General features: G+C 65.9%; 50 protein-coding genes, 1 tRNA gene and 2 pseudogenes (1 of these 53 running past the window's edge). 39 read left to right on the forward strand and 14 right to left on the reverse strand.

The features are described 5' to 3' along the window. Positions 1 to 134: 134 nt before the first annotated feature. A tRNA-Glu gene (locus tag ABE505_RS10830) sits at positions 135 to 210 on the reverse strand. 128 nt (positions 211 to 338) lie between these two features. Here ABE505_RS10830 and pcnB point away from each other — a divergent pair. The 6 genes from pcnB to pgi all read left to right on the forward strand — a co-directional run bounded on the left by pcnB (position 339) and on the right by pgi (position 5,930). After that, the gene (pcnB, locus tag ABE505_RS10835; RefSeq protein WP_346443912.1) at positions 339 to 1,664 is read left to right on the forward strand and encodes a polynucleotide adenylyltransferase PcnB; all 1,326 of its coding nucleotides are present in this window, start codon (positions 339 to 341) and stop codon (positions 1,662 to 1,664) included. Continuing rightward, positions 1,661 to 2,179 carry a 2-amino-4-hydroxy-6-hydroxymethyldihydropteridine diphosphokinase gene (gene folK / locus ABE505_RS10840; RefSeq protein WP_346443914.1) on the forward strand — a complete coding sequence of 173 codons (519 nt, stop codon included), beginning with the start codon at positions 1,661 to 1,663 and terminating at the stop codon, positions 2,177 to 2,179. Before pcnB ends, folK begins: the two co-directional genes overlap by 4 nt. Before the next feature lie 4 nt (positions 2,180 to 2,183). Then, positions 2,184 to 3,002, forward strand: a complete 819-nt coding sequence (panB, locus tag ABE505_RS10845) for a 3-methyl-2-oxobutanoate hydroxymethyltransferase (RefSeq protein ID WP_346443915.1) — start codon at positions 2,184 to 2,186, stop codon at positions 3,000 to 3,002. Between the two features lie 41 nt (positions 3,003 to 3,043). After that, entirely contained in the window at positions 3,044 to 3,910 is an 867-nt protein-coding gene (panC, locus tag ABE505_RS10850; protein WP_346443917.1) for a pantoate--beta-alanine ligase, read from the forward strand. A 110-nt stretch (positions 3,911 to 4,020) separates the two neighbouring features. Continuing rightward, the gene (panD, locus tag ABE505_RS10855) at positions 4,021 to 4,401 is read left to right on the forward strand and encodes an aspartate 1-decarboxylase (protein WP_346443918.1); all 381 of its coding nucleotides are present in this window, start codon (positions 4,021 to 4,023) and stop codon (positions 4,399 to 4,401) included. Then, on the forward strand, positions 4,401 to 5,930 hold the full coding sequence (pgi, locus tag ABE505_RS10860; protein WP_346443919.1) for a glucose-6-phosphate isomerase: 1,530 nt from the start codon (positions 4,401 to 4,403) through the stop codon (positions 5,928 to 5,930). Before panD ends, pgi begins: the two co-directional genes overlap by 1 nt. Positions 5,931 to 6,258: 328 nt before the next feature. Here pgi and queG read toward each other — a convergent pair whose 3' ends face one another. Further along, on the reverse strand, positions 6,259 to 7,359 hold the full coding sequence (gene queG, locus ABE505_RS10865; protein WP_346443921.1) for a tRNA epoxyqueuosine(34) reductase QueG: 1,101 nt from the start codon (positions 7,357 to 7,359) through the stop codon (positions 6,259 to 6,261). A 26-nt stretch (positions 7,360 to 7,385) separates the two neighbouring features. Between queG and ABE505_RS10870 the strand changes: the two genes are divergently transcribed. From ABE505_RS10870 to ABE505_RS10890, 5 genes are all read left to right on the forward strand, one after another. Next, positions 7,386 to 8,921 carry an NAD(P)H-hydrate dehydratase gene (locus ABE505_RS10870; protein WP_346443923.1) on the forward strand — a complete coding sequence of 512 codons (1,536 nt, stop codon included), beginning with the start codon at positions 7,386 to 7,388 and terminating at the stop codon, positions 8,919 to 8,921. Then, entirely contained in the window at positions 8,918 to 9,403 is a 486-nt protein-coding gene (gene tsaE, locus ABE505_RS10875; RefSeq protein WP_346443925.1) for a tRNA (adenosine(37)-N6)-threonylcarbamoyltransferase complex ATPase subunit type 1 TsaE, read from the forward strand. The genes ABE505_RS10870 and tsaE overlap by 4 nt, the downstream gene beginning before the upstream one ends. A gap of 74 nt (positions 9,404 to 9,477) precedes the next feature. Beyond that, positions 9,478 to 10,965 carry an N-acetylmuramoyl-L-alanine amidase gene (locus ABE505_RS10880; protein WP_346443927.1) on the forward strand — a complete coding sequence of 496 codons (1,488 nt, stop codon included), beginning with the start codon at positions 9,478 to 9,480 and terminating at the stop codon, positions 10,963 to 10,965. Positions 10,966 to 11,053: 88 nt separating this feature from the next. Then, complete coding sequence (gene mutL / locus ABE505_RS10885) at positions 11,054 to 12,958, forward strand: DNA mismatch repair endonuclease MutL (protein ID WP_346443928.1); 1,905 nt, start codon at positions 11,054 to 11,056, stop codon at positions 12,956 to 12,958. 95 nt (positions 12,959 to 13,053) lie between these two features. Further along, positions 13,054 to 14,232 (forward strand): TraB/GumN family protein, encoded by a 1,179-nt coding sequence (locus ABE505_RS10890; protein ID WP_346443929.1) that lies wholly within the window; start codon positions 13,054 to 13,056, stop codon positions 14,230 to 14,232. A 41-nt stretch (positions 14,233 to 14,273) separates the two neighbouring features. Here ABE505_RS10890 and rnfB read toward each other — a convergent pair whose 3' ends face one another. Further along, positions 14,274 to 14,693 carry an Rnf electron transport complex subunit RnfB gene (rnfB, locus tag ABE505_RS10895; RefSeq protein ID WP_346443931.1) on the reverse strand — a complete coding sequence of 140 codons (420 nt, stop codon included), beginning with the start codon at positions 14,691 to 14,693 and terminating at the stop codon, positions 14,274 to 14,276. Positions 14,694 to 14,859: 166 nt separating this feature from the next. Between rnfB and ABE505_RS10900 the strand changes: the two genes are divergently transcribed. Then, positions 14,860 to 16,272: a cation:dicarboxylase symporter family transporter gene (locus ABE505_RS10900; RefSeq protein ID WP_346443932.1), complete on the forward strand. Its 1,413-nt coding sequence runs from the start codon at positions 14,860 to 14,862 to the stop codon at positions 16,270 to 16,272. 259 nt (positions 16,273 to 16,531) lie between these two features. Continuing rightward, the gene (asnB, locus tag ABE505_RS10905; protein ID WP_346443934.1) at positions 16,532 to 18,238 is read left to right on the forward strand and encodes an asparagine synthase B; all 1,707 of its coding nucleotides are present in this window, start codon (positions 16,532 to 16,534) and stop codon (positions 18,236 to 18,238) included. A 105-nt stretch (positions 18,239 to 18,343) separates the two neighbouring features. Here the strand turns inward: asnB and ABE505_RS10910 are convergent, their stop codons facing one another. After that, the gene (locus tag ABE505_RS10910; protein WP_346443935.1) at positions 18,344 to 18,892 is read right to left on the reverse strand and encodes a cytochrome b; all 549 of its coding nucleotides are present in this window, start codon (positions 18,890 to 18,892) and stop codon (positions 18,344 to 18,346) included. Between the two features lie 190 nt (positions 18,893 to 19,082). Here ABE505_RS10910 and fabV point away from each other — a divergent pair, with 190 nt between their 5' ends. Continuing rightward, on the forward strand, positions 19,083 to 20,294 hold the full coding sequence (fabV, locus tag ABE505_RS10915; protein ID WP_346443937.1) for an enoyl-ACP reductase FabV: 1,212 nt from the start codon (positions 19,083 to 19,085) through the stop codon (positions 20,292 to 20,294). A gap of 60 nt (positions 20,295 to 20,354) precedes the next feature. On the opposite strand, the gene ABE505_RS10920 is transcribed toward fabV, so the two are convergent. Both ABE505_RS10920 and ABE505_RS10925 read right to left on the reverse strand, forming a co-directional pair. Further along, complete coding sequence (locus ABE505_RS10920) at positions 20,355 to 20,570, reverse strand: hypothetical protein (protein WP_183426085.1); 216 nt, start codon at positions 20,568 to 20,570, stop codon at positions 20,355 to 20,357. A 1-nt stretch (position 20,571) separates the two neighbouring features. Then, positions 20,572 to 21,138: a TlpA disulfide reductase family protein gene (locus ABE505_RS10925; RefSeq protein ID WP_346444019.1), complete on the reverse strand. Its 567-nt coding sequence runs from the start codon at positions 21,136 to 21,138 to the stop codon at positions 20,572 to 20,574. A gap of 408 nt (positions 21,139 to 21,546) precedes the next feature. Here ABE505_RS10925 and ABE505_RS10930 point away from each other — a divergent pair. From ABE505_RS10930 to ABE505_RS10950, 5 genes and pseudogenes are all read left to right on the forward strand, one after another. Beyond that, positions 21,547 to 21,699, forward strand: a pseudogene (locus ABE505_RS10930) (leucine zipper domain-containing protein); the annotation flags it as partial. After that, a complete protein-coding gene (locus ABE505_RS10935; RefSeq protein WP_346444024.1) occupies positions 21,678 to 21,917 on the forward strand; it encodes a hypothetical protein in 240 nt (79 codons plus the stop codon). The pseudogene ABE505_RS10930 and the gene ABE505_RS10935, both read left to right, overlap by 22 nt. A 764-nt stretch (positions 21,918 to 22,681) precedes the next feature. Beyond that, positions 22,682 to 24,817, forward strand: a complete 2,136-nt coding sequence (locus ABE505_RS10940; protein WP_346443938.1) for an ATP-binding protein — start codon at positions 22,682 to 22,684, stop codon at positions 24,815 to 24,817. A gap of 49 nt (positions 24,818 to 24,866) precedes the next feature. Next, the gene (locus ABE505_RS10945; protein WP_346443940.1) at positions 24,867 to 25,712 is read left to right on the forward strand and encodes a CPBP family intramembrane glutamic endopeptidase; all 846 of its coding nucleotides are present in this window, start codon (positions 24,867 to 24,869) and stop codon (positions 25,710 to 25,712) included. Beyond that, positions 25,709 to 26,617, forward strand: coding sequence for a lysophospholipase (locus ABE505_RS10950; protein WP_346443942.1), 909 nt, complete (start codon positions 25,709 to 25,711; stop codon positions 26,615 to 26,617). The genes ABE505_RS10945 and ABE505_RS10950 overlap by 4 nt, the downstream gene beginning before the upstream one ends. Here ABE505_RS10950 and ABE505_RS10955 read toward each other — a convergent pair. Further along, entirely contained in the window at positions 26,596 to 28,221 is a 1,626-nt protein-coding gene (locus ABE505_RS10955) for a response regulator (RefSeq protein ID WP_346443944.1), read from the reverse strand. The genes ABE505_RS10950 and ABE505_RS10955 overlap by 22 nt on opposite strands. A gap of 71 nt (positions 28,222 to 28,292) precedes the next feature. Between ABE505_RS10955 and ABE505_RS10960 the strand changes: the two genes are divergently transcribed. The 17 genes from ABE505_RS10960 (at position 28,293) to ABE505_RS11040 (ending at position 44,396) form a co-directional block, all read left to right on the forward strand. After that, on the forward strand, positions 28,293 to 28,742 hold the full coding sequence (locus ABE505_RS10960; RefSeq protein WP_346443945.1) for a hypothetical protein: 450 nt from the start codon (positions 28,293 to 28,295) through the stop codon (positions 28,740 to 28,742). A 713-nt stretch (positions 28,743 to 29,455) separates the two neighbouring features. Next, the gene (locus tag ABE505_RS10965) at positions 29,456 to 30,361 is read left to right on the forward strand and encodes a hypothetical protein (RefSeq protein WP_346443947.1); all 906 of its coding nucleotides are present in this window, start codon (positions 29,456 to 29,458) and stop codon (positions 30,359 to 30,361) included. After that, on the forward strand, positions 30,355 to 31,317 hold the full coding sequence (locus ABE505_RS10970) for an alpha/beta fold hydrolase (RefSeq protein WP_346443949.1): 963 nt from the start codon (positions 30,355 to 30,357) through the stop codon (positions 31,315 to 31,317). Before ABE505_RS10965 ends, ABE505_RS10970 begins: the two co-directional genes overlap by 7 nt. Further along, the gene (locus tag ABE505_RS10975; protein WP_346443951.1) at positions 31,310 to 32,131 is read left to right on the forward strand and encodes a hypothetical protein; all 822 of its coding nucleotides are present in this window, start codon (positions 31,310 to 31,312) and stop codon (positions 32,129 to 32,131) included. Before ABE505_RS10970 ends, ABE505_RS10975 begins: the two co-directional genes overlap by 8 nt. A gap of 22 nt (positions 32,132 to 32,153) precedes the next feature. Further along, the gene (locus ABE505_RS10980; RefSeq protein ID WP_346443953.1) at positions 32,154 to 34,148 is read left to right on the forward strand and encodes a ThiF family adenylyltransferase; all 1,995 of its coding nucleotides are present in this window, start codon (positions 32,154 to 32,156) and stop codon (positions 34,146 to 34,148) included. After that, on the forward strand, positions 34,145 to 35,119 hold the full coding sequence (locus ABE505_RS10985) for an NAD(P)H-binding protein (RefSeq protein ID WP_346443954.1): 975 nt from the start codon (positions 34,145 to 34,147) through the stop codon (positions 35,117 to 35,119). The genes ABE505_RS10980 and ABE505_RS10985 overlap by 4 nt, the downstream gene beginning before the upstream one ends. Next, the gene (locus ABE505_RS10990) at positions 35,116 to 36,228 is read left to right on the forward strand and encodes an alpha/beta fold hydrolase (RefSeq protein ID WP_346443956.1); all 1,113 of its coding nucleotides are present in this window, start codon (positions 35,116 to 35,118) and stop codon (positions 36,226 to 36,228) included. The genes ABE505_RS10985 and ABE505_RS10990 overlap by 4 nt, the downstream gene beginning before the upstream one ends. Before the next feature lie 2 nt (positions 36,229 to 36,230). After that, positions 36,231 to 37,154 carry a fatty acid desaturase gene (locus tag ABE505_RS10995; protein ID WP_346443958.1) on the forward strand — a complete coding sequence of 308 codons (924 nt, stop codon included), beginning with the start codon at positions 36,231 to 36,233 and terminating at the stop codon, positions 37,152 to 37,154. After that, complete coding sequence (locus ABE505_RS11000) at positions 37,151 to 37,561, forward strand: hypothetical protein (RefSeq protein ID WP_346443960.1); 411 nt, start codon at positions 37,151 to 37,153, stop codon at positions 37,559 to 37,561. Before ABE505_RS10995 ends, ABE505_RS11000 begins: the two co-directional genes overlap by 4 nt. Continuing rightward, a complete protein-coding gene (locus ABE505_RS11005; protein ID WP_346443961.1) occupies positions 37,558 to 38,196 on the forward strand; it encodes an HAD family hydrolase in 639 nt (212 codons plus the stop codon). The genes ABE505_RS11000 and ABE505_RS11005 overlap by 4 nt, the downstream gene beginning before the upstream one ends. Next, entirely contained in the window at positions 38,193 to 39,008 is an 816-nt protein-coding gene (locus tag ABE505_RS11010) for an SDR family oxidoreductase (RefSeq protein WP_346443962.1), read from the forward strand. Before ABE505_RS11005 ends, ABE505_RS11010 begins: the two co-directional genes overlap by 4 nt. Further along, a complete protein-coding gene (locus ABE505_RS11015; RefSeq protein ID WP_346443963.1) occupies positions 39,005 to 39,901 on the forward strand; it encodes a hypothetical protein in 897 nt (298 codons plus the stop codon). The genes ABE505_RS11010 and ABE505_RS11015 overlap by 4 nt, the downstream gene beginning before the upstream one ends. Continuing rightward, positions 39,898 to 40,623 (forward strand): sterol desaturase family protein, encoded by a 726-nt coding sequence (locus tag ABE505_RS11020; RefSeq protein ID WP_346443965.1) that lies wholly within the window; start codon positions 39,898 to 39,900, stop codon positions 40,621 to 40,623. The genes ABE505_RS11015 and ABE505_RS11020 overlap by 4 nt, the downstream gene beginning before the upstream one ends. After that, entirely contained in the window at positions 40,616 to 41,524 is a 909-nt protein-coding gene (locus tag ABE505_RS11025; RefSeq protein ID WP_346446244.1) for a phosphatidate cytidylyltransferase, read from the forward strand. Before ABE505_RS11020 ends, ABE505_RS11025 begins: the two co-directional genes overlap by 8 nt. Then, positions 41,521 to 42,567: a ketoacyl-ACP synthase III gene (locus tag ABE505_RS11030; RefSeq protein WP_346443967.1), complete on the forward strand. Its 1,047-nt coding sequence runs from the start codon at positions 41,521 to 41,523 to the stop codon at positions 42,565 to 42,567. Before ABE505_RS11025 ends, ABE505_RS11030 begins: the two co-directional genes overlap by 4 nt. 25 nt (positions 42,568 to 42,592) lie before the next feature. Beyond that, entirely contained in the window at positions 42,593 to 43,690 is a 1,098-nt protein-coding gene (locus tag ABE505_RS11035) for a hypothetical protein (protein WP_346443968.1), read from the forward strand. Further along, positions 43,674 to 44,396: a phosphatase PAP2 family protein gene (locus ABE505_RS11040; RefSeq protein WP_346443970.1), complete on the forward strand. Its 723-nt coding sequence runs from the start codon at positions 43,674 to 43,676 to the stop codon at positions 44,394 to 44,396. Before ABE505_RS11035 ends, ABE505_RS11040 begins: the two co-directional genes overlap by 17 nt. Here ABE505_RS11040 and ABE505_RS11045 read toward each other — a convergent pair. Then, positions 44,393 to 45,742, reverse strand: a complete 1,350-nt coding sequence (locus ABE505_RS11045) for an MATE family efflux transporter (RefSeq protein ID WP_346443972.1) — start codon at positions 45,740 to 45,742, stop codon at positions 44,393 to 44,395. The genes ABE505_RS11040 and ABE505_RS11045 overlap by 4 nt on opposite strands. A gap of 249 nt (positions 45,743 to 45,991) precedes the next feature. Between ABE505_RS11045 and ABE505_RS11050 the strand changes: the two are divergent. Beyond that, a pseudogene (locus ABE505_RS11050) lies at positions 45,992 to 46,781 on the forward strand (leucine zipper domain-containing protein); the annotation flags it as partial. A 34-nt stretch (positions 46,782 to 46,815) separates the two neighbouring features. Here the strand turns inward: ABE505_RS11050 and ABE505_RS11055 are convergent. Together ABE505_RS11055 and ABE505_RS11060 are read right to left on the reverse strand one after the other, a co-directional pair. Next, on the reverse strand, positions 46,816 to 47,793 hold the full coding sequence (locus tag ABE505_RS11055; RefSeq protein ID WP_346443974.1) for an IS481 family transposase: 978 nt from the start codon (positions 47,791 to 47,793) through the stop codon (positions 46,816 to 46,818). Between the two features lie 160 nt (positions 47,794 to 47,953). Next, positions 47,954 to 48,595: an endonuclease/exonuclease/phosphatase family protein gene (locus ABE505_RS11060; protein WP_346443975.1), complete on the reverse strand. Its 642-nt coding sequence runs from the start codon at positions 48,593 to 48,595 to the stop codon at positions 47,954 to 47,956. A 211-nt stretch (positions 48,596 to 48,806) separates the two neighbouring features. Between ABE505_RS11060 and ABE505_RS11065 the strand changes: the two genes are divergently transcribed. Further along, a complete protein-coding gene (locus ABE505_RS11065) occupies positions 48,807 to 49,433 on the forward strand; it encodes an alpha-ketoglutarate-dependent dioxygenase AlkB (protein ID WP_346443977.1) in 627 nt (208 codons plus the stop codon). On the opposite strand, the gene ABE505_RS11070 is transcribed toward ABE505_RS11065, so the two are convergent. Both ABE505_RS11070 and ABE505_RS11075 read right to left on the reverse strand, forming a co-directional pair. Continuing rightward, the gene (locus ABE505_RS11070) at positions 49,430 to 51,976 is read right to left on the reverse strand and encodes a penicillin acylase family protein (protein ID WP_346443978.1); all 2,547 of its coding nucleotides are present in this window, start codon (positions 51,974 to 51,976) and stop codon (positions 49,430 to 49,432) included. The two genes, ABE505_RS11065 and ABE505_RS11070, sit on opposite strands and share 4 nt — an antisense overlap. Positions 51,977 to 52,060: 84 nt before the next feature. Then, positions 52,061 to 53,437, reverse strand: coding sequence for an Hsp70 family protein (locus ABE505_RS11075; protein ID WP_346443980.1), 1,377 nt, complete (start codon positions 53,435 to 53,437; stop codon positions 52,061 to 52,063). Between the two features lie 137 nt (positions 53,438 to 53,574). Between ABE505_RS11075 and bfr the strand changes: the two genes are divergently transcribed. After that, entirely contained in the window at positions 53,575 to 54,072 is a 498-nt protein-coding gene (bfr, locus tag ABE505_RS11080) for a bacterioferritin (RefSeq protein ID WP_183426082.1), read from the forward strand. A gap of 32 nt (positions 54,073 to 54,104) precedes the next feature. Here bfr and ABE505_RS11085 read toward each other — a convergent pair whose 3' ends face one another. Together ABE505_RS11085 and parC are read right to left on the reverse strand one after the other, a co-directional pair. Beyond that, positions 54,105 to 54,755 (reverse strand): thiopurine S-methyltransferase, encoded by a 651-nt coding sequence (locus tag ABE505_RS11085; RefSeq protein ID WP_346443982.1) that lies wholly within the window; start codon positions 54,753 to 54,755, stop codon positions 54,105 to 54,107. A 41-nt stretch (positions 54,756 to 54,796) separates the two neighbouring features. Then, on the reverse strand, positions 54,797 to 56,546 hold the 3' portion of the coding sequence (gene parC, locus ABE505_RS11090; protein WP_346443984.1) for a DNA topoisomerase IV subunit A. It continues 494 nt past the right edge of the window; 1,750 of the gene's 2,244 nt are visible here — the last part of the coding sequence; its start codon lies beyond the right edge, outside the window — the gene reads right to left on this strand; it ends in the stop codon at positions 54,797 to 54,799.

The raw sequence follows: 56,546 nt of genomic DNA on the forward strand, positions 1-56,546 counted from the left end.
CCACGGGTCTATTGTTTCATTTGCGGCGCTTCAATATCCAACCCCCCCCCCGGTTCTGGGCGGTGGCTGGCGTTCCCAGGGTGTCGGCGACGCGCCACGAGAAAGGCCCGCTTGCGCGGGCCTTTTCTTGAAGATGGCGCTCCCTACGGGATTCGAACCCGTGTTTTAGCCTTGAGAGGGCCACGTCCTAGGCCTCTAGACGAAGGGAGCTGGGTGTACCGCCGAAGCGGCGACCGGTTGGACGACCGGTCTGCAGAACATCGGAAAGACGTGTGCAGCTTGCTAGTATAGCAGGCTTGCGGGCCCCGCAACGGGTGCCCACGGAAAATTTTCATTTGATGCACGACGACAATTCGACTCCGGGCTCCGCGTTGCGGACCATCCCCCGCGACCAGCACATCATCTCGCGCCGGCAGATCAGCCAGAGCGCCCTGCGTGTGCTCTACCGGTTGCACGAGGCCGGGCATGCCGCCTATCTGGTCGGCGGTGCGGTGCGCGACATTCTTGTCGGCCTGGCGCCCAAGGATTTCGATGTCGCGACCGACGCGACACCCGAGCAGGTCAAGGCGCTGTTCCGCAACTGCCGGCTGATCGGGCGGCGGTTCCGGCTGGCGCACGTGGTGTTCGGTCGCGAGATCATCGAGGTCGCCACTTTCCGTGCCAACGTCGACGACGGCAGCGGCGACCGCGAGGTCCACGACGATGGCCGCCTGCTGCGCGACAACGTCTACGGCACGATCGAGGACGATGCGGTCCGGCGCGACTTCACCGCCAACGCGCTCTATTACGCGATCGCCGACTTCTCGGTGCGCGACTACGTCGGCGGCTTCGAGGATGTCGAGAACCGCGTGCTGCGCTTGATCGGCGATCCGGAGACGCGCTATCGCGAGGACCCGGTGCGGATGCTGCGCGCCGTGCGGCTGGCGGCCAAGCTGGGCTTTTCGATCGCGCCCGAAACCGCAGCGCCGATCCCGCAGCTTGCCGGGCTGTTGTCCGAAGCGGCGCCGGCGCGGCTGTTCGAGGAATGCCTGAAGCTGTTCTTGTCCGGGCACGCGGTGGCCAGTTTCGAAGGCCTGGAGCGGCACGGCCTGCTGGGCGCGTTGTTCCCCGAGACCGCCAAGGCGTTGGCGAGCAACCGCAGCGGCGCGTTGCGCACGATGGTGGTCGCGGGCCTGCGCTCGACCGACACCCGCGTTGCCGCCGGCGACCCGGTATCGCCGGCGTTCCTGTTCGCGACCCTGCTGTGGCCGGCGTACTGCCGCACGTTGATGAAGCTGCAGGCAGAGGGCGTGCAGCCGGTGGATGCCCAGCGCCGGGCGGCCGACCGGGTGACGCTGCACCAGTTGTCGACGGTCGCGTTGCCGCGCCGGTTCTCGCTGCCGATGCAGGAGATCTGGCTGCTGCAGGCGCGCTTCCCGCAGCGCCAGCGCAAGCGGGTGACCCGGATGCTGTCGCACCCGCGCTTCCGCGCCGCGTTCGATTTCCTGGTGTTGCGCAGCGCGGCCTCCGATGCGCATGCCGCCGATGTCGCGTTCTGGCAGGAAGCCCAGCACGATCCAGACCACGCGATCGCGTTGTTCCCGGGCGACGAGGGAGAGGACGGCGAGGGGCAGGCCCCACGCCGCAAGCGCCGCCGTCGGCGCGCGCCTGCCGCAGCCGGATGAGCACCGGGTCGGCGCAGGCGCCGCGCGTGCACGCCTGCGTCGGGTTGGGCGCCAATCTCGGCGACGCGGTGGCCACGGTGCGCGACGCGGCGCGTGCGCTGGCGGCCTTGCCCGGCATTTCGGGGTGGGCGCTGTCGCGCTTCTATCGCACCCCCGCGTGGGGTGTGACCGACCAGCCGGACTTCATCAACGCCGCGGCGGTGTTCGAGACCGACCTGCCGGCGATGGCGCTGCTCCAGATGCTGTTGTCGATCGAAACGGCGCTGGGGCGACGCCGCGCGCCCGATGGCCGCGATCGCTGGGGGCCGCGTACGCTCGACCTGGATCTGCTGCTGTACGGCGATGCCAGGCTCGCATTGCCGGGACTGATCGTTCCGCATCCGCATCTGCATACGCGCGCGTTCGCGCTGGTGCCGCTGCTCGATGTCGCGCCGGATGCGCAGATTCCTGGTGTCGGCGCAGCCGCCGACATCCTCGCGGGCATGGATCGAAGCGGCATCGAAGCGATACCCTAGTGCGATGACCACTCCCCACATGTCCGCGCCGGTGACCGTGCCCGCGCTGTTCGAGGCCCGCGCCGCGGGTCGCCGGCTCTCGATGCTCACCGCCTACGATGCCGGATTTGCGCGCACCTTCGATGCGGCCGGGGTCGACCTGCTGCTGGTCGGCGATTCGCTGGGCATGGTGGTGCAGGGGCACGGCTCGACGTTGCCGGTCACCACCGACGACATGGTCTATCACACGGCCTGCGTGGCGCGGGCGACCCGGCGCGCGCTCATCGTCGCCGACCTGTCGTTCCAGGCCGATGCGACGCCCGAGCGTGCGCTCAACGCCTCCACCCGGTTGCTGCAGGCCGGTGCCGGCATGGTCAAGCTCGAAGGCGCGAGCGCGAGCAAGCGTGAGGTCGTGCGCTTCCTGGTCGAGCGCGAGATCCCGGTCTGCGCGCACCTGGGCCTGACCCCGCAGTCGGTGCTGCGCTTGGGCGGATTCAAGGTGCAGGGCCGCGGCGAGGCGGCCGCGCAGGCACTGCGCGAGGACGCGCTCGCGATTGCCGAGGCCGGTGCTTCGTTGATCGTGCTCGAGGGCGTGCCCGCTGCATTGGCCGCCGAGATCACCGCCGCCTCGCCAGTGCCGACGATCGGCATCGGCGCAGGTCCCAACTGCGACGGCCAGGTGCTGGTGCTGCACGACATGCTGGGCCTGGACAGCGGCCATCGCCGGCCGAAGTTCGTCCGCGACTTCCTGGCCGATGGCGGCTCGGTCGCCGGCGCAGCGCGCGCGTACGTCGCCGCTGTGCGCGACGGCAGCTTCCCCGGCCCCGAGCATTCCTACAGCTGAGCGCAGCGCCGCCGGCCTTCGCTTTCCAATCCGCACGCCCCATGATCGAAACCGTCGACAGCCTGAGCGTCCTGCGCGCCCGTATCGCGGACTGGAAGCGCGCGGGCCTGCGCGTGGGCCTGGTGCCGACGATGGGCAACCTGCACGCGGGGCACTTTTCGCTGGTCGCGGCGTTGCGCGCGCAGGTCGACCGTGTCGTCGCCAGCGTGTTCGTCAATCCCACGCAGTTCGGACCCAACGAGGACTTCGCGCGCTATCCGCGGACACCCGAGCAGGACGCGCAAGGGCTGGCCGCTGCGGGCTGCGACCTGCTGTGGCAGCCGTCGGTGGAGACGATGTATCCGCTGGGGCTGGCGAACACGGTCACCGTGCGCGTGCCCGGGATCACCGAGGTGCTCGACGGCGCCCATCGGCCGGGCCACTTCGATGGCGTGGCGACGGTCGTCGCGCGCCTGTTCAACCAGGTGCAGCCCGATGTCGCCGCGTTCGGGCGCAAGGACTACCAGCAACTGGCGGTGATCGCGCACCTGGTGACCGAGCTCGCGTTCCCGGTGCAGTTGCTGCCGGTCGCGATCGCCCGCGATGCCGACGGGCTGGCACTGAGCTCGCGCAACCAGTATCTCGACGCCGACCAGCGCGCACGGGCGCCGCAGCTGTATCGCACGCTGCAGGCGATGCGCGATGACCTGCGTGCCGGCCGCGCGCCGGCCCAGGTCGAGGCCGACGCCGAAGCGCAGCTCAGCGCGCAGGGGTTCGCGGTCGACTACGCGGTCGTGCGCACGCCCGCGCTCGGGCCGCTGGCGGCGGGCGATGCCGAGGCGGTCGCATTGCTCGCGGCCCGGCTGGGTACCACCCGGTTGATCGACAACCTCGAATTCAGCCTGGCGCCGGTGTCTGCGGCCGGCTGAATCGCCGCTCGCGTGCCCGGGCGGCATGTTGCGATGCCGCACACGGCCCCTATACTTGCCGACTCCTGCGGAACGCCCGCGTTTGCCAAGGCCGCGATCCGGCCGCCGCCATGCAACTGACCCTGCTCAAAGCCAAGATCCACCGCGCGTCCGTGACCCACGCCGAGCTGCACTACGAAGGCTCGTGCGCGATCGACGGCCATCTGCTCGACCTGTCGGGCATCCGTGAATACGAACGCATCGAGATCTACAACATCAACAACGGCGAACGCTTCGCGACCTACGCGATCCGCGCCGAGGCCGGCAGCGGCATCATTTCGGTCAATGGCGCGGCCGCGCACAAGGCTGGCGTCGGCGATCTGGTGATCATTTGCGCCTACGGCGCGCTCGACGAGGCACAGGTGGCCAATTTCAAGCCGACCCTGGTCTACGTCGATCGGCAGAACCGGATGACCCACACCAACGATTCGATCCCGGCGCAGGCAGCCTGATGACGACGGCGGCGCGGCGGATCATCGAGGCGCTGGCGCCGCATGCGCGGCGCCTGGACGCGGCGCGTATCGCCGACCTCATCGCCGCCGACGCCGCGCGCCCGCGCGACTTCGCGCTGCGCGTGGGCGGGCTCTATGCCAGCTTCGCGCGCCAGCGTTTCGACCGCGAGGCCCGCGATGCGCTGCTCGCGCTTGGCGCGTCGGCCGAGCTGGCGGCCGCGATGCGCGCGCTGTTCGACGGCGCCATCGTCAATACGTCCGAGCAGCGCCCGGCGCTGCACGTCGCACTGCGCTCGGCGCTGTCGCAGGCGCCGGCGGCGCGCGATGCACGCGAGCAGGCGCTCGCGGCGCGCACGCGCATGCGCGCCCTGGTCGCGCAGCTCGAGGCGTCCGATGTCACCGACATCGTCAACGTCGGCATCGGCGGCTCCGATCTCGGCCCGCGGCTGGTGGTCGATGCGCTCAAGGACTTCGGCACCGGTCGTTTCCGTGTGCATTTCCTGACCAACGTCGACGGCAGCGACGCCCAGCATCGCCTGGCGAAGCTGGATCCGGCGAAGACCGCCGCGATCCTGGTCTCCAAGACCTTCGGCACCCAGGAGACCCTGCTCAACGGCGCGGTCGTGCGCGATTGGCTGGGCGGCAGCGAGCGGCTGTATGCGGTCAGCGCCAACGTGCCGCGGGCGCAGGCCTTCGGCGTCGCACCCGAGCGTGTGCTGCCGATGTGGGACTGGGTCGGCGGTCGCTACTCGCTGTGGTCGGCGGTCGGGTTTTCGATCGCGCTGGCGATCGGCGCCGATGGTTTCGACGCCTTGCTCGACGGCGCGGCCGAAATGGACGCCCACGCGCTGCGGACGCCGCTGGCCGGCAACCTGCCGCTGCTGCACGCACTGGCCGGTGTGTGGAACCGCAATGCGCTGGGCTTGGCGACGCACGCCGTGCTGCCCTACGACGAGCGGCTGGCGCTGCTGCCGGCCTACTTGCAGCAGTTGGTGATGGAGAGCCTGGGCAAGTCGGTCACGCCTGAGGGCGCGCCGGTCGGGCTCGACACCGTGCCGGTGCTGTGGGGCGGGCCGGGCACCAACTCGCAGCACAGTTTCTTCCAGGCGCTGCACCAGGGGACGCAGACGGTGCCGGCCGATTTCATCGGCGTTGTCAATCCGGCCCATCCGCACACCGACAACCATGCCGCGCTGCTGTCGAACCTGCTCGCCCAGACGCAGGCGCTGGCCAACGGGTTCTCCGCCGACGATCCGCAGAAGTCGTATCCCGGCAACCGGCCGTCGACGCTGTTGCTGCTCGACCGGCTCGACCCGCGCAGTCTCGGCGCGCTGATCGCGCTCTACGAGCACAGCGTCTACGCGCAGTCGGTGCTGTGGGGCATCAACGCCTTCGACCAGTGGGGCGTCGAACTGGGCAAGCGCATCGCCGGCGAGTTGCTGCCCGCGGTGCAGGGCCAGGACGTCGAGATCGCCGACCCGGTCACCCGCGCCCTGCTCGACGAACTGCGCGCCCGCCGCAACGCCTGATCGGTGGCGACCGCCTCCCCCGCGCACGTGGGAGGTCGACGTACGTAGCGCGCCAGTTCAGCCATGGGCGTGTCGCACAAAGCGCCCCCATCCCAGCCTTCCCCCGCGCGCGGGGGAAGGAGCACAAGCGTATCGGTGCGTGTGGGAGTCGGCCGCGCGCCGCATGCTGAAGTCACCTCCCGCGCGCGCGGGGAGGTCGGCGCGCACAGCGCGCCGGGTGGGGGCGGGCCCTTGCGGCCTTGTCATTGCGCCAACGCTGACCTGCCGCCAGGACACGCGTCATTCGCCAGCCGCGATCGAGCGAACCCGCGCGCGTCGTGTCGCTTCGTCAGTGCGCGTCGTGTCGCGCCAGCGCCCATTCGACATGCGCGTCGACCAGCGCGTCGCCCGACTGCCGGCGTGTCCGCAGTGCGGCGATGGTGTCGGGAGTGCTCGGCGCATTGCCCAAGGCGACGGCGATGTTGCGCAGCCAGCGGCGATGCCCACTGCGGCGCAGTGGCGAGCCCTCGGTGCGCTGCAGGAACTCGTCCTCGTCCCAGGCGAACAGATCGGCCAGGCTTGCGGTGTCCAGGCCGTTGCGCGCGCGGAAGTCGGGTTCGTCGTGGCGCTTGGCGAACTTGTTCCACGGGCAGACCAATTGGCAGTCGTCGCAGCCGAAGATGCGGTTGCCGATCGGCGCGCGCAGCGGTTCGGGAATCGCGCCGTCGTGTTCGATCGTCAGGTACGAGATGCAGCGGCGCGCATCGAGCCGGTACGGCGCGACGATCGCCTGCGTTGGGCAGACGTCGATGCAGCGCGTGCAGGTGCCGCAGTGCGCGCTCGCCGGTGGATCGATCGGCAGCGGCACGTCGACGTAGATCTCGCCGAGGAAGAACCACGAGCCACCGCGCTTGTCGATCAGGCAGGTGTGCTTGCCGATCCAGCCCAGGCCGGCGTTGCGTGCGAGCGCACGCTCGAGCACCGGCGCCGAATCGACGAACACCCGGTGGCCGAACGGGCCGATTTCCTCGGCGATGCGGTGCGCGAACTTCTGCAGCCGGTTGCGCATGAGCTTGTGGTAGTCGCGGCCGAGCGCGTAGCGCGCGACGTAGGCGCGGCGGCCATCGGCCAGCGTCTCCCAGGCGCTGTCGTCGTCGTTGCGGCCGTAGTCGAGCCCGACCGAGATCACCCGCACGGTGCCGGGCAGCAGGTCGGCCGGGCGCGCGCGCAGCGTGCCGTGGCGCGCCATCCAGTCCATCGTGCCGTACAGCCCCTGGGCGAGCCAATCGCGCAGGTGGGCTTCATCCTCGGCGAGTTCGATGCCGGCGATGCCGCAGCGCTGGAAGCCCAGCTCGGCCGCGATCGCGCGGATGCGCGCGGCCACCTGCTGCGGCTCGGGCGCGCGGCGTGCCGGTGGCGCGGCGTCGGGGGTGTCGGGGCAGGGACTCACGATGCCTGAAGTATAGAATCGGCGCGATGAGCCTTCCCTGTGCCTCGAACGCGGCGTCCATGCCGGGAACCCTGCTGTACGACGCGGCGGGGGTGCGCGCGCTCGAGACCGCGGCGATCGCCGCCGAGGGCGGCGATGCCGGCGTGCTGATGGCGCGCGCCGGGCTGGCCGCGTGGCGCCTGTTGCAGCGGCGCTGGCCGCAGGTGCGCACCCTGGTCGTGGTCTGCGGGCCTGGCAACAACGGCGGCGACGGCTACGTGCTCGCGCGGCACGCGCAGTCGGCCGGCTGCGAGGTGCAGGTGGTTCGGCTCGACACGCACGCGCCCCGGACCGCGCTTTCGCGTTCGGCGTGCGCGGCCTTCGTCGAGGCCGGTGGACGCATCGCGACGTTCGCTGGCGGCCCGCTGCCGTCGGCCGGGCTGGTCGTCGACGCCTTGTTCGGGATCGGTCTGTCGCGCGCACCCGATGCCGATGCCGCCGCCTTGATCGCCGCGATCGAGGCGACGCCCGCGCCGGTGCTGGCGCTCGACGTGCCCAGCGGCCTGGACGGCGACCGCGGCAGTGCGCCCGGTGTCGCGGTGCATGCGCAGGTCACGTTGCAATTCCTCGCCGCACGCGTCGGTCTGCAGACCGGCGACGGCCCCGACCATGCCGGCGAACTCGCACTCGATGCACTCGACGTCGATCCGGGCGTGATGGCAGCCGCCGGGCCCGGCGTCGCGCGCCGGATCGAGGCCGGCGACCTGGCGCACTGGCTGCGCCCGCGTCTACGCAACAGCCACAAGGGGGCCTCCGGCCGCGTGCTGTGCGTGGGCGGCGACCACGGCATGGGCGGCGCGGTGATGTTGGCCACCGAGGCCGCGCTGCGCGCCGGCGCCGGGCTGGTGTCGGTCGCGACCCAGGCGGCGCATGTCGCCCCGCTGCTGGTGCGCTGTCCGGAGGCGATGGTCCGCCGTATCGACAACGCGTCCACGCTCGCGCATCTGCTCCAGGCCGCCGATGTCGTCGCGCTCGGGCCGGGGCTGGGGCGCGGCGCCTGGGGTCACGGCTTGTACGACGAGGTGCTGGGCAGCGGCCGGCCGCTGGTGCTCGACGCCGACGCGCTGAGCCTGCTGGCCGCCATGCCGCGCGCGCTGCCGCCCGGCACTGTGCTGACCCCGCACCCGGGCGAGGCCGGGCGCCTGCTCGGCGCCGCGACGGTCGACATCCAGCGCGACCGACCCGCCGCGGTGCGCCGGCTCGCCGCCCAGACTGGCGCGGTCGTCGTGCTCAAGGGCGCGGGCACACTGATCTGTGCGCCGGACGGCATGCCGTGGCTGGTCGCCGCCGGCAACCCGGGCATGGCGACCGGCGGCATGGGCGATGCGCTGACCGGCGTGATCGCCGCGCTGCGCGGACAGGGGCTCGACCCCGAATCCGCCGCGGCCTGCGGTGCCCTGCTGCATGCCGCCGCCGGCGATGTCGCGGCGCGCAGTGGCGGCGAGCGCGGCCTGTTGCCGGTCGACCTGATCGCCGCGCTGCGTCCGCTGGCCAATCCGACGTTCCTGGAGACATGGCGATGAGCCTGTGGCAACTCGACGGCGAGGCCGCGACCCAGGCCTTCGCGCAGGCGCTCGCCGCCACGGCCCCCACGCCGGCGGTCGTGCATCTGCAAGGCGACCTGGGCGCCGGCAAGTCCACGCTGGCGCGCGCCTGGCTGCGCGCACTGGGCGTGACCGGTACCGTCCGCAGCCCCACCTACACGCTGGTCGAGCGCTACCCGGTGGCGGGCGGCGAGGCATTGCACCTGGATCTGTACCGCATCGGCGACATCGGCGAGCTGGAGTTTCTCGGCCTGGACGACGTCCCCGCGCGGCTGTGGTTGATCGAATGGCCCGAGCGGGGCGCCGACGCGTTGCCGCGGCCGGATCTGCGGATCTGTCTCGCCTTGTCGGGCCAGGGGCGCAGCGCATCGCTGGCGCCGCTGTCGGAGGCCGGTCGACAGTGGTGCGAGGCGCTCGGGCGACCGGGCTGCTTGCCGGCCCTTTCTGAACCGAAACCGTAGGAAGGGTGCGCAGGCTCTGGATTTGCAAGGGAAAACGTCTTGCATTGTCCTGGCGGCGATGATTGACTAACCCCATGCGTATCCGGGGGATCAATCTGTCTCAGGCCTTGCTGGCGCTCGCGCTGCTCGCGGCGCTGTGCTGGAACCTGGCCTACGGCGCCGAGTTGCGTGGTGTTGACCTGCAGACCGGCGCGACCGGGACGCGGGCCGAACTGCGGCTGGACGGCAAGGCCGAATTCTCGGTGATCTCGCTGGCCAATCCCGACCGCCTCGTGGTCGACCTGCCCGGCACCAAGCTCCGCGGCGGCCTGGCGCTGCCGGCCTCGCGCGGCGTGGTGCGCAGTGTCCGGACCGGTCAACCGGTGGCCGGCACGACCCGGATCGTGTTCGATCTCGCCAGCCCGGTCGTGGCGATGACGCCGCGCCTGGAAGAAGGCGGCGACGGGACTCGCTTGGTCGTCGAGTGGCCCGGCGATGGCGATGCCGATCCGATCGCGCGGGTCGCCGCCCAGGCCTCTGCACCACCGACGGCTACCGGCGCCGTGCCCGCCGCTGGCGCCCCGGCCACCCGCACCCCGCCGCCCGATCCTGCTCTCGCGTCCAACGATGCGACCTCGCGGCTGATCGCCGAGATGGCGCGCGCCCGTGCGCCGGCCACACCTGCGCCGCAGCCCGCGGCATCGGCCTCGACGCCTGCCCCGACGCCGACGCCGACACCCGCTGCTGCGCCAGTCGCGCAGGCGCCTGCCCCCACACCCGAGGCCACCGCGCCGGCGCCGCGCAATGCGGCCCCGCCCTTGCCGACCACGGTCGGCAAGGGCATGCGTCCGCTGGTGATCGCGATCGATCCCGGGCACGGCGGCCAGGATCCGGGGGCGATCGGGCCGGGTGGCACCTACGAAAAGCACGTGGTGCTGGCGATCTCGCGCGAACTGGCGCGCCAGATCAACGCCACGCCCGGCATGCGCGCGCATCTGATCCGCGACAACGACAGCTATGTCGAGCTGCCGCAGCGCGCGCGTCGGGCGCGTCAGGCCAGAGCCGACATGTTCGTGTCGATCCATGCCGACGCCGCGCTCAATCGCGCCGCCTACGGCTCCTCGGTCTACACCCTGTCACTGCGCGGGGCGTCCTCGCAGCAGGCACGCTGGCTGGCCGACCGCGAGAACAGCGCCGACCTCGTCGGCGGTGTGCGCCTGGAGAAGGACACGCTGTCCAACGTCCTGCTCGAAATGGCGCAGAGCGGGCACATGCGCGCCTCGCAGGAGGCCGCTACGCACGTGCTGACCGGGCTGCGCGATGTCGGCAAGACCCACAAGGCGAACGTGGAGTACGCGAACTTCTCGGTGCTGCGCAACGCCGACATGCCGGCGATGCTGGTCGAAACGGGCTTCATCTCCAATCCCGAAGAGGAGAAGCGGCTGCTCGACCCCGGCCACCAGCGGCGCGTCGCTGCCGCCGTGCTGCAGGGGATCAATGCCTTCTTCACCAGCCAGCCGCCCCCAGGCACGCTCTACGCCGCGCGCGCGGCCGCGGCCGCTGCCGGCGGCGGCAGCCCCTGAATCGGCCGGATCGACCGGCCGGCAGGCGCATCCGGCGCCCGCTATCATCCCCGTCCCCCTCGTCAAAGCGCCTTGGCGCCGCCGTGCCGTGTCCATTCGTCAACTGCCCGATATCCTGATCAACCAGATTGCCGCGGGCGAGGTCGTTGAGCGGCCGGCCTCGGTGGTCAAGGAACTGGTCGAGAACGCGCTCGATGCCGGTGCGCGTCGGGTCGACATCGAGCTCGAGGAAGGCGGGGGCCGCCTGATCCGCGTGCGCGACGATGGTGGCGGGATCGCACCCGAGGAGTTGCCACTGGCAGTGTCGCGGCATGCGACCAGCAAGATCGGCTCGCTCGACGATCTCGAATCGGTCGCCACTCTCGGCTTCCGCGGCGAAGCGCTGCCGTCGATCGCATCGGTCAGCCGGTTCTCGCTGGCCTCGCGCCGCGAGGACGATGCCCACGGCACCGTGCTGCAGGTCGACGGCGGGCGTGTGGGCGCGGCGGCCCCCAAGCCGCATCCGCGTGGGACCACCGTCGAGGTCCGCGACCTGTTCTACAACGTGCCGGCGCGCCGCAAGTTCATGCGCGCCGAGCGCACCGAGCTGGGCCACATCGAAGAATGGCTGCGTGCGCTGGCGCTGGTACGGCCGGATGTCGAACTGCGCGTGAGCCACAACGGCAAGCCCGCGCGCCGCTACAAGGGCGACGAGGACCTGTTCTCGGGCGCGCGCCTGGTCGAGACGCTGGGCCGCGAGTTCGCCGATGCCGCGCTGCGGATCGATCATGCCGCGGCCGGCCTGCGGCTGTCGGGCTGGATCGCGCGGCCGGCGTACTCGCGCGCCAGTGCCGATCAGCAGTATCTGTACGTCAACGGCCGGTCGATCCGCGATCGCAGCGTCGCGCACGCGGTCAAGCAGGCCTTCGCCGACGTGATGTACCACGGGCGACAGCCGGCCTACGTGCTGTTCCTCGAACTCGATCCGACCCGGGTCGACGTCAATGTGCATCCGGCCAAGCACGAGGTGCGGTTCCGCGACGCCCGGCTGGTGCACGACTTCGTCTATCGCACGCTGCATGAGGCGCTGGCCGATACCCGGGCCGGGCAGGCGGGCGACGTGGCGGTCGAGGCGCCGACGCCCGGAGCGCCGTTCGCCGCCGGGCCGACCAACGGCGGCTCTGCAGCCGCCTGGTCGCGGCCAATGCCGCAGACACATCTGGCACTGCGCGTGGGCGAGGCGCGTGCGGCCTATGCCAGCCTCTACGGCGGCGGCATGGGCGGCGACGACGCGGGGACCCACGCGGGGACGGACGCGACGTTCGCGGCGGCGCCTGCGCGAGGCGATGCGTGGGCCGATGCGAGCGCCCAGGGCATGGCCGTCGATGGCGCAGCCGCCGACAACACCACCGCCGACACCGCCGCCTTCGTGCCGCCGCTCGGCTATGCGGTCGCGCAGTTGCATGGCATCTACATTCTCAGCCAGGCGGCCGACGGCATGATCGTCGTCGACATGCATGCCGCCCACGAGCGCATCGGCTACGAGCGGCTCAAGACCGCGCACGATGGCGACGGTGTGCGCATGCAGCCGCTGCTGGTGCCGCAGACCGTCGCCGTCTCCGAGCGCGAAGCCGACATCGCCGAACAGGAAGCGGGCACGCTCGCCGACCTGGGCTTCGAGGTCTCGCGCACCGGACCGCAATCGCTGCTGCTGCGCGGCGTGCCAGCGTTGCTGGTCGATGGCGACACCGAGGCGCTGCTGCGCGATGTGCTGGCCGACCTGCGCGAGCACGGCGAGAGTCGGCGGGTGCGCGCGGCACGCGACGAACTGCTTTCGACGATGGCCTGCCATGGTGCGGTGCGCGCGAACCGGCGACTGACGGTGCCCGAGATGAATGCGCTGCTGCGGCAGATGGAGGCGACCGAGCGCTCGGGGCAGTGCAACCATGGCCGCCCGACCTGGGCGCATTTCCCGCTCGCCGAGATCGACCGTTGGTTCCTGCGCGGGCGTTGAGCGCGCATCCGCTCGCAGGCCCTGGGCGCGTGCCCGCCGGCGCGCGCGCGACGGCCTCGGGCTGCGTTCCGATCCGTTTTCATTCTGGAGTCCGCATGCGTTTCCCTCCTGTCCTGCGTGCCGCCCTTGTCGCCGCACTTGCGTTCGCGTTCCTTGGCCTTGCCCCGACGGCATGGGCCCAGTCGCCTGCCGCGATGGGCGAGGGCGCGCCGTCCGCGGTGCCGCCTATCGCCGACGTGCCGGCGCCGGCGCCGCCGGTCCCATTGCTGTGGAAGGTCTCGGGCGATCACGGGGCGCTGTATCTGCTGGGCTCGTTCCATTTCCTGCAGCCCGCGGACTATCCGCTGTCGGAGGATGTCGCCCGGACGCTGGATGCGGCCGGCGAAGTGGTCTTCGAACTGTCGCCCGAGGAGCTGGAGTCGCCGACGCTGGCGATGCAGATGATGCAGGCTGGTCTGCGCAGCGACGGCAGTCGCCTCGACGACGACTTGCCGCCAACGCTCGTCGCGGACCTGGCGGCCTGGGGCGAGGCGAACCTCGCCGCACAACCGACCGGCGGCATGAGCGCGCAGAGCCTGCAGTTGTTCAAGCCGTGGTTCGCTTCGTTGCTGGTGACCACGACCGAACTGGGCCGCTACGGCCTGCAGGCGCAACTGGGCATGGATGCGTATCTGGCGCGGCAGGCGCGCGAGGCAGGCAAGGCGACGGCGGGGCTGGAGACCGCGTCCGAGCAGATCGGTTTTCTCGATGGCCTGGGCCAGCTCGAGCAGGTGGAGATGCTGCGCGAGGCGCTGGACCAGGCGCAGGGTGGGCAGGCGTCGATCGAGACGCTGCATGGCGCTTGGCGCGCGGGCGATGCGGCGCAGCTGTGGAACGGCATGGCGCTGGACATGCGCGCGCGCTTTCCCGCGCTGTATCGGCGGATCAACACCGAGCGCAACGATGCCTGGTTGCCCAAGCTCGAGCAGATGCTGCAGCAGGACGGCGAGATCCTGGTCGTCGTCGGCACGCTGCACTTGCTGGGCGAGGACGGCGTGGTCGAGAAACTGGCCGCCAAGGGCTACGAGGTCGAGCGCATCTGCAGTGCGTGCGCGCCGCCGCCGGCGATCGAGATCGGCGACGGCGCCGCGCCGGTGCCCGAAGAGCGCATGCCTGCACCATCGCCGGTGACGGCGCCCAAGGACGAAGCGCCGCTGCCGTCGATCGATGCAGACGACGCGCCGCCGCCGCAGCCCGACCCGCCTGCGCGCGACCCGGCCACGCCGGGACGTTGAACCTGGCGGCCCGAGGCCGCCCCAACCATCGCGATCGGGCCTCAGGCCGCCTCGACCATGACGATGCAGTCGACCGGGCAGGCCGGCACGCACAGCTCGCACCCGGTGCACAGCGGTTCGATCACGGTATGCATCAGCTTGGAGGCGCCCACGATCGCGTCGACCGGGCAGGCCTGGATGCATTTGGTGCAGCCGATGCAGTCCGCTTCGACGACCAGCGCGACCGGCGGGCGCGGATGGTGCGGGCCGCGGCTGCGGTCGAACGGCCGCACCGGCACGCCGAGCAGCGTCGCCAGCGCGCGCGCGCCGGCATCGCCGCCCGGCGGACACCGGTCGATGTCGGCTTCGCCACGCGCCATCGCCTCGGCATAGGGGCGGCAACCATCGAAACCGCACTGGCCGCACTGGGTCTGTGGCAGCAGGCGATCGAGGCGTTCGACGAGATCGGGAGCGGGGGACATGCGGCGGGGCGAAGACGGGCGGCGCACAGGGTAGCGCGCTGGGCCCGCATGCGCTGCGATGTCCCTCGATGGCGGGCCCGCAACACGCTCGCACGCCGGTCCTGACTGCGCGGTCTAGTTCGAATGTATGACCGCGCCGGGCGACGCGGTCTGGCAGGCTCGACCCATGCCGACCGACACCACACCGCCGATCGCGCCCGACGCGACCCACCGCCCTTCCGTCCGCCCCCGCAAGCCGCTGTGGCACCACCTCTATTTCTGGGTGCTGCTGGGCATCGCGGCCGGCATCGTCATCGGCCTGGCCGCGCCGCAGGTCGGCGCGCAGATGAAATGGCTGGCCGACCTGTTCATCAAACTGGTCAAGGTCGTCATCGCGCCGACGATCTTCGCCACCGTCGCCGTCGGCATCGCGGGCCTGGGCAATCTCGCCAAGGCCGGCGGGCTGGCGCTCAAGACCGTGGTTTATTTCAACGTCACCACGGTATTCGCGCTGGGCATCGGCCTGGTCGTGGTCAACCTGCTCGGACCTGGCCGCAACCTTGGGCTGGACATCGAGACTTTCGACGCGTCGGCCGCGCAGGGCACGCTCGCCAGCGCCGGTGCAGCGGCCGGCGACGGCATCACCGGCTTTCTGCTGCATCTGGTGCCCAGTTCGTTCTTCGCGGCCTTCGTCGAGGGCCAGCTGATCCAGGTGCTGGTGATGGCGATCCTGGTCGCCTGTGCGATCACGATGCTGGGCGAGCGCGGCAAGCCGGCAGTCGCCGCGCTCGACACGATCGCCCAGGTCATGTTCGGCGTGATCAAGATCGTGATGTGGTTCGCGCCGCTGGGTGCGATGGGCGGCATGGCGTTCACGATCGGCGAGTACGGCGGCGCGATCCTCGGCTCGCTCGGCTACTTCATGCTCAGCTTCTGGCTGACCTGCCTGCTGTTCCTGCTCCTGGTGCTCGGGCCGATCTGCTGGTGGTCGGGCTTCAGCGTGTTCAAGTACATCCGCATGATCCGCGACGAATTGCTGATCGTGCTCGGCACCTCGTCGTCGGAAACCGTGCTGCCGCGCATGCTGGCCAAGCTCGAGGCGGCCGGCGTGCCCAAGTCGGTGGTCGGCCTGACGATTCCCACCGGATACTCCTTCAACCTCGACGGCACCGCGATCTACATGGCGATGGGCGCGATCTTCATCGCGCAGGCGTTCGGGATCGAGGTGCCGATCGGCACCCAGATCGCGCTGCTGGTGTTCATGCTGATCTCTTCCAACGGCGCGGCGGGCGTATCGGGCGCCGGGCTGGTGACGCTCGCCGCGTCGCTGGCCGCGTTCGAAAGCGTGATTCCGCTGGCGGGCATCGCGTTGATTGTCGGCATCGACCGTTTCATGTCCGAAGGCCGCGCGCTGACCAACCTGACCGGCAATGGCATCGGCACCCTGGTGATCGCGCGCTGGACCGGCCAGCTCGACCGCGAGCGGCTGGCGGCGGTGCTCGACAATCCGCAACTGGTCGATCCCGATCGGGCGCTGGCCGAGCAGGCCGCGCGCGATGCGCAGCCGCCGGTCGACGCAGCGCCGGCCCGCCCGGCCTGACCCCGGGGCGGGCGGTTGCGTACGCAACCGTTGCGCAGTGCGCGCGCACCGGTTAGGGTCGATCCCATGTCGCGCTTGTCCGCCCGCAATACCAACCGCAACGCCCCGCGCACGAATAATCGTGCGCGGCCGAGGCGGGTGTGGGAGCGGGCGCGAGGATAAGGCAACACGCGCAAGCACCAGGACACACCACCCGCATCGGCCGCGATGCGGGTTTTTTTGTGGCCCGCGCGCGGCTCCACTTCAAAGGAGCCCCACCATGTGTTCGATCTTCGGCATTTTCGGCCTGCAGCCTGGCGACGACATCGCCTCCCTGCGCCGCCAGGCGCTCGCCTGTTCGCAACGTCAGCGCCACCGCGGCCCCGACTGGAGCGGCGTCCACGCCGACGACCGCGCGATCCTCGTGCACGAGCGCCTGGCGATCGTCGATCCGGCCGGCGGCGCCCAGCCGCTGCGCTCGGCCGACGGCGCGCTGGTGCTGGCGATCAACGGCGAGATCTACAACCACCAGGCGCTGCGGGCGGACCTGCGTGTGCCCTATGCGTTCACGACCGCGTCCGACTGCGAGGTGATCAACGCGCTGTATCGCGAGCATGCAGACGACGCCACCGGGCCGGCGACATGGCTCGAGCAGCTCAACGGCATCTTCGCGTTCGCGCTGTGGGACCGCACGTCGGGCCGCGCGATCATCGCCCGCGACCCGATCGGCGTGGTGCCGCTGTACTGGGGGCACGACCGCGAGGGCCGGCTGCGCGTGGCCTCGGAGATGAAGGCGCTGGTCGACAGCTGCGCCGATGTCGCGCAGTTTCCGCCCGGCCATTGGTACGACAGCGCGACCGGCGCGCTGACGCGCTACTACGCGCGGCCCTGGCGCGACCACGATGCGGTGGCCGGGCATGCACCGTCGTTGCCGGCGCTGCGCGAGGCCTTCGAGGCCGCCGTGCACCGGCAGCTGATGACCGACGTGCCCTATGGCGTGCTGCTGTCGGGCGGTCTGGATTCATCGCTGGTCGCCGCGGTCGCGGCGCGCTATGCGCGCCATCGCATCGAGGACGGCGATCGCAGCGAGGCCTGGTGGCCGCGGCTGCATTCGTTCGCGATCGGCCTGGCCGGTTCGCCGGACCTCGCCGCCGCGGCGGTCGCGGCCGAGGCGCTGGGCACCGTACACCACGGGTTCGAATACACGTTCGAGGAAGGCCTCGACGCATTGCCGGACGTCATCCGGCACATCGAGACCTTCGACGTGACCACGATCCGCGCGTCCACCCCGATGTTCCTGCTCGCGCGCAGGATCAAGGCAATGGGCGTGAAAATGGTGCTGTCGGGCGAGGGCAGCGACGAGATCTTCGGCGGCTACCTGTACTTCCACAAGGCGCCCGACGCACGTCAGTTCCACGAAGAGCTGGTGCGCAAGCTCGACGCGCTGCACGGCTACGACTGCCTGCGTGCGAACAAGGCGATGATGGCCTGGGGGGTCGAGCCGCGCGTGCCGTTCCTCGACCGCGCGTTCCTGGACGTGGCGATGGACATCGACGCCGCGCACAAGATGATCGACCGCAGCAGCGACGGTTATCAGCGCATGGAGAAAGGCCTGTTGCGGGCTGCGTTCGACGGCGCATTGCCCGACGAGATCCTGTGGCGGCAGAAGGAGCAGTTCAGCGACGGCGTGGGGTATGGCTGGATCGACGGCCTCAAGGCGCACGCCGAGGCCCAGGTCAGCGATCGCGAACTGGCGGCCGCGGCGAGCCGCTTCCCGCACGCACCGCCGCAGACCAAGGAGGCGTATCTGTATCGCAGCCTGTTCGAACAGGCGTTCCCGACGCCGGCCGCGGCGGCGACCGTGCCCGGCGGCAAGTCGATCGCGTGTTCGTCGCCGGCCGCGATCGCCTGGGACGCCGCATTCGCGAACGCCGCCGATCCATCGGGACGCGCAGTCGCTGGTGTGCACCACGCAGCGGCGGCTTGACGCCGCGTCATCTCTCGCAGCAATGGGAACCACCTCCCCCGCCTGGCGGGGGAGGTCGGTCCGCATCGCGGACCGGGTTGGGGGCGGGGGGCGGCGCCGTCCGCGCTACAGCCGGCCGGCCATCCGCGCGAGCGTGGTGTCGCGCCAGAACAGGTGGTGCACCGCGACCATCAGCACGTGGCCGACAACCAGGGCCAGCAGCGTCCAGGCGAGCACGCCGTGCGACAGGTTCGCCGGCGCCATCAACGTCGCCTGCTCGACGCCGGTGGCGGGGAACAACGGGATGCCCCACGGCGCGAAGCCCTTGCCCGAGCCGTACTCGCGCAGCAGCGCGACCGTCGGCACCCAGGCCATCAGCGCATACAGCGCCGCATGGCCTGCCAACGCGGCGCGGCCGACCCAAGTCGGCGGGTGTGGCGGCCGGCGGCGCCATTGCGACAGTCCCCAGACGCCACGCGCGAGGATCAGCAGCATCAGCAGCGTGCCGACCGGTTTGTGGGTGCCGACCATGAAAGCCGTCAACGCGTGGCGGCCGAGCGCCAGTTTCACGCCCATGCCGGCGAACTGCCACGCGAACAGGGCAGCCATGCTCCAGTGCAGCAGACGGGTGATCAGGCCATATCGGGTCGGGGAATCGAGCCAGCGCGAAGACATCGGCAGTGGGGTCCGCAGCAGGGCACAGGCGCGCCCGGGGCGCCCAGTTCAGCTGGCGACCGGCGTGCTGTCAATCGCCGCGTCGCGATGCAGGCGCGCGCGCCGCCGCAGACCATTGCCCCCCGTACGGGACCGGGGCCGCGGCACGCCTTAAACTGGCGTCCGATTTCCACGACAACCGGGCAGCACAGTGATCATCCATCCCAAGGTCCGCGGCTTCATCTGCACCACCACGCACCCCACCGGATGCGCCCACAACGTGCGCGACCAGATCGAGGCCACGCGCGCGCGGGGCGTGCGCAACGACGGCCCGAAGAAGGTGCTGGTGATCGGTGCGTCGAGCGGCTACGGGCTGGCGGCGCGCATCAGTGCGGCCTTCGGCTTCGGCGCCGACACGCTCGGCGTGTTCTTCGAGAAGCCGGGCACCGAGAAAAAGCCCGGCACCGCCGGTTGGTACAACGCCGCGGCGTTCGACAAGGCCGCCAAGCAAGCCGGTCTCTACAGCCGTTCGATCAATGGCGACGCATTCTCCGACGCCGCGCGCGAACAGGCGATCGCGTTGATCCGCGACGAAATGGGCGGGCAGGTGGACCTGGTGATCTATTCGCTCGCCTCGCCGGTGCGCAAGCTGCCCGACACCGGCGAGCTCAAGCGCTCGGCGCTCAAGCCGATCGGCGAGGCCTACACCTCGACCGCGATCGACACCAACAAGGACCAGGTGATCCAGGCGACCGTCGAGCCGGCGACCGAGCAGGAGATCGAGGACACCGTGACCGTCATGGGCGGTCAGGACTGGCAGCTGTGGATCGACGCGCTGCGCGACGCCGGGGTGCTCGCCGACGGCGCGAAGACCGTCGCCTTCAGCTACATCGGCACCGAGATCACCTGGCCGATCTACTGGCACGGTGCGCTGGGCCGGGCCAAGGCCGACCTCGACGCGACCGCGCGCCGGCTCGATGCGCAGCTCGAGCCGACCGGCGGCAGCGCCAACGTCGCCGTGCTCAAGTCGGTGGTCACCCAGGCCAGCGCCGCGATCCCGGTGTTGCCGCTGTACATCGCGATCGTCTTCAAGGTCATGAAGGCACTTGGCCTGCACGAGGGCACCCTCGACCAACTCGACCGGCTGTTCCGGGAGCGCATGTACCGCGCCGACGGCGCGACGGCCGAGCTCGACGAGGCGCATCGCCTGCGTCTGGACGACTGGGAGTTGCGCGATGACGTGCAGGCGCAGTGCAAGGCGCTGTGGCCCCAGGTCACGACCGAGAACCTGACCGCGCTGACCGATTACGCCGGCTACAAGCACGAGTTCCTGAAGCTGTTCGGCTTCGAGCGCGACGATGTCGATTACGACGCGGACGTCGATCCGGTGGTCGATTTCGACGTGATCGAACTGCGCGACTGAGTCCGCGCGACCGCGGCGCGTGCCCGGGCCGGCACTGGCCGGCACCGGGCATGTCCGCACTCAGCCGCAGCAGTAGCACTGCAGCGGCTGGCCGGGCCCGCCGGGCCCCAGCTGTCCGCCGAACGGCGCACATTCCTGCGCGCAGGCCCACGCGCTGCACGAGGCCTCGCGGTCCTCGCCGTCGTCGGCCATTGCCTGCATCGCACCGAAGCCCATGCAGCCCACGAACAGGGCAGCAGCCGCGGCGTTGCGCATCGTCTTCCAGTACCGTGTCATGTCATCGCTCCTCGACAGTGGCCAGGGCTGGCGACGCGTCCCTGCGTTGCAGCGCGGCCAGAAGGTCCTGCATCCGCTCCTTGGTATCGAAGGTGCCCACGCGCGCGTAGCGCACCCTGCCGTCGCGATCGAGCGCGAGCAGCGCGGGCACGTTGCGCGCGCGGAACAGCATCACGTGGCGCCGGTCGGTCAGCGTGGTCACCGCAAACGGCAGGCGATGGGTGTCCGCATAGGCGCGCGCCTGTGCCGGCGTGCAGTGGCACACGCCCAGTACCTCGACGTTTGGCCCGTGCGCCTCGGCGATGCGCCGCGCGGCCTCGGCCACGCGCGGCAGCGAGCGCCGCGAGTACGGGCAGGTCGGGGTGAAGAAGTACAGCACCTGGAACGCGCCGGACGGCGCGCCGAGCACGTGCGCGGCACCGTCGAGCGTGGTCGCCGGGACCTGCGGCACGTACATGCCCAGGTACGGCTCGGTGGTGCGGGTGACGAACCAGCGCCGTTCCTCGCGCAGTTCGCGGTTCTGCCAGGCAAGCACTGCCACCAGCGCGCAGGCGCCCAGCAGGCCCAACCAGATCCATGGCATGCGACGTGGCATGCGACCGCCTCCTGCGTTCGATCGTGCCTAGACCCTGCGCACGCGTCGGGCCCGGGTCAATCGGTGGCGGAGCGATTGGCCATCGAGATGGCCGAACTGCACAGGCAGTCACAGTTCCGATGCAATGGCGTTGGCGGCCTCGCGACATGGGTGCGGCAGTGCATCACGGCGTCGGAGCGGCGCGCACGGCGCGATGTGCACGGCCCCGACGCCGTCCGGCCTCAAGGCCGGACGACGTGCAGGTCGGCGCGTCCGGGCGACACCCTGCGCGGCCGGTGTCCCATTGCGCCATGCGCTAGCTGTGTGTCTCAGTAGGTTATTCATCCGGGGCGATCCCGGAATTCTGTAGGTGCGACCCAAACAACACCTCAGGAGCCCCGGATGAACCTGTATAAGCATGCCCGTTTGACGCCTCGCGGTCGAGCCTTTCTTATCGATCGCATCCTCATGTAGAGGTTGCGGGTCGAGGAGGCCGCCCATGCGGCCGGCGTCAGTGCGCGCACTGCCTACAAATGGCTGAAGCGGTCAAGGAAGAAGGCGCGTCCGGCGTGGCCGATCGATTCTCCCGGCCGCCTGGGCTTCATGCACCTGATTGGTGCTCGTCAGCGTTGTGCGGTCTTTTCCAAGCAGCCGGGAGCGACTTCATCGGCGAACTGGGTAGGCGAAGCGCAGGCATCGACAACCACCTGAACTTCGTAGCCGTCACAGATCTGGCTGCGGCGCGTTTTGATTGGATTTCTCGAATAGCATGAATTTGGCTCAACCCATTTTGCCAACTTGATGGTCTGAGCTGCATGGCGGCATTGTTTCCGGTGAATCCTTCTTAGGGCTAAGACGTACTTCATTTTTGGTCAGAGTGCGGAGGAATCCAGCGGGCTGGCGAGCGGCAGGTGATCTTGTTGTCGTTGTGGGCGTGTGCGAAGTGTGACCGTGCGAAGTGCGTCCTGTATATGAAAACAGACCGACTGCTGCGCTATGGCCGGAACCTTGGCCCTCAGTTGAGGGCAGGGGGCGCGACAGGCAGCGATACAGACCATCAGCAGAAACTCCCCGCGTACAGAAAACATTCCTGTGGCTATTGCATGCGTGTTGAAGTTGTTTTTCGGTTGACGACAGAAGCTGGCCAGCCGATATCGAACGCTGCAGGATTGATCTGAAAGCAAAGCCGGGGTAGGGGTGCAATCTGCCATAGGAAGGCGAGGGACTGTCGATGATGGTCCTGTAAGCGGGACAGCGCGGCATTCACTGTTGTAAATAACACATTTGATTCACGACCCGGAGAGTTGGTCTGGCAAGCCGCCAGCCGGCGCCACGCGGCTTGACCTTACGGCTAGTCATGAGCTGCGCCACGCAACACCATCTGACAGTTCGCCAGATTCAACGCGGCCTAGTCGGGAAACGGCAACACCCCTAGGAATTTTCCCAACAGGGAAGTCGAGGCGCAACTCGATTCGGAATCGCATAGTATGCGGACCGTCGTTGTGAGCAATATCCAGAGCTGGAAGTGGAGGAATACATGAGTCAAGGAAAGCAGAATGCAGACGGAAAGGAGGGCCTTAGCGACACCTTGTCGCTAGCTGATCTTACAAAAAGGTTGCGCAGTGAAACTATGGAGCGCGTCGTGGAGTCGCTTGGCGAGAGTCGTGTCGCTGCATTGCGCGCAGGCGTGCTCGGTCTGGTTGTTCTGTGGGTTTTGGCTTGGCGATTTTATGGGCCGCAGCCGGTCTTGGTTGAAGATGCGCTGCGCGTTTACCGGTGGGCGCTCGGCCTTTTTCTGATTAGCGCAATATGGTGGCTCGCCATTCGCCTGGGCCTTGTCCGAATGCGAGGTTGGATGAATGTGGCGGGAACGATCGCCAATTACCTAGTTATCGCGATCCTGACTAAGCACGCCTTCTTACTATTGATAACGCTCGAGGCGGTCCTGCCGTTCCTTGCGATCATGATCGGTGCGCAATACAGCCAAAGGTGGTTTAAGGTGGGGATTGCCGCCTCTCTGATCGTGCTCCTTTGGTCGGCACCTTCTGGTTATTGGCTCAGCCGGCCCGCTTATCTAGTCTATGCGATTGTTCTAACGGTAGGTCTGCCGCTGCTCACCGGCCGTATCTTTTCGGCGGTTCGCGAAATTTCGCTGCAAGCGATAGAAGCAATGGACGCCCAAAACCGCTTCGTTGGAGCCATGTCGCACGAGTTAAGGACGCCATTGAATGTGATCAACAACGCCATCGCCATGATCGACCGTAATGGAATGGATCACAATCAGCGCACCCTGATCGATTTGAGCGAAACCAACGCGAAGGTCCTGTCGCGGCGGGTCAACAGCGTTCTGGACATTACCAAGCACAACGCTGGAGGAATCAAGCTAAATCTCGAGAGCATTGACACCCATGTGCTGATGGGCACGGTCCGTGACGTGAACGCGCCGGATGCCGTGAAGCGTGGTATCACATTTCAGGTCAACGTCGCCGATGGCGTACCGCGATATATCTATGGCGATCAGGGCCGCATCGAACAGGTACTGAGCAACCTGACGGCGAATGCGATCAAGTACACGCCATCCGATGGCCAGGTCATCGTCGATCTGTTCGCAGAAACGGTGGCCGATGAAAAAGACGTGGAACTGGTGTGTACCGTAACTGACACCGGAATCGGCATTCCGGATCATGAAAAGAGAAGAATATTCGACGCTTTCTATCAGGTTAGCAGCGGAGAGACCCGCACGCACGGTGGCGTCGGGCTGGGCCTATTCATCGTCCGCAACATCACCGAGAGGCTCGGGGGTTCGTTGGACATACGAGACAACCCCGGCGGTGGCTCGATCTTCACATGGCGCGTCAAGCTACCCGTAGCTCCCGATGAGCCGCCTGCCGATATACGGTCTATTGCCGATTTGCTCGTAGATCATCGTTCCCGCGTTGTATCTATGAGCTGCCTTGTAATCGACGACCATATCGCCAACGTCGACATCATGCGCCGTCTGCTCGCAGGCGCGGGCCATCGGGTGGTTGCGGCCAGCGACGGCCCGAGCGGCCTCGCGGCGATGCGCGAACGCGATTTTGATATGGTGTTTCTCGACTTGCACATGCCCAACATGTCTGGCTGGGACGTGCTTGATGAACTGGCACGCCATCCGATGCCCCGGAAAGCCCCAATCATCGTTCTGAGCGCGGATGCCGATCCTGATGCCGCGTCACTGGTCATTGCCAAGGGTGCGGAGGCCTTCGTCAGTAAGCCCGTTTCCGCCAAGCAGCTCTTGGATGCGCTGATGCGCGTGAGCGGCATGTCGAGCGGTTCCCGCATGGTGTCCGCCGGGCTGGCCCCGCTTGACGAGATCCGCCAAGTGAGCGACCGTGCTTCGGTCGGCGTGCTGTTGCGGCACGTGCGCGAGGGACTCTGCGAAGGGTTGGAAGGTGTTAAGCGCGCACTGGCGAGCGGCGCGGGCCAGCAAGCCGCATATCACCTGCATGCACTGCGCAACGAGTTCGGTGCACTCGGTATGCGGGAAGCGGCCGAATGGGCCGCGAAGGTCGAGATCCAGACAGTGGCGGGTCAGGACTTCGCCGTGAGCATGGAACAGCTCGATCGCGAAATAAACCGGGCGCTTTCCTGGATCGAGGGGCAGCCCGAATACGATGCGGCGCAGCAAATCTAGTCATGCCGCCGCCATGTCTGCCGACCAGGACGCCTGTAGGGAATAAACATTGATTGTAATCGCGTTGCCTTGGCTACTGATCTTTCCTGCCTTGTTGCTCATTCTGGATGGGCGATGGCTCAAGGCTGGATTTTGGCTGTTTGCCATGGGCTATCTTGCCGCATTGGCCGTAGACCAGATGGATTGGTCCGCGTTGGCTGCTATACCGGTCTTGGGACTCGCGGGCATCGCGGTGCCAGAGCGCAGGCCTGCGGCCATCAAAGCTGCAGGCGTATTGCTATTCCTCCTGGCCGCGACCGCCTTGCGCGCTCATATAATTCCTGGGTTCCGCAACCCTCTGGTGTTTGACGCTCAAGTGTCGGCTGCGGCAGCGCGCTATCGAATGTATTTGAACCTAGACAAGGCGTTGATCATCGCCTGGGTCGTGTATGCGTGGAAACGAGTGACTTGGTCGCGCAACTGCCAGCAAAGTTTGTGGAACGGTCTAGCGGTGGGCCTGATTACGGCAACCACGTGCATCTTCAGCGGCTGGGTTCTGGGTCTGGTGGAATGGGATCCAAAATGGCCGCCGGGCGCTTGGATCTGGGTGATCAACAATCTGGTGTTGGTAAGCCTCGGGGAGGAGCTTTTTTTCCGCGGGTTCATTCAATCTGGCCTAGAGCGGCTCTGGGAAGACTGGCGTTACGGTGCAGTCGCGGCGCTATGGGTCTCGGCAGTCTTGTTCGGAATAAGCCATTGGAGTGGGGGGCTGGCTTACGCAGCGGTGGCCGTGCTCGCGGGGTTGGGATATGGGATCGCGTACAAGCGGGGCGGGCTTCAGGCCGCGGTCCTCGCGCACTCGGTGCTCAATCTCGTCCATTTTTCCCTGTTCACTTACCCTGCGATCCAGCGATGACGACACGGGGCAGCGATTCGCTTCCTAAGGTTCCGGGCGATCCGGAGATGGTGGCCGATTTCGTATCCGGCTCGGAGGCCGATGCCAGCGAGCTAAAATCCGGAAACGCCGCACGAATGCATTGGGCGGGCGACGAAAAGCGCCGGACCCGATGGTCCTTGGTCTATTTGCACGGCTTGACCGCAAGCCCGGGTGAATGCGGGGACGCGCCCGAGCGACTGGCGATGGCCCTAGGGGCGAACGCCTATATACCGCGTTTGCCAGGCCATGGTTTGAGGACCGACGATGCCCTGCGGGGCATCAAAGCCGAAGATTGGATAAGTTGCGCTCGGTCGGCCCTTGCGGTGGGTTGTGCGATGGGCGAACGCACGATTCTGGTGGGCACCTCGCTCGGCGCTAGCCTGGCCTTCATACTCGCTGCCCGGTTCCCCGAGCAGGTGGCGGGTGTGGCGGCGTGGTCTTTGGGGGCCCGTGCTTACGACCCTGCCGAGCTCGACCGGCTATGCGCCAGTGAAGTCGTATTGCGCGATCCACGTCCGCGAAGCGAAGCTCAGTTGCGCTACTGGTCGGATTCCATGCATCCCGACGGGTATCGAGCACTACGAGCTTTGTTCAGCGATTGGATGACACCGGCTACCGCGGCGCAAGTACGTGCGCCTTTCTTCCTGGCCTACTACTACCAGGATGGCGAACATCAAGATAAAACTGCATCGGTCCCGGCCATGCTCGCTTTGTACGATGCTTTAGGTACGCCATCGGAGCTCAAGCGTGCTTGCGCCTATGGCAACGGAGCACATGTGGTGGGCTCTCCCTGGCGCTCACCGGCGGCTGCACAGGTATTGAGCGACACCATCGACTTCTTTTCCGATGGGAGGCTCGCAACTCAATCTTCTTCGGCCCCTTGATCCAAAAGCTTCGACACTGCCCGCCAAGCGTCGTCGATGCTGCCGCTAAGGTGGCGCTGCAGCGCCGGCCAGACTGCCTGAAGGGCCGGTTTCGGCGTGCTGCTTATCCACAGGCATACCGCCGACACACGGTCGGCCCCAATGAGATGCGCCGCCCCGTGCACCGCGCGCACTCGGCGCAAGACAGCATCCCAGTCGTCGCATTGCGCCGCCTTCTCGATGTCTCGCTGGTAGTTCAGCATGTCGCGAAAATTCTCGGACAATGCCTGAGGGGGGTCTAAGCTCAACAGCGCCCGGTGGGCGGCATTCAGGCTGATGTCGCCGGGTTGAATCCTGTTCGAATCGGCGAGATGCTCAGCGCGTTCGCAAACCAACGCGACGGCATCCAGCAAGCGTTGGGAAGACATGGGCTTCTTCAAAAAGGTCCAGGCGCCCGCCGCGAAACAGTCTTGGCGAACTCTTTCCGAGGTTTCGCCCGTCAGGACAATGAACGGCACGTCGTGCTTGCGGACCGCGCTATGGAAGCGACTGAGCTTGATAACATCCAGCCCGCCAATGTCGGGCAAGCCGAGATCGATGATCACGACGTCAAACGGTTCTTCAGCACCCAATTGCGCCAGGGCCGCGTTGCCGTCGCTCGCGATCGCCACGTCGTGTCCGCCGCGTTTCAGTGTGGAGGCGATGACGTGGGCGTTGCTGGCCTGATCCTCCACCACCAAGAGCCGCTTCGATGTGACCTGCGCACGATGCTTTGCGTAAAGGTCGTTGTGCGGAACTACATTGCCGGTGGGAAGGGCGGAGCCCGCACGCGATTGAACGATCGCCGGAAAGCGCAGCGAGAACCCGGTTCCCATGGGGGCACGGGTTAAGCAATCCAATTCGCCTCCCAAAGCCCTCGCGATCAGTCGGGCAACATGCAGATTCAGTCCCGTTCCAGGAGGATTGCCCTCTCGCGTGTGCCCCGAGAGCCCGAAAGGCTCAAACAACTGGGCTTGGGGCGAGAATGGCGGTCCGGTGTTGCTGATGGTGAGACTCACATTCTCGTTGGAGGCTGAATGCAGCGTCACTTCCACATGCCCGTGATCCGTGAGGGCCAGGCAATGGTCCAGCACATTCCCAAGGCAATGCGCCAAAAGTTCTGCGTCGGCTTCGACGATTCGTGGCGAGCACGGTTCGATATGCAACTCGAAATGGAGGCGTTTTGCGATTGCGCGTGAGAACCTGGGCGCCATGATGGCCTCCAAGGCCTCATGCAGATCGAAGCTCTCCCCGACTGCCGACGCAGGTGGATTAAGCCATGTCCCCGCGTTGCGCACGACCGCCAATAGGGTGTTTGAGGCCTGCTGTATCGCAAGCAGATGGCTACGATCGGCCGCCGTAGTGTCGCCGCCATGCAACATGAGCTCGACGGTTCCGCAGATGGTTTCCAGCGGATTGAGAATCTCATGGTCAAGGCGACGAATAACGCGCCCACGCTGCGTTTCGTCCGCTGCCTGTTTGGCCCGGAGCGTCGCTAGCGCGCGGCGGGTATGCCACCAGCCGACGATCGCGCCCGCCCCCAACACGGTACTTGCCAGGCACTGAGCGTAAGGTGAGATTGGCATCCTTGCAGGGTTGACGGCGAAGAGTTACAGTATTCTACAAATCTCCTAGTGCACATTGTAGATCTGAATGGATGCCAACGATTTCTACTACTGAAGACCAGATTGCTGCCCACCGCCTAGCCATCATTAGCCTGCCCAGGGCATCACAATGGAGTACGGCGGTTCTGCGCCGAGGCGACGGAACTTCTGTGTTCGGCGTTTTCGCCGCCTTGGACGCGGTGCGCATGGATTGGCAAGCGCGTGTTGGTTGCCTAGTCGCAGGCGACGGTGCACCGATGGAAGAAGAGCTGCTTGACTGCCGAGTTCATGCGACGCCGCAAGATGCCCTCACGGCACTGGAGTTGGCAATCTCTCGATTGCCTAAACGCAGTGTCTGGCAAGAGGCGGTGAGTTTGCGAGAGGAAGGCACCACGGCCGACGGCATCTTCTCGGCCATCGGCGACATTCGAGCAGATCTGCACCAGCGCATAGGAAATTTGCTGGATCTGTCTTCCACGGATGGTCCATCCGTTCAAAGCTGAGGTCCTAGTATGCGTGCCAATTCTTCGCCTACACCTGACGGCGGAAGCGTTCCCACTGAGGAACAGACAACCATCAGGGTGCGCAAGCAGCTTCAGGAGTTGCTGCGTGTCGTGGCCGCGCTAGAAGGTAAGACCATCTTTTCGATCACAGACTCTGTGCTGATGGATTACGTCAAGCAATACGAATCCATGAGCGGCCGTCCGCTTCTGCCTCGCGGCGCTCGAAAGAATCGGGCCTAGACTGACGAGTGGCGCTTTGAGCGGACACCCTTGCTTGTAACCGTCATGTAGAGGACTATACATAGAGCGCCGTAGATTAAGATGCGCCGTCGGCGACCAAGAGCCGCGGCAAGCGAAGTCCAAAGTGCTTGCGAACTTTTCCTAAGAGACAGGGGCGCTAGTCATGAGCAAAAACCGCGGAGACAATATCGACCTTGCCTGCTGCCTATTGTTCGCAGCCGCGGTGGTCGCGGGTACCGCCTACTTCGTCTCCCAAATCCCACGGATTGCCATATAGCAATTGAGCCGTCGCTTGATTAGTGAGGCCCAAGCCAGCCTCTACACCGGCGGGATTGCCTATCGCCGGCCTATTGCCCTGAGGCTATTGCAATACTTGTATTGTTGTAGATTACGATACAGCGTGCTGTAATGCAGGTGAGTTGGAGCTAGCCGCCTTCCACGAGATAGGGCGGAGCGCTGACTAGTTCGTATGCATGTTCACGTCAAGCCAAAGCGGCGGCCGGATCTCGCACCGATTGACTCTGGTGCCTTGGACGGATTGCAGGGGTTTGCGGGTTCGTGCGAGTTTCCAAGGACTTGGCCATGCCGGCCAAGCCTCACTGACGGGCGCAACTGATTTCATGGACGTCTACGCAGGTGCATTTTTCAGGGAGATCGTATGGTGGCGAATTGCTTTGTTCCTGTTCGTCGGCCCCTTCCTGTTCGGCAACCTGTGCTCGTTCCTGCGTGCGCGATACTTCCTAGAAGACGGCTACTCCCGAAAACTGCATCACGTCGGGATCATGCTGATTTCAGGCCCTTGCCTCGCAGTGCTTCCCGATGCCCAACTGCTGCCGTCGATGATGGCTTCGTCACTGGCACTGATCCTGATTTCTTTCGTTGCGGCCTACAGCCGCGTGCCTCTGCTGGCAGGCATGGCGGAACACAGCCTGCGTCGGCGCGATGGGCCGCATAGCCGTTTCTTCTTCCTCATGCCCATGATCACGTCGAACGTGGCCATCACCGTCTCGGCACTGCTGTTTCCGCTCACTCTGGTCAAAGTGGCTTTCTTCACAGTGGCCATAGCCGACGGATTGGCCGAGCCCATCGGGGTTCGTTTCGGACGATCCAACGTCTTTAGGATCAATGACATCGTTTGGGGTTGGACGAACACCAAATCACTGGCGGGCTCCACCACGGTATTCGTCCTGGCGGCCGCAGTTTGCGCCGCAATGCTCACAATCAGCGGACAGGCGCGGATGCCGGTCGTTCCGGTATCGCTCGCCTTCGCCGCATTAACCACGGTGATCGAAGCGCTTTCGCCGCGAGGGATGGACAATATGCTGATCATGTTGATCACGCCCCCTTTCTTGCTCGCGCTGGGGGTGATGTCATGGTGAGGGGCGAGCCCACCGCCAGTTTTACGCCGCATGCGGCCGCGCGTGACGCCGCTGCATCAAAGCATGTGTTCGGTGGCATCCTGTATGCGGGCTACGCCCGCGCGTTGATCGCCGCGGCGGCGCTTCGGTTGCGCGAGGCGCGATTGAGCGATGGGGTCACCCGCTACGCGGACACCGGCAAGCGCGGTCGTCCGGCGCTGCTCCTGCTACATGGTCTGACCGGCGACCTGACGGTCTGGCTGCCGGCTGCCCGCCATCTGAGCTCACGCTTTCGCTTGATCGTACCGGACCTGCCAGGCCATGGCGAAAGCGACTTTGATCCGGAAGCGGACTACGGCATTGCGGCGCAATCGAAGCGCGTCTTGGAATTGCTGGAACATTTGGACCTGGAGCAGGTCTGCACTGTGGGAAACTCGATGGGCGCATGGCTAGGTTGCGAACTGGCTTTGCGTTGGCCGACGCGTGTGTCTGCGTTGATGCTGATTAGCCCGGCAGGACTGCGTGGTCGTTGTTCCAGCTGGCTCGATCAACGCGTCGCTGCGGGAAAGATCCCTTTCCTCGCCGACAATGAAGCAGCCTACGGCGAATTCCTGGGCGCAATCATGGCACAGCCGCCGCGCGTGCCGAGTTGCGTAAAACGCCATCTGCTTGCGCGTCACGTCGCCCGTCTCGAACGCATTTCGCGCCTGTACGCGGACTACGCCGCCAGCCCCTCGCCTGCACCGGGATTGAAGGCGATATCGGCGCCTGTGCATCTGCTATGGGGAAGCGAAGACCGCATCGTGGCCCCCTCGGCCTGCGAGGCATGGGAAGCGGCGCTTTCCGGCACCACAGTCGAAGTCGAAAAATGGAGAAGCGTAGGTCATATGGCAATGCTAGAACGTCCGGCGCAAACCGCCGGCCTAATCTCGAAGTTCCTGGGCGGCGCTTCTGCGCAAGGAGCGCGACATGGCTGACGCATGCCTGGACATAGCCCGCTTTGAAGCGATCGAAACGACAGCGGACCACGTCGCCATGTTCCTGCCGGATCTGATTGCGGGGCACATTCCAGCGTTGCTGGTGAAGTCATTCTTGGACGAGAGCAGCTGCCGGCGCATCATCGACAACTTCGGCTCTAGCCACGGACGCTACAAGCGGACAGATGGCGTGCCGGCGATGATGGTCGGCAGCAATGGATACCTCAAAGGCGTAGACGGAGTCGTCGACGAATTCGCTCGCAACAGCTGGCATGGCGAGCTGCTGTTCCAGGGGACTGGCAACGCCTATCGCCGGTTCTTCGACGCCGTCGAGGACAGTGGCTTCCGTTTTCGCGTCGCATATGCTGACGGCATCCCCGCGGCGGCGTATCGCGCCGCCATGTGGGACGACAGAAGCCAATCCGGAGTCATCCTCAAACCGCACACGGATTGGCCGCAGGTAGCCAACTCCCGCTTGGAATACGCGGACGTACGGCATCCGATCGGCGTCAACATGTATGCGGTACATCCCCCCAAGGGCAGCAGCTGGATCAGGCTTTACGATTTCGTCCCTTCGCGCGAGTGGCTGGAGGCGCGCGGCATTGACGATGGGGGCTATCCGATCGAGCAAAAGGATCTGATCGGGCAGAACTATATGGACATCCTGCCCGAGCAGGGCGATCTGCTTTTGTTCACCGCTTCGCGCGTCCATGCCGTCCACGTTGCCGATTACGTCGGCGCTGCGCAGCGGCTGAACATCAATGGCTTCATCGGCTATTCGCCTGCGGCAAGACGCGTCTTGGCGTGGGCATGATTTGGACGCTGGAGGTGTGAACATGCTCATAAGCGAACATGAGTGCGCAGCCGGGACCGTCGAAGGTTTCATGCCCAACGTCAGAGACCTGGAAGCGTATGTGGCACGTAACGTTGACATCATTTCGCCTGCGGAACAGGCCGCGTTGCGCGCCTCGCGTATCCTGGTGGCCGGTTGCGGCAGCGTCGGGGGAAGCCTCGTCGAATCCTTCGCGCGGTTGGGCGGCACGGCGGCAGTGCTGGCCGATCCCGAAGTATTCGACGATACCAACCTCAACCGCCAAGCTTGCGTGCTGACCGACATCGGCCGCCCCAAAGCGCAAGTGTTGGCCGAGCGTGCGTTGGCGATCAATCCATATTTCCAAACACGCGTACTCATTGAAGGCCTGACGGTAGGCAACATCGAATCCGCCTTCGAAGGCGTTACCTGCGTGTTCGATGCCGTCGATGCGGGCGCGTCGCCTTGGGTCAAGTATCGACTTCACGAGATAGCCAGCCAGCGTCGCATTCCGGTCATTTCCGGCTTCGATTTCGGCGGCAAGGCGACGCTCTATGTCTTCGACTATCGGCGCCGCAGAGCCAAGCCGTTCTACGGCCGCGCGAGCGCTCAGGCGCATCGCGAAGGACGGCTAGCTGAATGCGTGAAATGGCTGGGCTATCGGCACTTTCCCTCCGACTTTCTCGGCATCATCCGCGACCGCATGCTGACCGGCCAGCCCTGGCCGCAAGTTACCTATTGCGTGCTGGCAATGGGTGCGCTCGCTACGCGCTGCATCTTGGATCTGGAGATGAGACGCCAAGTCCGGCACGTCGTCGCGTTTGACGTCCATGATTCGACACGCACCCTTCCAGCCCGCATTGCACAATGGGTGAATTTTCCCCTGCAGCTCGGGCGCGCCTTTGTGGCCTCCCGCCGACCCAAGGTCGAGTCTGCAGCGCACATGGAACCAAAGGCTTCGACCGAAGAAGACAACACGCGTCGCCTGGTCGAGGCGATGATTCTGGCGCCGTCGCCGCACAACTGCCAACCTTGGGTGTTTGAGGTGTCGGAGCCCGACAAGCTTCACTTGCGTTGGGACCCGGGGCGCGGGACACCGGTCGTCGACCCGGACGCCAACGCGATCGCTTACAGCCTAGGTTGCGCGGTCGAGGCGGCCGCCCAGGTAGCTGTTGTCTCGTGGACGTCGAGCGACAGCCAGGACTTCCATGACCCTGCCCACATTGCAGGAACCCTTCGGATCCATGGCATGGATCCCAGGAACTACGCGCGCGGGCGGGGGCTGCTCGAAGCGCGAGTAACGCACCGGGGCAGATTGCTGCATGTGCCTCTGTCTGCCGGCTTAGTCGCAAGCTGCGCCGAGCTGGCTTCGCAGCGAGGCGCGCATGCGCTCCTGCGCGAAGTGGACTCCGTGCGGATCAAGCGCCTCGCCGAGAAGGATGCCAAGGCGTTGTTTAGCCGCCTGGACTATGTGACCGAACTGCTGGAACACATGCGCCTGGACGCGTCGGAGGTCGCGGAGCGGCCCACCGGCTTTACGCTCCAGACATTGGGCCTGTCGAAATGGGAGGCATGGGCCTTGCGCATGCTGCGGCGCTCGCCAGGGCTGCTGAGTATATCGATGTCGCTAGGGTTGCCGGCATTCATGACGCGCAACGCCATCCGCCAAATGACCGGGCACGGTAACTATCTGCTCGTGGCGGCCGGACAATGGAGCGCGAACGGGCGAGTGGACGCAGGGCGCGCGCTCATGCGGGTATGGCTGGAGCTTACTGCGCACGGCTTGCATGCTCAGCCCGTCGACTTCCCTATCTCGACGCAGGAAGGCCGCGCTGAAGTGGCCGAACTATTCGGATTGGAGGTAAATGCGCGGCCCATCGCCCTCCTTCGCGTGGGCATGGCCAGCGACCGTTTGCCTCCACGGGCCGGTCGTCTTCCGGCCACGGTCTTCATCTCGAGAGCGCCGGAAACAGCCACATGTGCGCCGTGTTCGACTGTGGCAGAGAGCCTGGTCGCATGAAGCGCGTGCTGATCATCGGGGCAACGGGACAGTTAGGGGCGGAAGTCGCCCGCCAGCTGTGTGATTCATCGCGCTTCCGCGTACGGGCAATGGTAAGGGCCGGCTCGCATGTCGGGCAGCTTCAGTCCCTTCGAGTAGAGCGGGTCGTTGGCGACCTGAAAAATCTGGCGAGTCTACGTTCGGCTTGCCGGGGCGTGGACGCCGTAATCGCGACCGCAACGGTGGTGTTCCCGCGCAGAGGCGACACCTTTGCGGCCGATGAGGAGCAGGGATATCGCAACCTGATCAGGGCATGCACCGACTCAGGCGTGGGGCGTTTCATCTACGCGTCTTTGGCGACGCCTTTAACGGAAGGTCACTGCCGCAGTTGCTCGACCTATCGCGCAAAGGCTTTGGTGGAACGGATGCTCGCCGAGTCAACCCTGAATTACAGCGTGCTCCGTTGCGGTCCTTTCATGGACGATTACTTCGCGTTGATCGGGTCCCGGATTCCGCTTCGTGGGGAACAGAACGCGACGCTTGACCGTACGCGCGGGTTGGTGCGGCTGTTGCGGCGTGTGTGTGGCGATTCGATCGAGCGCTGGGGCGTGGCGGTGGTGCCGGGCCCAGAGAACCGCCGTCACGCCTTCGTCGCGATTTCAGATGTGGCAGCGTGCATGGTGGCCGCGTTGGAACGCAGCGAAGCAAGAGAGATCTTCCCGCTAGGGGGACCGGAGTCTCTGTCCTGGGCTGACGTCACCCAACTGTACGCCGCGCTCCTGAACCGCCCGGTGCGTACCGTGACCATCCCAAGCTCGGTGCTGCGATGGCTGACGCATATCAGTCGGAACTACTCCGAGGCCTTGGCCAATCAGTTGGCGATCCTGCGGATCCTGGCCGATCACGAAACCGGGCATTTGGTGGAAGGCGAGCAAGGAGGCTCGATCACCGCCAAGCAATACCTCATGCGGAAGCTGGGGGCTTGCGTATGAGGCCCGCGCTCGCCGTGCGCGCCGATGCGCAGGATTTTGCGTCCAATGCGCTGCCGCAGACAGTTCGTTGGGATTGCGGCGATCGTCTGACGCTGGAAGGCGGCGATCATCTGGATGGATTCAGTCTGACCTACACGACGTTGGGCCGGCTTTCGGCGGCCCAGGACAATATCGTCTGGGTCCTGCATCCTCTGACTTGTTCGTCCGATGTCACGGAGTGGTGGCTGGATATGGTGGGTCCGGGAAAGGCACTGGATCCGTCAATCCACTTCATCATCTGCGCCAACACGCTAGGCTCCTGCCATGGATCAACGGGCCCGGCGAACGGAGGCGGGCCCAACCATTGCCACGCGGGTCTGAAATTTCCCCAAATCACCATGGCCGATGTCGTTTCGGCGCTCGATTGCCTACGTCGCCACCTGAACATCGACCGCATAGCACTGGGCGTCGGCGGGTCGTATGGCGGTCAACAGTTGTTCGAGTGGATGGCTCGCGCGCCCGATCTCTTCGAGCATGCATGCATCATCGGCGCCAGCGATCGCCAGTCGCCTTGGGCGATCGCCTTCAACGAGGCCCAGCGAATGGCGCTGGAGGCCGATCCGACTTTCGGTACCGACGCACCGAACGCCGGCTCTGCAGGCCTTGCGGCGGCACGCGCAATAGCGATGCTCTCGTATCGAAATGCAGCTCTCTACGCATCCACGCAGGCAGACGCCGACAATCGTTCCAGCGCTTTTCGCGCCAGCGCCTACCAGCGTGCGGTAGGAGAAAAATTTGCGAGGTGGTTCGATGCGTGCAGTTACTGGATGCTGACCAGGATTATGGACAGCCATAACATATATCGTGGGCGCGGCACCAAAGCGGAAGTTCTCACGCGCATCAACTCACGATGCCTGTTAGTGGCGCTGGAGGCGGACGTGCTGTTTCCCGCGTCCGACGTGTTCGAACCGGCAACGCTGCTGCCCGCGGCTACCTGCCTGGAGCTGCCCTGCGACCACGGCCACGACAGCATTCTCACGCACGCCGAAGCGCTGTCCTCCCGCATCGTCGAGTTCATGGACTCGCAGTCGCGAACGCTCGCTAAGGCCAAGGCCGAAATTGAGGGTTGAGCGTGAAAAAACCTGCAATTCCCGCGTCCTTTCGCCGTATCAGCAACCTCATGGGGATCTACAGTATCGTCCATGGTCTTCTGATCTGGATCGGTTGCAGCCAGTTGGCCCTGTGGGTTTACCACTTCGAAGCCTGGCCGCTGCCGCTCCGCCTATCCGCCGACGCCTTCCTGATCATCGCTGCCGGCATGGGGATGTTTCTCCTTGGCTCGCTCGGACATGAGGGCTTCCACGGAAACCTAAATAGAAGCCGCAAGCTGAGCATGCTCATGGGAATTGTGGCGTCCACCGCCGTGCCGACTTTTTGCTCGGTCGGGCTTAATGCCTACCATTGGAGACATCACGCCAAGACCAATACCCATGAAGATCCAGATTTTGGGTTGTATGGCCAGCGTCAGGGCTTGGCCAGCAAATCGATCGGTCCGATGCTGACTAGCGCGTACTGCATGCGCAACACTGCAAGGCTACTAAATGGATCGGAGACGTTGGAGCGGGGATTTCCGTTCAGCGTACTGGAGATGAGGCGGTTCGCGTGGTTCAACGTGTCCGTCGTTGGGATCGTGACCGCCGCGTGGGTATATCTGCTCGTGCGCGATGCGGAGGCGTTCATCTTCACCTTGGCTTTGCCTGCGTTGGTGGGGCAGGTCTATTGGACCCTGCATCCCTATATCGAGCACGCCGACACAGGCGTCTCGCCGCGAGACAATGCACGTGATTGCACCTCGCCCATCCTGCAGTTCCTGCTGCTGGGCTATACCTTCCATCATTGCCACCATTTGTTTCCCAGCGTGCCCGCGCATCGCCTGCCGGCCCTTCGTCGGTACCTAGAAGCCAGTGGGTACCTTAATGACGAAACACCCGTCCAGCGAAGCTTGGTGGGTGCGCTTCGGGTCGGCGTGATGCGCACTATTGGTGGTCCACGATGAGCATCTATATGCATAGAGATTTGCATGTATCAGGACCGCTGTGCCTGATCTTCCTGATGTCGGCCGTGTTCACGCTCTCGGGTATTGCGTTGTTCGGCTTTCCTGCATCCATGCCTGCTTCGTTGGCGGGGGTGCCTGCCGCTGTGCCTGCGGTGTATCGGGCACTGGCGGCGGTATTCATGCTTAGCTTCGGACTTCTCTATCTCGCTTTAGCCTTGCAGAGGAGGGTGCCCGCTGTGATCGTGTTGTTTGCAGCGATGGCCAAAGTATTGGCGTTCTTGGCGTTTGCAGGGTTGTGGCTTGCCGGGAGCGTCTCTACACAGATGTTGCTTATGGTATCTGGCGATATCGTGATTGCCGCGCTGCTGTTGCACGCGCTCGCTAGCCAATCGAAGGATGTTCCATGAACCTTGCGCTTTTCGATTTCGATGGAACGATCACCACCAAGGAGACGTTCGCCGATTTCATTCACTTTGCGGTACCTCCTGTCCGACTCGGGATGGGGAAGGTCCTGTTGGCGCCGCTGGTCATTGGCTACCGCACTGGCCGGGTGTCCGGAAATCTAATGCGTGGCAGCGCGGTGCGTATCGGGCTGGCGGGTATGCCGGTCGACCGGGCCCAAGCCTTGGGCCGACGCTTCGCCGATGAAGTACTGCTGGGACTCCAACGGCCCAACGTGATGAGCCGCATCGAGTGGCACAAGGCGCGCGGAGATCGTGTCGTGGTGGTGTCCGGCGCTCTTGAGCTCTATCTCGCGCCCTGGTGCGAGCGCCATGGCTTGGAACTGATCTGCTCGCGACTGGAGGTACGGGAGGGACGACTGACGGGTAGTTACGCCGGCAATCAATGCGTTGCGGACGAGAAGGCGCGCCGGGTTCGCGAAACCATCGATACCAGCCTCTACGAAGAGATCTACGCCTACGGCGACACGAGCGATGATTTCGCGATGCTCAGGCTCGCCAAGCATGCTGATTTCCGAGGGCGAGTGTGGATGGATCCGGAAGTTCGCATCGACGCCGACATCCTGACGCGAAGCGAATGAAAAATTTCTATTCCAACGGTACACGGCCCATGGCGCTCATCACCGGAGGCTCCGGTGGCATAGGCGCCGCCTTGGCTGAATGTTTCGCGCGCGACGCAATCGATTTGATTCTGGTGGGACGCAACAAGGCCTCGCTGGAAGCTACGGCCGAGATCGCGAGGCGCAAAGGCGTACGCGCTATTACGCTTGCGGAGGACTTGACGCTGGAGGGAGCCGCCGAGCGCATATTCGCCCAGGTCAGGACGAGCGGAAGCCGCATCAGCTACCTCGTCAACAATGCCGGTGTCGGCGTTTTCGGAAAGTTTGCTGAAAGCTCGCTCGAACAAGAGTTGGCGATGCTGCGGCTGAACACTCTCGTGCCTACAGCGCTATGCAAGATGTTCCTGTCAGATCTGGTCGAGAACCAAGGGCGGATCATGAACGTGGCATCGCTCGCAGCCTTTCAGCCCGGTCCGTACATGGCGGCCTACTACGGCAGCAAGGCCTACCTGCTGTGGCTGTCGGAAGCCGTGGGTTGGGAGTTGCGTCGGTCGGGAGTAAGCGTGACGGCCTTCTGTCCTGGGCCGACGCGAACGGGCTTCGCGGCCGCAGCGGGCATGGAGGAGTCGGGCCTGATCAAAGGAAAGCGCCTTGACGATGCGAGCAAGGTTGCCGAAGGCGCCTACCTCGCTATGCACGCCGGCCGCGCTATCTACATTCCCGGCTGGGTCAACCGTGCGCTCGCCTTTTCTTCTCGGTTCGTGCCCCGCCAATGGATGCTGGCTGCGGTTTCGGCCATGTCGGCGCCTCGCGCTCCTAAACATAATCGATGAGCTCTTTGAATATGGTCGAGGTAATGGAACAACTGGCTGCGGCGGGCATACGATTTTCGGGGCGGGGACGGTACCAGTTGGCTCGTGTCATCAACCCTGCTAAGCGACTCAGTAAGCCACTGCAGGTGATGTTGCTGGAGGCTTTTGCAAGCGTCACCGACGAGCTGTATCAAGCCGACACCTCGTTCCATTGGAGAGGGCGTCCGGACTACTTCGTAGGAGTTCATGGACTTTGGATGGTATTCAATGGCGATGTGCTCAGTGGATTCGCGGCATCGCGCTACTTCATCGAGGCTGGTGAGCGAATTCTCTACATTGACAATCTCAACTTGCGCCCTTCCGCTCGACCGGTAGTCGGGCAACTCACCATCGGCGGAATGCTGGTGTTCGAGATGCTCAAAGAGTCATTTCCGATCATCGGTCGGCCGATGTCGGTCGTATTTCGAACGCAGAACCCCAATGTCTATCGCCTGGGGTTCACCGTGTTGCCAGAGGCGATGGCGCCTCGATTGCGTGGGGCCCAGCCGCGGGACCGCGCGCGCAGCCGCCGCGTGCTGGAGGCGATGGCCAACCGCCTTTCCCCGGGACGCGTTTACGATCCAATCACCTCTGTCATCAAAGGCGCTTACGCAGGACGCCTGTATGGGCGGCCGCTGACGCAATCCGGCTCATCGACGTCCGGCTTGGTCAGGTTCTGGAAAGAGAATGTCGATGTAGAGCGAGGCGACGCCGTGCTGATCGCGGTGTCGCCCACGCATGCGGAAGTTCGAGGCCTGGTCTATCGCTATCTGAAGGTCCTGGCCGCCGTGAGATGGGCGCGGTATCGGCACGTATCCAGGGTCATCGATAGCGCTCGTCTCCAGGCCTGCAGCGACGAGGAGTCGCACCCATGATAGATGCCGTCTACCCCCTGCTTACTGCGGCGTTCGCTGCGATGATCGCGCTAGAGTTCTGCTTTCCTATTCAGAAAATGCCGTGGGACGGCCAATGGGTCAAGCGTGCGGCGGTCATCAACCTTGCGCAACTGATAATGGTGGGCCTGGCGGCGGTCACGGTGAATCGCTGGTTTGGCCAATATGCGCTCTTCCGGCTGCAGGACTATGTGCCCACGCCGCTGGCTGGCTTCGTCGCTTTCCTGCTGGGTAACTTCGTCCAGTACTGGTGGCATCGGCTACAGCATAGTTCGGATTTCCTGTGGCGGTGGCTGCATCAGCTACATCACAGCCCCAAGCATATCGACGTGCTGGTCGCCAATTATGCGCACCCGGTCGATTTTTTCATCATCGTTTCGTTTCATGCGGCTGCGGCTCTGCTGGTGCTGGGTTTGGATTTGACGGGTTTCGCATGGGCCACACTTTTTTCCGGTCTCTACAACTATTACATCCACTGCAATCTACGTTCGCCGCGTTGGCTGGGGTATTTCGTCCAGCGACCGGAAATGCACCGAGTGCACCACCGCATAGACCATCACGCCCAGAACTATGGGCTCCCGATCTGGGATCTCATGTTCGGCACCTGGCACAACCCCGATGATTGTGAGTTCGAGTGCGGATTCCACGATGGCCGAGAGAGCCGCGTCATTCATATGCTGACCGGGTGCGATGTCAATGAATAAGACCCCCCATGTACATGGTGCCTTCTGTGCAGCGCCGGAGCGCATGTCGCGCCGTGATTTCTTGCCGAGGCTGGGGACATGCCTAGTCATCGGCCCTTTGGCGGTGGGGGGCATTCTGTGGCTGGAAGCCCGGGTGCTGTGCATAGCCGCTGCCACAGTGATGCTTGTTGTATTCAACGAATGGTTGATTGTATCGGGGATAAAGGCACGCTCAGCACATAGGGGCGTGATCGCCCTGGGCGGCGGGCTGATGGCGATCTTGGCCTCCGCTCCGGTCGAAGTGCTCGGTGGCCTGGCTGGGGCCGGAGCGCTAGCCTGGATGGGTGCGCCATTGTGGTTGGCAAGGCCGAACCTCGGCCGGACAGCCAACGGATGTTCGACTGCGATGAAGGTAGGCCTAGGCTTGTTAATAGTGCTTTCCGCCTTCTCAGCATTTCATTGGCTGCTGGATCGCTACAATGGCCGGCATCTGATCTTGTATATACTTGCCGTAGTGTGCGTTCTGGACTCCACGGCCTATCTAGTCGGGCGCTACTCGAATGGCTTCACCGCGGCCCGGCTGATCGCACCCAACGCAAGTCCGAACAAGAACTACGGCGTCTTGGTTTGTGCCATTTTGGCTAGCGCTTTGGCAGCCAGCTTAGGTGCTGCTCTGCTTTATCCAAAGCTGGGTCCGGAGCGCGCGCTTTTCTTTGGCTTGGGCATGATGGCGGCTGCGTCGGGTGTCGTAGGCGACCTCACCAGCAGCCTGCTCAAGCGACATGCGGGCCGCAAGGACAGCGGGTCCATCCTGCCGGGGCACGGCGGGGCACTGGATCGTCTGGATTCGCTGGTAGCCGCGCTTCCGGTGTTTGCTGTTGCGTTGTGTCTGGCTTTTCCCGCCGGCGAGGTTTCCCCATGACCGGCCGGCACCATGCACGACGCGGAGTGGATATCGTCGCAGGGGCCGACTATCTTCCCGAAACAGTGAAGAACAACGGCTATTTCAGCGCGCTAACGGGCAAGGAAGACGCCTGGTTTGAACGGATGACAGGGATCCGCGAGCGGCGCCGCGCGGCCGAAGACGAGAACAGCAATACCATGGCCCTGGAAGCCGTGAAGCGGATGCTGGCGGACGGTACCACGACACTCGACGGCGTCGATCTCATAGTGGCTGCCAGCTATACACCGTGGGACACCGTTGCAACCCTGGCCCATGTCGTCCAGCGCCATTTTCGGTTGTCGGGAGCTCGGGCGATCTACTTGTCGACCGCCTGCTCATCCATGCTTAACGCCATCGAGTTGGTGGTGGCTTACATGGAAACCGGTCGAGCCAAGCGTGCCTTAGTAGTAGCCGCTGAGCACAATAGCCTTTATGCCCGCGACAGCGATGCCCACTCGGGACATCTGTGGGGCGATGGCGCAGTGGCCCTGCTATTGGACGCTGAGGCCAGCGGTGGATTTGAGGTGGTCGATGTCGTCACGCGTGGCTTGGCAGACGTCGGCAAGGGGCCAGAAGCGGTGTTTCTGACACCACATCGAGATGGCTTGGTGATGCCGGCGGGGAAAGACGTCTTCCAGCACGCCTGCCAGCACATGGAAAGCGCCATCCACGCGATGCTGGATACCCACGGGCTTTCAGTCAGCGATCTGACATTGCTTGTTCCGCACCAGGCAAACGACCGGATCATCAGCCAAGTCGGTCAGCGGCTGGGAATCGACAACGATCGCGTCGCTAGAACGGTGGGCTGGACCGGCAACACCGGCTGCGCCAGCGCGGGTATCACGCTCATGCGTCATCGTCATCTTCTGGCTCCCGGGCAACTTGCACTGCTGGTCACGTTCGGCGGGGGCTATTCCATGGGCTGCGCCCTGCTGCGGGATCGAGGCGCCGGCATCGGCGCGCTCCGCGCCAACGAAGAAGCTGCATTGAGATTGGCAGCCCCCGTGTGCGCGGTGGCTTGACGAGCACGAAGCAAGGACGATCGACATGACTGACCCAGTGACCCACCGCTCGCCTTTGAGGCTGCTTCCCCGCGTTTACGCCGTGCGCGACGAGCAAGGCAGGCCGGTTATCGCATCCGTCAAAGACGCGCTCCGCCAGTATGCGCATTCGCTGAATTTTGTCGCCGATCGGCGCCGCACGCTGCATGCGTTGTTCGAATTCAGTCATTGGCTCATGGTGATCCCCACGGTGATCTTCTTCTACCGCTATGCCTCCGTGGAGACCATGCTCTTCTTCTTTGCGGTGTTTCTGGTACTGGCCAACTTCACCAACACCATTTGGTATCATCGATATTGTAGCCACCGATCGTTCCGATTCAGCTCGCCTTGGCTGCCGCGCCTCATTCTGTGGCTCAATCCTCTGGGCTATCGGGAAGAGGTCTATGCGTTGGTCCACAATGTCCATCATCTCCACGCCGACGGCGATCAGGATCCCAATGGTCCACGGTTAGGGTGGCTTGGCAACTACATTGCCTCATACTTCGAAGTCGATACCGACGTCACAGAAGCCGAATACGAGCGGATCAAGGGCCGGCTTTCGCACCTGAACATGCCATTTTCGAGCTATCAGTCTTTCCGCCGTTGGGCGTGCGTCGAATCCATTCCGCACTATTTGGCTCGCTGGATATTCGCCTCGTTGCTGTGGGCCGGCGCGTGGTACACCATCGGTGGGTTGCCTTGGTTGTTTGCCTGGCTTGCAGTCCAGTTTTGCTGGCATGCGGTCGTGCGAGATTTCAACTTTCGCGGCCATGGTACACAGGAGAATGTCAGGCAAGTCGATGGCTGGGACCTGGATCGCAGTTCGTTCGCGCTCAACCAACGCTTTTATGGCTACTTGGCCGGCGAGTGGCACAACAATCATCACGCACGCCCCGGCTCGGCGAACTGCGCCTTCCTTCGAGGACAATTCGATATCCCCTTTCTTCTGATACGGGCGATGAAGACAATGCGATTGGTCAGCAGCTATAACGATCATCGCGCCCAGTTTCTAGCGAAATTCGGTCGAGGCGTCGCGCAAACAGAAGAAAACGACCATAAGTCCGATGTTGGCATGCGTGCTGAGAGACATGAAAGCATCGATTGAGCCGCCGAGCAGGGAGGATCGTTGGTTATTTGTGAGCCGATTTGCCCGCTGGGCCGGGGTGGTCACGGTATTGGGGTGCGTGATATTAGTAATGTGGATCGATTTGCCGTTGACAGGTTGGCTACACGCCATAAATGCTGACCGCCAAGCGTGGATGCTGAAACTATTGAGTATTCCCGTTGGACTGTCGACATTGATGGGTGTGTACCTGATAGTCCACATCCTTCTCTACCCCTGGCTGGACCGATATAGCGCTACGCGGCGCGGGTTCTACCTGAGCATCGGGCTCATGGTGGCCCTGGCGGCGAAGACGATGCTCAAGATCGCGTTCGGTCGCACTTGGCCTCGGTTAGTGATCGATCCCAGCCCAGGTGCGAGTATCGCAAAATGCGATGCTCCCAGTTGGGGCTATTTGAACGACGGCATCCACATGTTTATGCCTTTCGCGGGTTCGTCTAAGGCTTACGCGGCTTTTCCATCAGGTTCTACGGCGCTCTTGCTGGCCTTCGTGGTGCCGTTCATGATGTGGTTCCCGAAGCTGCGCGTACCCTTGGGCGTGCTATCTGGATTGGTTTTGGCGACTTATGTGATGTCCAACACGCATTTCCTTTCGGATGTGTGGGCCGGGGCGTATATAGGCATGCTCTGCGGCATGGCCGCTGTGGCCGCAGAGGGCAGCAGGTCTAAGCGAGCGACCTTCGATTAGGCTTCCGAAGGCAGGGCCACCGAGCGCTGCCATGAAAACAAAAGTAACCAAGCCGCCAGCGCCTGTATCCATACAGACCCGACTGAGATCCAGAGCAGGGTAAGAGGCGCTGCTTTTTCCATCAGGGATAGCGCGCAAATCGGCGCCACACACGCAGGCACGCGCACGCACGCTGCATAAAGGGCGGGTAAGGTGCGGCCAATCCCCTGTCCGTAGGCGGACGCAACATAGGCCACGCCGGTGGGAACGAAGGCTATCGACAAAACGGCAAGATGCGTGCTCGCTGTATCGAGCGTCGCCAGATCGCCGGAAACGATAGGCGTCAGCACAAGCCGAGGAACCAGCAAGGCGACCAGCGTGACCGACAGCGTTGCAACGGCCGTCAGTCCCAACGCCCACCACAAGCTTTTCCGTCTACGATCATGGTGGCCGGCTCCCAAGCAATGCGCGACTTGGGGCACCAGCGCAAGCGCGACAGCCATACCCGGCGCCAACAGTATTTGCGCCATGCGCATCGCTGCACCGAAGCCGGCCTGCGTGACGGCGCCGCTGTCGCGTAGCGCCCATTGAATGGTAACGGTGGTCAGAAACACCATGCCCATTTCCGCGCTCGCCGGGATGCCGATGCGCAGGACGTGTCTCGCATCCGAAACCAGCGTGTCCCATTGCGGCCATTCCATCCGAAGTGCGTCATGCTTTCTGAGCACGAAGCACATCGCGATCAAGCTGCCGCCGATGGACAAAGACGATGCCAACCCGGCGCCGGCCACGTTCAAGGTAGGAAATTCCCAAGCGCCATTGACCAGCAATGGCGTCAGGGCAGCTTTAACTAGCGTGGAGCCCACAAACACCAATGTGGCACCCATCATCGAGCCGGCCGCCCGCAGTACTGAACTGAGCACGGCCACGGGAAACATCAGTGCGTAGGACGGAAGTGCGGTGAATAGATAAGTGCGGGCGGCCCGCGCCGTGCCGTCGGTCGCTGCGATCGAATTCATCCAAAGCGGACCGCCCGAATAGCCAGCCACGAACACGGTGGCCGTGCAGATCACGGCTAGGGTCATGGCGGCGGACATCATGCGATTCGCACGCGATGTGTCGTCTGCGCCCAAAGCGCGGCCAACCAACGCAATGGCGCCGATGCAGATGACCTGATAAGTCGCGTTCGTGATCAGCGAAGCTAGGCTAACGATCGAAACGCCAGCTAGCGCCTCTTCACCCAGACGAGCAACGAAGTGGAGATCAACGACTAGATAAATTGACTGGATGAACAATCCCAAGGCAATGAAGCTGGCGGTACCGAGGAGGTTGCCAACGATGGCGTTAGAGGCGAGGTTCCGTCGCACTTTAATTGTCTCGTTAGAGCTGGCTACTCATATGCCGGCAGGTCGATTGAAGCGTCCGATAAGACCGCCTTTCCAAGGGTGACGCGCTCCCCCCAGATCATGGAACCTAGTGCAGGCTGAATTTTAATGAAGGACAAGAGGATATGCGCAACCTTTCGAGAGCTAGCTGTGATCTCTCAGTAGGTCGCTCACCCGGGGCGATCCCGGAATTCTGTAGGTGCGATCCAAGCAGCACCCCAGGAGCCCCGGATGAACCTGCATAAACATGCCCGTTTGACGCCTCGCGGTCGAGCCCTTCTTGTCAATCGCATTCTCATGGAGGGGTTGCGGGTCGAGGAGGCCGCCCATGCGGCCGGCGTCAGTGCGCGCACTGCCTACAAATGGCTGAAGCGGCTCAAGGAAGAGGCGCGTCCGGCGTGGCCGATCGATTCTCCCGGCCGCGCCACTGTCCGCACGCCATCGCGCAACCGATCGTTGATCAGGTACTCGATCATCGGCGGGCCCGCCTGACCTGCCGCCAGATCGCCGCGCAGTTGCCGGTCGCACCGAGCACGGTCGCGCGACTCCTGCGCCGGGCCGGTCTGCGCCGATTGGCCGAACTTGAGCCCGCGCCGCCGCCCAATCGCTACGAATATGACCCAGCCCGGCCAACTGCTGCATCTGGACATCAAGAAGCTTGGCTGCTTCCGGCAGCCCGGGGCATCGAGTCACCGGCAATCGGCAGATCACATCCAGAGGCAGCGGCTGGGAGTACGTTCACCTTGGCATCGACCACTCGTGCGTGGCCTTTGGCGTCATCGAGCCGGACGAGCGTGGAACTAGCGCCTGCAAGGCACTGCTGCAGGCGCTGCGCTACTACAGAACCCTGGGCGTCCGCTTCGAGCGCGTGCTGACGGATAACGGTGCTTGTTACAGATCCCGTCACTTCCGCCGGCTCGTCCAGCGGTTGGGAATGCGCCACCTGCGCACCCAACCCTACACTCCACGCAATAATGGCAAGGCCGAACGCCTGGTCCAGACCAGCCTGCGCGAGCGGGCCTAAACACGCTCCTACGTGGAGTCATGCCAGCGGGCTAGCTGTGGAGCTTCAATAGGTTGTTTTGACTGAGCCCTAGTCTGGAGACTGGGGCCAGCCCGCCTGCAGCGGTGTGTGGCCGGTGCCAATTGTAGTGGTGGAGCCAGTCGCTTAATGCCGCTTGGCGTTGGGCCGAGGTCTCGAAGCAGGTGGCGTAAGCCCACTCACGCAGGGCGGTCTGGATGAAGCGTTCGGCCTTGCCGTTGGTGCGAGGCGTGTAAGGGCGCGTGCGGATGTGCTTGAGTCCCAGCACGCGACAGGCCGCGGCAAAGGCGTGGGAGACATACGCAGATCCGTTGTCGGTCATCACCCGCTGAACGGTCACGCCGCAAGCCTGGTAGCGTGCGACGACCTGGCGCAGGATCGCCACCGCCGTCTCGCCGCATTCGTCGGCTGCGACGGTGGCGGTGGCGACGCGCGAGTGATCATCGATAGCAACGTGCACGAAGTCCCAGCCGATGCCCCGGTGACGGTGAGACCGATTACCGGCGACGCGGTGACCGGGTGAGCCGATCCGTCCCAACTTCTTGATATCCAAGTGGATCAACTCACCCGGCGCGCCATACTCGTAGCGCTGGGCAGGAGGCTGCGGCTCCAATTCGCGCCAGCGGCTGATGCCGGCTTGCCGCAACACTCGCGACACCGTGGCCGGGGACAAGCCCGTCTGCTGGACGATCCAGCGGCCGGTATGGCGCTGGCGGCGCAGCGCTTGGACATGGGCGCGCAGCTGGGGCGAGGTCCGGCGCGGCGACACGTGGGGCCGACTGCTGCGGTCCTGCAGGCTCTCGCCTGCCTGATAGCGGCGCCACCACTTCCGGGCCGTGGTCTCCGAAATCCCTAATGCCTGCGCAACCTCGGACACCCGTTGACCAGCCTCCAGCCGCTGGATCAGGACCTCTCGACCCTTCGGGGTCAGGCGGGCATTCTTGTGCATGTTGTTCCCCTCGCTGGGATGGAAATGACGTCTTGGCGACATCAGCTTCCTACCCCAGTCAGAGGGGAACAACCTCTTGAAACCTCACAGCTAGCGCCCTCAATGATTGGTTGCACCACTACGACTGGCATGCCCTCATGCCAGCCTCGGCTACAAACCGCCCATCTCCAGCATCCCGATCCCACTGAACAACGTGCTGGGTTTACACAGCTCGACCGTGATCGACAGGGCGCAGTGGTCGGAGCGGATGCTCTGGCTCGGGCGCGGGGTGCCGACGTCTGCGATATGGCGCGAGAGGAAGCGTCGAGCGTGCCGCGGCCGCGGCGCGTGGCGCGTGGCGCGTGGCGCGCCCCTGGGTGTGCACGGAGAACAGCACCGGACGCGATGCGGTGCCGGCGTTGAGCTCGGCCGGATCGTCGGCGACTTCGTGGTTGAAGTCGCCGCCGATCAGCACCGCGTGGTCGCCGGCGACCCGGGCCATGTCGCCGGCGAACGGCCGCAGATCGGTCAGCCCGACGCCACTGGAGGTGCAGTGGATCGTCGCGACGAACAGGTCGTCGATGCGGATCCACAGGCCCGCGCGTCCAGTCGAGCTGCCGGTCCACAGGCCTGAATCCTCCCAGCGCGGGGCGAGGATGGCGGTCGAGCACCGCGCGTTGAACGCGCCGGCCTGTTCGGTCCAGCACACATGCTTGCCTGCGAAGGTCCGTGCGGCCTCGCCGAAGCGGCCGCATTCTTGCAGCAGCACGATGTCGAACGCCTCGCACAGGCCGGTCAGCATGGTGCGTTTGTTGGTGTCGTTGAGAGGGTTGCCCTGGGTGTTCCAGGTGACGATGGATGGCATGGTCGAAGCTCCGGGGGCGATGGGGCCGGTCGGTGCGCCCGATCGCTGATCGGCGCGGAACGCTTGGAACCGGTGCGTCGACGATGGCGTGCCGGCCCGGCGCCGGGCATCGGTGGGATGCCGATATCGCGTGGCGCTGGATCCGGTGCGATGTCGGCGCGGCGGCCCAGGATTGCTTGCCCGGCGGGTCGGGCGGCCCCATCTCGGGACGATGGACCTGTTCCCCAGCGCCACGCCGCGGACCCTCGTCGACGACGACGAGGGCGGCATCCGCTACTGGGCCGATGCCGTCGATCCGGCGACCGCGGCGGCGTGGTTCGAGGCGCTGCGCGACCGGGCACACTGGGAGACCCAGCATCGGCCGATGTACGACCGTGTGGTCGCGGTCCCGCGGCTGCTGGCGTCCTACCGGCTCGACGCGCTGCCGCCCGAGCTGCCGCTGGCGGAGATGTGCCGCCTTGTGCAGCGGTTGGTGCCTGCGCCGTATACCGCGGTCGGGCTCAATCTCTACCGCGACGGCCGCGACAGCGTGGCCATGCACCACGACAAGCTGGACACGCTGGTGCCCGGTCAGCCGATCGCGCTGCTGTCGCTGGGGGGCGCGCGGCGGATGTCGATCCGCGCCAAGACCGGGCGCGGCAAGGCGATCGCGATCGAACTCGCGCCCGGCAGCGTGCTGGCGATGAGCCATGCCTCACAGTTGACCCACGAGCACGGGATCGCGAAGACGACGCGCCCGGTCGGCCCGCGGATCAGTGCGGTGTTGCGCGCGCGCCCGGCCGCGAAGATGGCCGCCGGGCGCTATGGCACCCATTGGCAGGGCGCGCTGGGCCGCTAGTCGCTGCGTGCCGCGCGGTGTGCGGGTTGCAGCTGCAGCATGTGCGTGGCCGGGCCCGGCAGGAACGGCGTGGGCCGACCTTGAGCCCAGTCGTCGTGGCCGGCGCCCCAGAACGGCGAGAGCGGGTGACCGCTCTGGCCGCCGGGCATGTGCGCGATGCCATCGAGCTCGTGTCCGGGGGCGACCACCATGCGCTGTGAGGCGCCGAACGCAGGCATCTGGACGCGCGGCATGGTGCCGTCGCCGGGCAGTGGCTGCGCCGGCATGCACAGCGCGCGCCTGCCCACCAGCGGGATGGCGGCTGCGAGCGGGTGGCAGATCGCGGTGGTGTTGTATTCGCCCCAGGTCCGTTGCGCCAAGGGCCCCTCGGCCTGCAGCGTGTCGCGGACCTCGCGCGCGGCGTCTTCCAGCAACGCGGTCCAGCCGTCGATGATCGGCGCGCAGCGCCCATGCTGGGTCTGCGGCGTGCAGGCGAACCGGCGCGGCAGCAGGTGGTCGGGGCGCTGGCTCACCAGCGGCCAGACCACGCCTTCGAAATTCGGCGGGTCCGGCCAGGCGAGCGCGTCGCCGGCCGTTGCACGCGCGGGGGCGAGCAGGCCATCGGCGATGCGCGCATGCACCGCGAGCCGCCATGCGCGGACGATGCGATAGCCGACCGAATCGACCGCCGCATGGCCGCGCCAGTCTGCGGCGGCGTCGGCGAGTGCGTGCAGTGCAGTGGCGTCGGCGCCGGCCGCGTCGGCCGCCTGGGCGAGCAGGGCATGCCAATGCGACAGCAGCAGCGCGCGGTCGTCGAGCTGGATCGCGAGCAGGTCGCGTTCGGCCAAGCGCGCGCGGGCGTCGAGCCCCTGGCGGATCTGCCAGGCGCGGATGCCCAGCGCGGCACCGCCGTCGCCGATCCGGGCGAAGTCGGCACCGTCGACGACACGGCTGTTCGCGGTCCACAGCCGCATCGCCTCGGGCGAGCGGACGCGCGGCGACGCATCGGTGGCGATCGGCCACGGTGCACAGATGTTGCCAGCGTCGCCTGCGGTACCGTCGATATCCTGGGAACGGGAGACCGTCGCGCCATCGCAGCCGGGCGCACGCACCGGGACCGGGCCGAGCAGGCGCCAGGCGACCGCGCCGTGCAGATCGCCGATCACCAGGTTCTGGGTCGGGGTCGCGGTGCGGTCGGCGATCACGAGTGCGTCATCGAGATCGCGCGCATGGGCGAAGTCCGCCAGTCCGAAGTTCAGGGCCCCGGGCAGGTGCGCGGTCCAGCGCAGCGCCAGCGCGCTGCCGTCGGCCTCGCGGTGGACCACCGGGCCCCAGTCGCTGTCCTCGACCATCAGAACATCGGAGGCGCGCCCGGCAATGGCGATGGTCTCGGCATGGCGCCGCAGCGGCGTGCAGCCGGGGCCCTGCGGGGCGTCGGTCGCGCAGGGCACGATGCGCTGCCAGTCCAGCGTATCGATGTAGCTGTTGGTGAAGCCCCAGGCGATGTGGCCATTGCTGCCGACGATGACCGCGGGCAGGCCCGGCAGCGTGAAGCCGGTGATGTCGACTCGGCCGCCGGGTGCGCGGACGTCGGGATAGAGCAGCCGGGCGCGGAACCACAGGTTGGGCGCGCGCAGGCCCAGGTGCATGTCGTCGGCGACCAGTGCGCGCCCGTCGGCGGTCAATGCACCGCCGACTGCGAAGTTGTTGCTTCCCACGGCGAGATCGGCCGCCGCAGGTGGCCTGCCACCGTCCCTCTCCCACACGGCGGTGGGCCTGGGGGCAGCCCACGCCATTGCCGCTGGCGGCCCGTCCTCGTTGCCCGCATACCCCGCGTCCAACCGGCGCAGGTCCACCGCGTCGGCATCCGGCAATGCCGCATCGCCGCGCGCTGCGCCCGCCAGCGGCGCGTCCCAGCGGCTGCCGTCGTGGGCCACGAGCGCGAACAGCGCGGGCGGCAGATGCGGTCGCAGACGGTGCATGGCCAGTTCGCGGACGTTGCCGGCGTCCTGCAGGTCGAAGTACATCGAGAAGCCGACCAGGGCCGAGTCGGCCGGCGTCCAGGGCGTCGGCTGCCGGCGCAGCAGCAGGTATGGCCAGGGCCGGGCCCGCAATGCGGCCAGCCCGGCATTCGCGCCCTCGGCGTAGGCGCGCAACTGCGGCATGCGCTCGCCGGCGACCTCGGTCAGCGTGGCGTCGACGCGGGCGCGCATGCGGTGCAGGCGATGGCGGCGATCGGTGTCGAGCGCCCGCTCGCCGAACAGCGCCGAGAGCTCGCCTGCGGGCAGGCGCCGCATCAGATCCATCTCGAAGTAACGCTCCTGGGCGTGCACCCAGCCCAGCGCGCGCATCGCGTCGGTCTCGCTGTCGGCGGTGATCGTCACCGTGCCCAAGGCGTCGCGCTGGATCGTCGCCGAGGCCTCGAGCCCGGGCAGCGTTCGTGTGCCCGCCAGCGCCGGCAGGCTGCCGCGCAGTTGCCACCACAGCATCGCCGAGATCGCCACTGCCAAGACTGCCAATACGAGCAGCGCCCGCACGCTCCAAGCGCGCCACCGGTTGCGCATTGCCGAGCTCCCCCCGTCGCGGCCGCCTGCCGCCGCCCGATTGTTTCAGGTTCCGCGCGTGAGGGGGCGGGGGCGCCGCGGCGCTCAGCCCGCGGCGGCGGGCGTGTTGGACGCGTGCTCGGCCAGTCCCGAGACGACGCCCAGCGACGGGTCGCCGCGAACGACCCGGGCCTGGGGGAACCGCGCCCGCGCGGCGGCCTGTACATAGGGGGCGCCGGACATGCCGCCGGTCAGGAACAGGCTGTCGGGCGGCTGCGGCAGGTCGGCGCGGACCTCATCGAGCAGTCCGCCGATCTGATCGAGAAAGCGGGCGGCGGCGGCCTCGAGATCGGCGCGGCCGGCGTCCACCGACAGGCCCGGCTCGATGAAGTCGAGCGGCTGCACGGCCGTGGCGTCATCGCTGAGCCGGACCTTCATGGTCTCGATCCCGCGGTAGAGCCGGGTGGTACCGCCCTCGTCCTGCAGCGCCTGCAGACGCGCGCCGTACGGCGCCACGACGTCGCGGTAGTCGTGGCGATGGAATTCGCGCTGGCGCGGCAGGTCCTGCACGGTGGCGGCCTCGACGAAATGGTGCACCGGCGTGCGCGTGACGCCTTTGCCGAACAGCGGCATCGCGCGGGCCAGGCTCAGCGCGATATCGACATCGGTGCCGCCATGGGCGATGCCCCAGGCCCGATGCACCTGCGGCGGAGCATCGCCGCCGATGCTCGCCAGCGCGATGTCGGTGGTGCCGCCGCCGACGTCGACGACCAGCGTGGTCTGGCGCTGCGGGCTGATCGCGTGGTGGTGCAGCGCGGCCGCGGCCGGTTCTTCGAGGAAGTGCACGGTGTCGAAGCCGGCGATGCCCGCCGCCTCGCGCAGGATCGCCAGCGCCTGCTCGCCGCCGGCCTCACCCATCGAACTGCGGAAGCGCACCGGACGGCCCAGCGTCGCCTCGCGCACCACGGTGCCCAGCTGACGGCTCGCCGTGAGCCGGATGTGCTCGAGGATGTGCGCGGCGATACCGGCGATGGTGGCGCGGGCGCGCGGATGCAGATTGAAGCCGAGCATCGACTTGGGCGACTGCACCAGGTTGCCGGTGCCGTCCTCGAGGTAGCGTTCGATCGCCTCCTCGCCGAACACCGCGTCCTGCAGGTCGGCGACCGAGGTTTGCGCCTCGCGCATCTGCTGTTCCATCCATTGCCGGCGCACGATGCGCACCGCGTCGCCGCGCAACTGTGCCTCGCCGCGCACGGTGGTGCCGGCGCGGGTCTGCGCGGCCTTGAGGTCGCGCACGATCTCGGCGACCTGCGCCTCCATCGCGTCGGTCAGCGCGAAGTCGGCCACGTCGGGCACGGCGCGCGGGAAGTACACCGCGGTGCGGAACTGCGCCTGCCCGCCGAAGCGGATGTGTTGGAGGCGGTCGCCGACGCGCGCGGCGGCGGCCGAATAGCTGGTGCCGAAATCGATGCCGATCTTCATCTTCGCGTCCGCGGGAGCCGAAGGGGCGGGGAGTCTACGTGGCTGTCCCTGAGAATGCGAAATGCATGCATTTGCATCCGATCATCGTCGCGCGCGACTGGGCATACTGCCCGCATTCCCGAGCCGCGAGCCCCCCGATGAAAGGCCATCCCGAAGTCGTCGACTACCTGAAATTCCTGTTGCGCGGCGAGCTTGCCGCACGCGACCAGTACTTCATCCATTCGCGCCGTTACGAGGATCTGGGCCTGCACCAGCTCTATGCGCGGATCAACCACGAGATGGAAGAGGAGACCCAGCACGCCGATGCGCTGCTGCGCCGCATCCTGTTCCTGGAGGGCGACCCGGACATGCGGCCCGAGGCGTTCGAACCCGGGCGCACGGTCGAGGAGATGCTGCGCAAGGATCTCGCACTCGAATACGCGGTGCGCGACCACCTCGCCCAGGGCATCGCGCTGTGCGAACGCCATGGCGACTTCGTCAGCCGCCAGGTACTGGTGACCCAGCTCTCGGACACCGAGGAAGACCACACGTACTGGCTGGAGAAGCAACTGCGCCTGATCGAGATGATCGGCCTGCAGAACTACCAGCAAAGCCGCATGGGCGAGGCGGAAGGCACCCACGCCGGCGTGGGCTAAAAGCCCCGCGCGTTCGCGCGCCACGCTGCGCGTCAGCCGCGGCGCGCGACCCGCCAGACCGTGGTCGACAGCGCGCTCGTGCCGAAATCCGGCTCGCTGGCGAGGATGTCGCGGTGCTCGACCAGGTCCACGCGCCAATCGGCATCGAGCAGCGCATGCACCGCGTCGGTGTCGACCGAGAAGGGTGGCCCGGCTTTCTCGTGCTGCGGGTACGTCAGCGTGACCAGCAGCCCGCGGCAACCGGCCGGCAACCGGTGCCACGCGGTCGTGGCATAGGTCGCGCGCAGCTCCGGCGGCAGCGCGATCAGCGCCGCCCGGTCGTAGACCGCCGCGCAATCGGCCAGCACGTCCGCATCGAGTGCGAATGCATCGCCGACGATCAACTCGAACGGGCCGGCGACATAGTGCCGGCCGGCTGCGGTGTCGTGGACCTGCGGGATGAGCCCGCACGCGTCGAAGAATGCACGCACGGCCAGTTCCGACAGCTCGACCCCGAGCACGCGATGGCCCTGCTCGGCCAGCCACACCATGTCCAGCGACTTGCCGCACAGGGGCACGAAGACGCGTGCGTCTGCCGACAGGTGCAGGGCCGGCCAGTGCGTGACCAGCAGCGGCAGCGGCGCGTCGCGGTGGAAGCCGATGCGCTGCGTGCGCCAGCGTGCGTGCCAGAACTCCGGATCCATGCCGGCTCCGAAAAGTTGAAGGTGGGCGACGGCGCAGGCCGTCACGCCACCGACAGGCCCTCGACCTTCTGCCAGCCGCGCGGCAGCAGGCCGCCGCGGCTGGCGCGCGCGCCGATGTAGGCGTCGAGTTCCTTGAAGGCCAGGGTCATCGTGCGCGCGCCCGACTGCACCAGCAGCGCTCCGCCCGGCGAGACCACGGCCAGCGCGACGACCTGCTCGGTGCCGCGCTTGGCCTTGGGGATCTCGATGATCTTGTTGCCTTTGCCCTTGTCGAGTTCCGGCAACTCGGCGACCGGAAACGCGAGCAGGTGGCCGGCGCTGGTGACCACCACCAGCCGATCGGCCTGGGCATCGCGGACCGCCGCCGGCTGCAGCACGGCGGCGCCGGGCGAGAGCGAGAGCATCGCCTTGCCGGCCTTGTTGCGGCCGGTGAGGTTCTCGAACCGGGTCACGAAGCCGTAGCCGTGCGAAGACGCGACGACGAAGCGGCTGTCGTTGTCGCCGGAGGCGAGGGTCTGGAACGCCGCGCCTGCGGCCGGCGAGAAGCGGCCGGTCAGCGGCTCGCCATTACCGCGCGCCGACGGCAGCGAATGGGCGATCGTCGAATAGCTGCGGCCGTTCGAGTCGAGGAAGGCGACCTGCTGCGTGCTGCGTCCGCGTGCGAACGCCAGCAGGCGGTCGCCCTCGCGGTACGACAGCCCCGCCGGGTCGACATCGTGCCCCTTGGCGGCGCGCACCCAACCCTTCTCGCTGACCACGATCGTCACCGGCTCGCTGGGCACCAGGTCGGTCTCGGCCAGTGCCTGCGCGCTGCCGCGCACGACCAGCGGCGAGCGGCGTGCGTCGCCAAACTTCTTGGCGTCGGCCAGCAACTCGTCCTTGATCAGTTTGCGCAGCTTGGCCTTGCTGGCGAGCGTGGCGATCAGGCGATCGCGCTCGGCCTCGAGCTCGGCCTGTTCGCCGCGGATCTTCATCTCCTCCAGCCGCGCCAACTGGCGCAGGCGGGTCTCGAGGATGTAGTCGACCTGCTCGTCACTCAGGCCGAAGCGCGCCTGCAGCACTGCACGCGGCTCGTCCTCGGTGCGGATGATGCGGATCACCTCGTCGAGATTCAGGAACGCGATCAACAGACCGTCGAGCAGGTGCAGGCGGCGCTCGACTTTCTCCAGCCGATGGGTCAGCCGGCGGGTGACGGTGTCGGTGCGGAACTGCAGCCATTCGCTCAGCAGCGCCTTGAGGTGCTTGACCTGCGGCTTGCCGTCCAGACCGATGACGTTGAGGTTGACCCGGTAGCTCTTCTCCAGGTCCGTGGTCGCGAACAGATGCCCCATCAACTGCTCGGCATCGACCCGGTTCGAACGCGGCACCAGGACCACGCGTACCGGGTTGGCGTGGTCGGACTCGTCGCGGATGTCCTCCAGCCACGGCAGCTTCTTGGCGCGCATCTGGGCTGCGATCTGCTCGATCACCTTCGACGGCGAGACCTGGTAGGGCAGGGCGGTGATGACGATGTTCGCGTGTTCCTTGTCGAACGTCGCGCGGGCACGCACGCTGCCGTGGCCGGTCTCGTACATCTGCAGCAGGTCGGACGCCGGGGTGATGATCTCGGCGCTGGTCGGGTAGTCGGGCCCGCGCACGTGCTCGCACAGGTCGCGCACGCTGGCGTCGGGATCGTCGATCAGGCGCACGCAGGCGCTGACGATCTCGCCCAGGTTGTGCGGCGGCACGTCGGTGGCCATGCCGACCGCGATGCCGGTGGTGCCGTTGAGCAGCAGGTGCGGCAGCCGCGCC

The organism is Luteimonas sp. TWI382 (assembly GCF_039674545.1).
GTDB lineage: Bacteria > Pseudomonadota > Gammaproteobacteria > Xanthomonadales > Xanthomonadaceae > Luteimonas.

Excerpts from the sequence above, each read along its gene's own strand:
- ABE505_RS11005 (WP_346443961.1), top strand. The coding sequence starts at position 37,558 with ATGAACCTTGCGCTTTTCGATTTCGATGGAACGATCACCACCAAGGAG.
- ABE505_RS11025 (WP_346446244.1), top strand. The coding sequence starts at position 40,616 with ATGAATAAGACCCCCCATGTACATGGTGCCTTCTGTGCAGCGCCGGAG.
- ABE505_RS10990 (WP_346443956.1), top strand. The coding sequence starts at position 35,116 with ATGAGGCCCGCGCTCGCCGTGCGCGCCGATGCGCAGGATTTTGCGTCC.
- ABE505_RS10890 (WP_346443929.1), top strand. The coding sequence starts at position 13,054 with ATGCGTTTCCCTCCTGTCCTGCGTGCCGCCCTTGTCGCCGCACTTGCG.
- ABE505_RS11010 (WP_346443962.1), top strand. The coding sequence starts at position 38,193 with ATGAAAAATTTCTATTCCAACGGTACACGGCCCATGGCGCTCATCACC.
- ABE505_RS11000 (WP_346443960.1), top strand. The coding sequence starts at position 37,151 with ATGAGCATCTATATGCATAGAGATTTGCATGTATCAGGACCGCTGTGC.
- ABE505_RS11035 (WP_346443968.1), top strand. The coding sequence starts at position 42,593 with ATGACTGACCCAGTGACCCACCGCTCGCCTTTGAGGCTGCTTCCCCGC.
- ABE505_RS11020 (WP_346443965.1), top strand. The coding sequence starts at position 39,898 with ATGATAGATGCCGTCTACCCCCTGCTTACTGCGGCGTTCGCTGCGATG.
- ABE505_RS11015 (WP_346443963.1), top strand. The coding sequence starts at position 39,005 with ATGAGCTCTTTGAATATGGTCGAGGTAATGGAACAACTGGCTGCGGCG.
- ABE505_RS10920 (WP_183426085.1), bottom strand. The coding sequence starts at position 20,570 with ATGACACGGTACTGGAAGACGATGCGCAACGCCGCGGCTGCTGCCCTG.
- ABE505_RS10950 (WP_346443942.1), top strand. The coding sequence starts at position 25,709 with ATGACGACACGGGGCAGCGATTCGCTTCCTAAGGTTCCGGGCGATCCG.
- ABE505_RS11085 (WP_346443982.1), bottom strand. The coding sequence starts at position 54,755 with ATGGATCCGGAGTTCTGGCACGCACGCTGGCGCACGCAGCGCATCGGC.
- bfr (WP_183426082.1), top strand. The coding sequence starts at position 53,575 with ATGAAAGGCCATCCCGAAGTCGTCGACTACCTGAAATTCCTGTTGCGC.
- ABE505_RS11040 (WP_346443970.1), top strand. The coding sequence starts at position 43,674 with ATGAAAGCATCGATTGAGCCGCCGAGCAGGGAGGATCGTTGGTTATTT.
- folK (WP_346443914.1), top strand. The coding sequence starts at position 1,661 with ATGAGCACCGGGTCGGCGCAGGCGCCGCGCGTGCACGCCTGCGTCGGG.
- rnfB (WP_346443931.1), bottom strand. The coding sequence starts at position 14,693 with ATGTCCCCCGCTCCCGATCTCGTCGAACGCCTCGATCGCCTGCTGCCA.
- ABE505_RS10980 (WP_346443953.1), top strand. The coding sequence starts at position 32,154 with ATGCTCATAAGCGAACATGAGTGCGCAGCCGGGACCGTCGAAGGTTTC.
- ABE505_RS10965 (WP_346443947.1), top strand. The coding sequence starts at position 29,456 with ATGTTCACGTCAAGCCAAAGCGGCGGCCGGATCTCGCACCGATTGACT.
- ABE505_RS10940 (WP_346443938.1), top strand. The coding sequence starts at position 22,682 with ATGAGTCAAGGAAAGCAGAATGCAGACGGAAAGGAGGGCCTTAGCGAC.
- ABE505_RS11060 (WP_346443975.1), bottom strand. The coding sequence starts at position 48,595 with ATGCCATCCATCGTCACCTGGAACACCCAGGGCAACCCTCTCAACGAC.
- panD (WP_346443918.1), top strand. The coding sequence starts at position 4,021 with ATGCAACTGACCCTGCTCAAAGCCAAGATCCACCGCGCGTCCGTGACC.
- ABE505_RS11030 (WP_346443967.1), top strand. The coding sequence starts at position 41,521 with ATGACCGGCCGGCACCATGCACGACGCGGAGTGGATATCGTCGCAGGG.
- ABE505_RS10935 (WP_346444024.1), top strand. The coding sequence starts at position 21,678 with ATGGCTGAAGCGGTCAAGGAAGAAGGCGCGTCCGGCGTGGCCGATCGA.
- ABE505_RS10975 (WP_346443951.1), top strand. The coding sequence starts at position 31,310 with ATGGCTGACGCATGCCTGGACATAGCCCGCTTTGAAGCGATCGAAACG.
- panC (WP_346443917.1), top strand. The coding sequence starts at position 3,044 with ATGATCGAAACCGTCGACAGCCTGAGCGTCCTGCGCGCCCGTATCGCG.
- ABE505_RS10955 (WP_346443944.1), bottom strand. The coding sequence starts at position 28,221 with ATGCCAATCTCACCTTACGCTCAGTGCCTGGCAAGTACCGTGTTGGGG.
- tsaE (WP_346443925.1), top strand. The coding sequence starts at position 8,918 with ATGAGCCTGTGGCAACTCGACGGCGAGGCCGCGACCCAGGCCTTCGCG.
- ABE505_RS10900 (WP_346443932.1), top strand. The coding sequence starts at position 14,860 with ATGCCGACCGACACCACACCGCCGATCGCGCCCGACGCGACCCACCGC.
- ABE505_RS10970 (WP_346443949.1), top strand. The coding sequence starts at position 30,355 with ATGGTGAGGGGCGAGCCCACCGCCAGTTTTACGCCGCATGCGGCCGCG.
- ABE505_RS10870 (WP_346443923.1), top strand. The coding sequence starts at position 7,386 with ATGAGCCTTCCCTGTGCCTCGAACGCGGCGTCCATGCCGGGAACCCTG.
- pgi (WP_346443919.1), top strand. The coding sequence starts at position 4,401 with ATGACGACGGCGGCGCGGCGGATCATCGAGGCGCTGGCGCCGCATGCG.
- ABE505_RS11065 (WP_346443977.1), top strand. The coding sequence starts at position 48,807 with ATGGACCTGTTCCCCAGCGCCACGCCGCGGACCCTCGTCGACGACGAC.
- ABE505_RS11070 (WP_346443978.1), bottom strand. The coding sequence starts at position 51,976 with ATGCGCAACCGGTGGCGCGCTTGGAGCGTGCGGGCGCTGCTCGTATTG.
- ABE505_RS10960 (WP_346443945.1), top strand. The coding sequence starts at position 28,293 with ATGCCAACGATTTCTACTACTGAAGACCAGATTGCTGCCCACCGCCTA.
- asnB (WP_346443934.1), top strand. The coding sequence starts at position 16,532 with ATGTGTTCGATCTTCGGCATTTTCGGCCTGCAGCCTGGCGACGACATC.
- ABE505_RS10910 (WP_346443935.1), bottom strand. The coding sequence starts at position 18,892 with ATGTCTTCGCGCTGGCTCGATTCCCCGACCCGATATGGCCTGATCACC.
- pcnB (WP_346443912.1), top strand. The coding sequence starts at position 339 with ATGCACGACGACAATTCGACTCCGGGCTCCGCGTTGCGGACCATCCCC.
- panB (WP_346443915.1), top strand. The coding sequence starts at position 2,184 with ATGACCACTCCCCACATGTCCGCGCCGGTGACCGTGCCCGCGCTGTTC.
- ABE505_RS10880 (WP_346443927.1), top strand. The coding sequence starts at position 9,478 with ATGCGTATCCGGGGGATCAATCTGTCTCAGGCCTTGCTGGCGCTCGCG.
- ABE505_RS11055 (WP_346443974.1), bottom strand. The coding sequence starts at position 47,793 with ATGTCGCCAAGACGTCATTTCCATCCCAGCGAGGGGAACAACATGCAC.
- ABE505_RS10985 (WP_346443954.1), top strand. The coding sequence starts at position 34,145 with ATGAAGCGCGTGCTGATCATCGGGGCAACGGGACAGTTAGGGGCGGAA.
- ABE505_RS11075 (WP_346443980.1), bottom strand. The coding sequence starts at position 53,437 with ATGAAGATCGGCATCGATTTCGGCACCAGCTATTCGGCCGCCGCCGCG.